The following is a 57,671-nucleotide window of genomic DNA, read 5'->3' as shown; positions in this document are numbered from 1 at the left end:
GTAGACTCCTATTTTCCATGTTCGTTATGTAGAAGCCATCCTTGGGCCCGGGGGTATATGAAAAGCTTTATTTATATGGTCAGGCACGGAGAGTCACCCAAAACGGAAGGGAACGAGAGAACACGCGGGCTGACCGACAAGGGGAGATCAGATTCCCGTAAAGATTGCAATAGGGACTCATGGAGCCGTTATGACCATGATGATGGGGCACTTTGACCGTCAGTACGACTTGGACTTGTATTAAAGACTTCAAAACCCGATATCTAAACAAAATGAACTTGACTATAACACTAGTGTCATACTTTATGATGAGCCTATAGGTTACAAAGAAGGGAGATAGAGCTATGAAAATGAAAATAAGTCAAATAGCTAAACAGACCGGTACTAGTATTCGATCCTTAAGACATTATGAAAAAAAAGGGTTGATAACCGTTTCTCGTCTTGACAATAATTATCGCGAATTTGATGATTCCATCGTCGAAGTTATTCATACAATTCAACTCTATCTTAATTTAGGACTCACAACGGACCAGATAAAAGATATTATGTATTGCAAATATCCCGAAAATCATGAATTCGGCGAAAAAGAAGAGTATTGTGAAGAATTACTGCAGATCTATGAAACAAAACTGGATGAAGTTATTCGACAAAAGAAAGCTTTAGCAGATGCGGAATTGAGTTTGAAAAAGCAAATCAGCTTAATGAAAAACTATCAAGATAAAAGAAATAAGTTTGAGGAGGCTGGGCAATGACGGTTTTAGTAACAGGAGCATCCGGAAATGTGGGTCGCCATATCGTTGAAGAACTTGTACAGGCAGGTCATAATGTGCGTGCGATGACGCGCAACCCGGCAAAAGCAAGTTTTCCAGAAGGGGTTGAGGTCGTATATGGCGACCTTGCTTCTCCAGAGTCTCTTGCGCCCGCGTTGAGAGGCGTTACCAGCATGCACTTGATCACTTTTAACAGTGAAGGTTTCGGCCCGCTGCACACTGGACCCGAAATTGTTGAACTGGCCCAAAAAGCTGGAGTAGAGCGAGTCACGGTATTGTGGAGCGGTGTGAACGGCCCCGTGGAGCAGGCCGTGGAAGCCAGCAGCCTTGAGTGGACCTTTCTCCAGCCGCCACCAGAGTTTATGTCCAATACACTTGTCTGGGCAGAGTCCATTCGCTCGGAAGGCGTTGTAAAGGAGCCATTCGCTGACTCTTTGGATGCTATGATTCACCCGGCCGACATCGGCAGTGTGGCTGCAACTGCGTTGACCAATACCGGTCATGCCGGTAAAATCTATACGTTGACCGGGCCCGAAGTGCTGACGATACCAGAGAAGATTCGCACGATCAGTGCAGCAATCGGGAAGGATATCCGTTTCGTCGAGCTCACCGAAGATCAAGCGCGCGAACGCATGCGGAATAAGGGAGCCCAAGAGGACGTTATTGATTTTGTAATAGGTTGGCATGCCAACCCTCCCAAATCTGCGTATACAGTGGTTCCTACCGTCGAGCAGGTCACTGGCCGCCCAGCACGCACCTTTGCCCAATGGGTGTCTGAACACGTGCAATATTTTAAAAACCCATAAATCGAAGTGTTACAAAGTAGCAACTAAAGATTAAGCTAACGGAGACGAGAGTTGAATGAACACGACGGCAGCCGGCCAGCACGAGGCTGCCTTTTTCTCTATTAATGGGCAGCATAGTTTATGTAGAATGAAAAGAATAGAGAAGGGTTTTCCTAGGGAAACATACCTATTTTTGGTTTAAAAGCATGAAAGCACTCGATTGAACTAAGCATAAGAGTGGAACGGCGCAAAGTAACGTCGAGAATGTTAATCTCGAGCAAGTCTTCTTTGGAAGAACATCGATAAGGTGTACCGCGGTTTGACAATAAATGCCGCATCGGCATACAATCGATACTGTACCGACAGTTGCGACAGCCGGATAGTCGCGGCTTGGCGAAGAAAGGAGGTGTGCCGGATGCAGGAAGTCAATATGAAGCAGTTGAGAAACGATTGCGAGCTATTGTCCATGCTGGACACTTCGCCGACCCCGGTCGGTGCGACGACTTTGGTACTGATACTGGGGGAGCAGTTGGGCATGAGCCAGGCTTCCATCGGCCGCAAGCTGATGGAATTCGATCTTCAGGGCTTTACTCGCTTGCAAGGGCGAAAAGGACGCGTTCTTACGATCGCGGGAAAACGGCATATGGAAGAACTGCAGCGGAAGCTGAGCTTGCGCGATCGAAATATGAATTTTCTGGAGGCGCTGAACTCGAGCGAAGAGAAAAACTTGCTGGACGTTCTCATCTCCAGAAGGGCTTTGGAGCGGGAAAACGCTTATTTGGCTGCGATTCACGCCACTTCCGAAGAGCTCGCATCACTGCATGAGATCATCCACTCGCAGCGAGAATCGCTGGACAACGGAACGATCCCGAATCGGGAAGACGAGAAATTCCATATGACGATCGCACAGATGTCCCGGAATAAAGTGTTGTATCACGCACTGAGGCTCGTCTGGGACGAGGGCATGAACCCGCACGTTACCGGGAAAATCCGTCATTCCTTAGGAAAGAATCTGGTTGTCGAGCATGTCCATATTTACGAATGTATAGCGGCAGGGGATCCGGAGGCGGCCTCGGAGGCTATGTTGCAGCATATCAACGGCATTATTGACGACGTGAAAACGTTTTTTGCCCTCAAAGGCAGCGTTGCGGCTCTCCCGAAGCTACAGTCGGTAGACTAAAATTCCATGGATTCAAGTAAGCCGCCAGATTAAAACCAAGTAATTTGCTTTGAATAGTTGACAATAGAAAGGGACGGCAGTACAATAGGCTACATTAACAACTGCAATTTTAGAGAATTTCGATTATAAATTAATAATCATCGATGATTAATAACGTATTGACCAATTCGATTCATGATGACATTTTACCCGAAGGAGCGATGAAATCGCGATGTCCGAGCAAAGCCGATTGTACCCGAACGGCCACCTGCTGGCTGATCTCGACTGGGTGGAGCGCAACAGGTCCCGTGAGGACGTAGTCCTGCTGGACGCCCGGGGATCAGGATACGAGGAGGGCCACATTTCGGGGGCGCGTCCATTCGATCAGGGACGTCTGAAAGATAGCTCGTCCCGTTCGATCGTCTCGGCCGAAACGTTCCGCGACCTGATGGAAAGCGCGGGCATCGGCGACAATTCGACCGTGCTCGTATATGACGACGGCAAGGGCCCTGCAGCCGCCCGAGTCTTGTATGTAATGGAATATTTCGGGTTCAGGGACAAGGTGAAGCTGCTGAACGGAGGTTACGCAGCCTGGGTCGCAGCCGGAAAGCCGATCGACGCCGTCTCGCCGGAAACGGTTAGAGGACGTCTGACGAACGTTTGCGCACAGGACGGCTTGATCACGACCAAGCGGGACATTCAATCCGGCATACTGGACGGCATCTTGCTTGACGTGCGTTCCGAAGAGGAATACAAAGGGGAGAACAAACGCCACAACCGCCATGGCGGACATATTCGCGGCGCCGTCAACCTCGAGTGGACGGAAGCGCTCGACCGGGATCCAGCAAGCGGAGTGTTTTCCTTCAAGTCGTATCCGGAGCTGCTACGATCGTTTCAGCGGCTGAATGTCGCCGCCGACAAGACGATCGTCCCCTACTGCCAGTTGAATTCGCGCGGCGCGCATACTTATTTTGCCTTGAGATTGCTCGGCTTCCCGGATATCCGGCCTTACGAAGGATCATGGGAAGAGTGGGGAAATGCGGAAGATACGGAGGTCGTCTGATTTCTGAGTGCAAAGCGGCATTTGTATCCCTCCACAGTCCGACCTTGGATATCGGGAGCAAAGCCCAATCCCATAGCATCATTTCAACCGGACAACCGGAGAGAATGTCTTGCATGACAAGACGACTCTTCGGTTGTCTTTTTTCCGTGGGGCAACCTTCGCGGTGCCAGCCGATACGCCATTGCCGGCATAACCGTTCAATCGAGCACGAGGTGGGGAAACATGATGGGTAATTTGCTGGAGGTTGACCGATTGCAAACCGTATTTCATACGGATGAAGGGGAAATCGTCGCCGTCGATGAGGTCAGTTTTCAAATTAAACCCGGCGAAACAATAGGGGTAGTGGGCGAATCCGGCTCGGGGAAAAGCGTTACCTCGCTATCCGTTATCCGCTTGCTGGGTGCGAAAGGCCGTATCGCCAAAGGAGAGATCCGCTTTGACGGAATCGATCTGGCCAAACTTTCGGAAGCGGAGCTGCGCCATATTCGGGGAAGAGAGATTGCAATGGTTTTTCAGGAGCCGATGAGCTCGTTGAATCCCGTCCTTACGATCGGAGATCAGATTGTGGAAGCGATTCGGCGTCATACGTCATTATCCCGCAAGGAAGCGAACAGGCACGCCATCGACATGCTGCGGAAGGTCGGCATTCCCCGCGCCGAAGCGGTGATGAACGTCTATCCCCATACGCTGTCGGGCGGGATGAGACAGCGGGTCATGATCGCCATCGCGCTGTCGTGCACGCCCAGACTGTTGATTGCCGACGAGCCGACAACCGCTTTGGACGTGACGATCCAGGCGCAAATTCTCGAGCTGATGAAGCGGATTCGCGACGACAGCGGTGCGGCGATCATGCTTATTACGCATGACTTGGGGGTGGTAGCGGAGATGGCTGACAAAGTAGTCGTCATGTACGCGGGCCAAATCGTCGAGGAAGCGGATGTGTTCACATTATTTCGCGAACCGCTTCATCCCTATACGCAAGGCTTGCTGCACTCGCTCCCGCGGCTGGAAGAGGACGTAGGCGAGGAGCGGCTCTACGCCATACCCGGAGCGGTACCCTCGCCGGAGCGGATGCCGCAAGGCTGCCGTTTCCATCCCCGTTGCGCGGCGGCTACCGAGCGATGCAGACGGGAGCAACCGCAGCTCGAGCCGATAGGTCCGCATCATCAGGTGAGGTGCTGGGAAGCGTTCGGCAGCAGGCAGAAGCGTAACGAACCCGGTCCGCGGGAGGAGAAGGCATGAGCGAGCAGGCCAATCGCGAGCTTGCAGCGGAACGGCCCCTGCTGCAAATCGAGCATTTGAAGATGCACTACCCGATCAAAGGCGGCATGTTCTCGAGAACCGTCGGCCACGTCAAGGCGGTGGACGATGTCAGTCTGAGCCTGAATGCCGGAGAAACGCTGGGGCTGGTCGGGGAGTCGGGCTGCGGGAAATCGACGTTGGGCCGGTCGATCGTCAGACTGGAAAATCCGCAGGAAGGACGCATTTTGTTCGAGAACACGGACATCTCCCGTTATTCGCAACGTGCCATGAAGCCGGTTCGCAAACGGCTGCAGATCATTTTCCAGGACCCTTATTCCTCGCTGAATCCGCGAAAACGGATCGGAGACATTTTGGCGGAACCCCTAATCGTTCACCGTCTGGTCGAGCGAAGCCGGATCGAGGGAGAAGTGGAACGGCTGCTCGACATGGTGGGACTACCCCGAGCCTATAAAAACCGGTTTCCGCACGAGTTCTCGGGCGGCCAGCGCCAACGCATCGGGATTGCGCGAGCGATCAGCTTCGAGCCGAAGCTGATCGTGTGCGACGAGCCGATATCCGCGCTGGACGTGTCGATTCAGGCTCAGATTCTGAATCTGCTGTCCGATCTGCAGCGGGAGCTGCGGCTCACTTATTTGTTCATCGCTCACGGCATCGGCGCGGTCAAGCATATAAGCTCACGGGTCGCGGTCATGTATCTCGGCAAAATCGTGGAAATTGCAGACAAGCGCGCTTTGTTCCAGAGTCCGAAGCATCCGTACACGCGAATATTGCTCAGCGCTTATCCGCCTCCGGACCCGACCCTTCGATCTGACAAGCGCATCCTGATCCAAGGCGACGTGCCGAGTCCGGCAAACCCGCCGCAGGGCTGCCGGTTTCATACGCGCTGCCCTTTCGCCGAGGAGCGATGCAGACGCGAAGAGCCGCTGTTAACGGGTGGAGCGCATGCGGTCGCCTGCCATTTGCCGCTGAACGGACGGCTCGATGAGGAGGGGTTCCGATAGTTCCCTATATCGCAAGGCGGCTGCTGATCGCGATTCCGGTGCTGTTCGGCATTACGGTGATCGACTTCGCGATTATCAATATGGCGCCCGGCAACCCGGTAGATTTGATGCTGGACCCGAATCTGCCGCAGGAGATGCTGGAGGCGAGGAAAGAGCTGCTCGGATTAAACGATCCGATCTGGCTGCAATACTGGAAGTGGCTGCTGACGCTCATGCAAGGGCATTTGGGCTACTCGTTCAGCTCGTTCGCCCCGGTGACACAACTGATCGCGGAACGTTTATGGCCTACCGTGCTGTTGACGGCCGCTTCCATGGCGCTTGGGCTGGCTATCGCCATTCCCGTCGGCGTAGCCAGCGCCGTAAGGCAAAACAGCAGGTTCGACTATATCGTAACCGGCCTATCCTTCGTCGGCACGTCCATCCCGCAGTTTTTTTTCGGACTGGCTCTCATTTATATATTCGCCGTGCATTTGAGCTGGCTGCCGAGCGGAGGGATGATGACGCTAGGCGGGGACGGAGGCTTTTGGGACCGGATCCGGCACATGATATTGCCCGTGTTCGTACTCGGCGTGCTGATAGCGGGCAAAAAAGTGCGCTACGTGCGAGCCGGTATGCTCGAAGTGCTGAAGCAGGACTACTTGCGTACCGCACATGCCAAAGGGCTGCATCCGTTCGTCGTCGTCAACAAGCATGCGCTGCGCAATACGCTGCTTCCGATTATTACCGTGGTCGGGGCGGAGGTGCCGCAGCTGCTGGGCGGCAGCATTTTGATCGAGCAAGTGTTCCAATGGCCGGGTCTCGGTCAACTGACGATCCAATCGATCCTGTCGCGCGACTATCCGACGCTGATGGGATTGAATCTGGTGGCGGCTCTCTTCGTGCTGCTGGTCAATCTGATTACGGATGTGCTGTACAAGGCGGCCGATCCGCGCATTAATCCGAATGAATAGAGAAGAGGTGGGCTTGTGGCGTCATCCGGATACAAGGGATACGAAATTCGGCATGCGGCAATAACGGACAAGGAACGGGAGGACGCCTCCGATCAAGTCTGGATGCAAATATGGAGACGGTTCGCGCGGCATAAGGCGGCCGTCGCGGGACTGGCGGTTACGGTGCTGCTCCTGGCCGTGGCCGTCTTCGCTCCGGCGCTGGCGCCCAAAAACCCGAATGCGGTCACGTTTTATTTCTCCGCGGCCCCGTCCGCTGAGCATTGGCTGGGCACCGATCAGGTCGGACGCGACGTACTGAGCCGGCTTATATACGCTACTCGTATTTCGCTCATCGTCGGTTTCGCCACGGTCGCCATCTATGTCGCCTTCGGTACGGCGGTCGGGCTCCTGTCGGCCTACTTCGGCGGCTGGGTAGACCAGGCAGTCATGCGAATAACGGATATATTCATGTCCTTTCCGTCGCTGATGGTTATCCTCGTTGTTATGAGCGTACTCGGCGCGAGCACGACGACGATTATCCTGGTGCTTGCCCTATTCTCGTGGCCCGACGTAGCGCGGCTCGTAAGAGGCAGCGTGCTGTCGATCAAGCAGCTCGATTATGTAAAGGCGGGCATTGCGCTCGGACTGAGCACGCCGAGAATTTTATTCCGCCATATATTCCCGAACGCGATCGGACCGATCATCGTCAATGCGACGTTCGGCGTTGCCGCGGCGATCCGCAGCGAGGCGGGGCTCAGCTTTCTCGGCATGGGCGTGCGTCCGCCGACGGCCAGCTGGGGCAATATGCTGTCGGATGCGCAGTCGTTGACTGTGCTGACCAATCAGCCTTGGCTGTGGATTCCGGCGGGAACGATGATTTTGATTACCGTTCTGGCCATCAATTTTGTCGGAGACGGCTTGCGCGACGCGCTTGACGCCCGGCAGTAACGACCATACATCGGGGGGAGAGCACTTTGGGAAACAGTCGTCAAATGAAGCTGGGTGCGCGTTTTTTCGGCATCGGCAAAAGCAGCCGAACGGCATGGAGGCATCCGCTGGTCGATCTCGGCGCCAATGTGAGCCTGGATCATCATGTGCAGCAGGCGCAAATCGCGGAGGCGGGCAAGTTCGATTTCATTTTTATGGCCGATAGCCCCTATATTGACGGGAGCTCGACGCCCAGCGTTTTGAACCGGCTCGAGCCGCTCACGATCCTGTCGGCGGTCGCGGCGGTTACGAGGAAGATCGGTCTGGTCGGCACCGTCACCACCTCGTTCAGCGAGCCTTACACGGTAGCCAGGCAGTTCGCCTCGCTCGACCATATTAGCGGCGGACGGGCAGGCTGGAACGTGGTTACTACCGGACTGGAGGGGGCGGCGAGAAACTACGGCAGAACCGAGCATTTGCCGCACGACGTCCGCTACCGGCTGGCCGAGGAACATTTGCAGGTCGTGCGCGGGCTATGGGATTCCTGGGAAGACGACGCCTTCGTCGGCGACAAAGCGACGGGACGGTTTTACGATCCGGCCAAGCTGCATGAGTTGAACCACAAGGGCGAATTTTTTGCCGTGCAAGGTCCGCTAAATATTGCCCGCTCCCGTCAAGGGCAGCCGGTCATCTTCCAGGCGGGAGGCTCGGAGTCCGGGCGCAACTTGGCTGCGAGAAGCGCAAGCGCGATCTATACGACTCCGGAGACGCTCGAGGAAGCGCAGGATTTCTACAAAGACATGAAGCGGCGGGTGGCTGACAGCGGACGATCGCCGGACGACTTGCTCATTTTCCCGGGGATTAGCCAAATAGCCGGTCATACGGAAGAGGAGGCCCGGCGCAAATACCGGGAGGTTGCGGGGGACATTGCGATCGAAGAGGCGCTGCTCCAGATTCAGCACAAATTTCCTTCCGTCCGCTTTGCCGATTACCCGTTGGACGAGCCGTTTCCCGATATCGGCGACGATGGGAGCAACGGCTACCGCAGCCTGACGGACCGCATCAAGCGGGTGGCGAAGCGGGAAAGTCTCACGCTCCGCGAAACGGCGCTGCGCTTCGGTACGCCGGACGATACGTTCGTCGGTTCGGCGATCCAAGTGGCGGACACGATGCAGGAATGGTTCGAGCAAGGGGCCGCGGACGGCTTCCTCGTCGGTTCCGCGCATCCGGACGGACTCGCTTATTTCGTCGAGCGGGTCATTCCGATTTTGCGGCAGCGGAATTTGTTCCGCAGCGAATACGAGCATGATACGCTAAGGGGCAATCTCGGTCTCGCTTTCCCGGAGAATCGGTACAGCAAGGCGCGAGTCGGACGGTAGCCGAGTCGATTTCCCTCCATGGGATGTCAGGACGTTCGAATAACATACGCAAACGGAGGATTTAACGAACATGAAGCATTCATACCGATTAATCACGATAGGCGCGTTGATTGCGCTGTTGTTCATGCTGGCCGCCTGCACTTCCGCCAAGCCGGCGGCAAACCCCGATTCGTCCGCCGGCGATCCCGCTCCGGGACAGAAGGCGTCGTCTTCCTCGTCAGGACAGAAGGAAAAAGTGATTTATCTTGGTGCCGTCAATCCTGCGACCACAGTCGGGCAAATCAAAAATCCCGATGCCGATATTTCTATTCTGCCTTTTAACGATACGTTGCTCGATGTGAACGACAAATTTGAATTTTTGCCCAAGCTGGCCAATTCGATCGAGACGAAGGACAACCAGACTTACGTCATCAAGCTGAATCCCGCCGCCAAATGGAACGACGGCCAGCCCTTTACGACAGCGGACATCGAATTCACGTTGAATACGGCTCTTCATCCGCTCGTGGACACCCATTTCAATTTCAACTTTATTCAAGGGCTGAATACGGCGGGCAAGTTGGATGAAGACGTTGCTTCGATTAGCGGACTGAACGTGATTGATGCCCAGACGATCGAGATTAAGACGAAAACGCCGATTGCTCCGACCTTGTTCAAGGAGACGTTCGCGACCAAAGCTTATTTCATTCCGAAGCATATTCTAAAGGACGTACCGAAGGATCAGATCAATACGCATCCTTACTTCCAGAATCCGCAGGTGACGATCGGTCCGTTCAAATTTTCCAAATTCGTAAAAGGCTCTTACATCGAGGCGGTCAGAAACGAAAATTACTACCTGGGCAAGCCGAAGGTCGATAAAATCATCATCAAGCAGCTTCCTGCGGAAAACTTGATCGCCCAGCTGCAAACCGGCGAAATCCATATGAACCTCGTAAAAGGCGGCATAATCCCGATTACCGATTTCGAAAAGGTCAAAAGCTTGACGAACATTGCTCTGACCTCTTCGGAGCCGACCGAGCCGGCCGAGTTGTATTTCAACACGAAGCGGTTTGCCGAACCGAAAGTGCGTCAGGCGTTCGCTCACGCGCTGAACCGCAAATTGATCGTCGACCAGCTGTTCAAAGGTCATGCGGACTTGCTCGACGGTCCGGTCCCGATCGGCCATCCGAACTACAATTCGAGCATCAAGCCTTACGGTTACGATCCCGAAAAGGCCAAGCAGCTGCTCAAGGAAGCAAACTGGGACTTCAAGCAACCGATCCGCTTCCTAATCCCGGTCGGCAACAAGAACCGGGAGCAGGCGGGCGAGATATTGGCGCAAAACTTGACTGAAATCGGTCTGAACGTTCAGGTGGAGAAATACGATCTGCCTTCGCTCGTTCTGAAGGTGCGCAAATTCGATTACGACTTGGCGATCTTCAACCGGGGGTTCCGCATCGATCCGAGCGCTTACTTCAGCCTGTACAAGAGCGACGACTCGGGGAATTGGCTGCAATTCAAAAATGCCCGGGCCGACGAGTTGATCGATCGCGGGCAAATCGAGCTTGACCCGGCCAAGCGCAAAGAAATATACGATCAGCTCCAGGTCGTTCTCCACGACGAGTTGCCCTCGCTCAGCATTTATTCGGAGAAAAGGCTGTTGGCGGTCTCGAAGAACGTTCTGCTCGGTAAGCCGCTGCGCCTCGGGATGTGGTATAACGTGCACGAGTGGGATTTGAAATAATGAGCTTCTATTATAGAAGAAGGGAAGATATCCAATGAGTACTGACAAGCCCGGCATTACACCGCAAAGAAGGGAACGCGCCTTTCGGGAAGCCGTGTCGTATCGGCAATTTGTAGAGAGCGCCCAAGTGAATGCAGATCGATTGAACGCGAATTACGAGGCGTATCGGTTGACCGGGGAGGAGCAAGCATCGCTTGCGGAAATCCCCGAACCTATCGACGTGCTCGTGCTGGCTCATGATTGGTGCGGGGATGTCGTGGCCAATTTGCCGTTGTTTGCCCGCATCGAGCAGGAGACAGGCAAGCTGAAGCTCCGTATACTCCCGCGCGATCCCGACAATCGGGACATTGCCGAGAGCTATGCGCCCGCCGACGGCCGCAGCCGTATCCCGACGTATATCTTTTTCGACCAGGCGGGCCGAGAGCTGGGAGTGTTCATCGAGCGTCCCGATTCGATTACGGAGCTGAATAACATATGGGGCGAGCAGTTCTGGGACGAACATCCCGAATGGGACGGACGGGGAAGAGCGCCGTCGGAGCTGGAAGAGACCGTTCGTAAAGCGTATTTCGCATTTCTTATGAAGGAGAAGCGGCCGACCGTACGTGATCGGGAGAAGCAGGCGATAATTGAGAAGATAAAGTCTATCGCCGCAGCGGGCGCATGAGTTTGCTGTACGGAAGGTAGGTTTATGGCTAAATAAACCAACAGGCTGCCGGCGATGGGCAGCCTGTTGGTTGCATTTACGGACTGTCGCGCTTCTATGAACGAGCCGATCGCGATCACGCTCACAACCGTTTCCGAAACGCTGTTGCGGAGACCCCGGTGTGCTTGCGAAATAAGCGGGAAAAGTAAGCGGGGTCGTCAAAGCCGAGTCTGGAACCGATTTCATTCACCGGTATATCCGTGCCCCGGAGCAGCCGCTTGGCCTCCGTTATTTTCACTAGGTTTACATACTCCCCCAACGAAAAGCCCGTCTGCTGCTTCACCAGCGCTCGCAGTGTGGAAACGGCCATATGATGACTGAGGGCGAGGGCGTTTGCGTCGAAACGATGGAACACCCGACTGGAAATATCGTCCAATATGGTGGCTGTCCGCTCGTTCAACTGTCCTGGCTTCGGACTCTGGCCGTCGAGCGCCTCGGTTATCTCGTACAGGAGAGACTCCAGCAGCAGTGCGGCGCGATCCGCCTTATTCGGCAATCCGCTGGCCAAACACTCCGCTATCGCCTCAAACTTGAATTTCCACCCATGTTGAATCCCCACTCTGGCAACGGTACCGGCCTCGAAGTACCCCGAGCTCATCCATTCGCTCACGCGCGGACCATCGAAGCGCACATAGTATTCGTCCCAGTATTGCCCCGCATCGGGACCGTAGTCGTATATTTGGCCGGGAGGAATCAGGATCAGGCTTCCGGCCGGCACCTTCTGCGCAGAAAATCCGCGCAATTGGTAGAAGCCGCGTCCGCCGACGATGTAGGCAAGCGCCCACGTTTGACAAACATGATCGCGCCTTCTTCCCGTTCTTCCCGGCAAGTACCCTACGCGAAATACGCGCAGGCCGCTTAATCTCAATAAGGACGGAGAAACCAGCAGGCTGTTGATGCGAAATGGCAAAGGTCCAATCGAATAGTCTAAGTATGTTCTCATCCTGTACATTCCCCCTTGTCGCAGCCCTTGTTATGATGAGGCCAGAACAGCCTGGGACAAGACGAGGCCTGTTCGCTATCAGTATACCATCTCGGAGAAAGGCGGGGGAACATGGGAATTTGCGAGAAGAACAAGGTGATCGGAACATGAGGAGAGGGTGGAAGACAGGTCTGGCCGGGGCGGTTTTGCTGCCTGCGATCGGCATGCTGGCGGTATCGTGCGGCAAAAGCGCAACCGATGCGCAACTAAACGGCGATACACCGGAGGCAGGCAAATCATCGGCCGTCGCGGTGACGAAGGAACCGGTGGAGCTCACTTATTTGATCAGTCCGGGCGGGCTGAACCAAGCGGACTTCGAACAGAACATCAACCAGCAAGTCCGCAAAAAATACCCGAATTTTACGATAAAACCTTTGGAAATGTGGCCGCAGGACGCACTCGCGACCCATACGAGCTTCGATATCATCGGCGGTTCGTTCACGACGATCGGGACTTTGGTCGATCTCGGCATTACGACGGATATAACGGATGCGGCCCAAAAATACGGCGTCGATCTGGAGCGGTTCGAACCGAATCTGCTGAAGTCGATCCGCGAGGCGGACGGGGGCAAGCTGTTCGGCCTGCCGTATTACGCCAATCATCAGGTGATGTTCTACAACAAGGACTTGTTTGACAAATTTGGCGCAGCGTACCCGAAGGACAATATGACCTACGAGGAGACGCTGGAAATTGCCCGTAAAATGACCCGAACGGAAGGAGGGGTTACGTACAGAGGGTTCGCGGGAGACTTGAACTCCATTCTCGGGCAGAACCGCTATGCGGCAAGCGTGGTCGATCCCGCAACCCATAAAGCATCTTTCGCCGGTGACGACCGTTGGCGCCGCCTATTCGACTCGCTCATTCCGTTATTCCAAGTGCCGGGCTATAACGCTTCGGAAAAATTGCTGGACCGCAATGCGCAAAGGGATCTGTTCCGCAAGGAAAAGAGCGCGGCGATGTGGGTGTCGGGGGCATCCGAGTACCCGAGGCCGGAAGATCGCGTTAATTGGGATATGGTATCGGAACCGGTATTTTCCGACTACCGGGAAGGCGGACCGGTAGCGATATTCGGCCTCTATCTCGTGTCTTCCACGAGCAAGCACAAGGAAGAGGCGGTTCTTGCGGTCGAGCAGCTCACTTCCGACGAGGTACAGGTGTGGCGGGCCGAGCAGATGACGCTTATGCCCGTGCTGCGGGACCCGCAGATCAAGGCCGCGATCGGCCGCGCCGCCGCTTTTCAGGGCAAAAATCTGAAGGCGCTTACGCCGGCAAGCTATTCGGAGCCCGTCCATTTCGGACCGTATTATGCCGATGCGCGCAAGCCGCTTTACCAAAACCTGCTCCAGGCCATAACCGGGGCGATGGACGTCAACACTGCCTTGCGTGACGCGACGGAGGCGGCTAACAAGGCGATTGAGGCGAAGCTTTCGGCAAGCAAATGACCGAGGGCCGATAACGAAGGAGGGCGATGAAGATGGCTCGCACCCTGAGATTGCATAGAATCGGTATGACTCTGCTCGCGACGATGCTGCTATCCGGCGGCGGATATGTCAATGCGCAATTACAAGCAAGGGAGGACGATCGGTTGACGGCTGCAACCAACGAAGATACCGGCTGGATTCGTCACGATTCGGTCAAATGGAACGTAATCCCCGAGTGGACGGCGGCTCCGGAGATAGACGGCGTGCTGGATGAGTCCGTCTGGCAAAACGCCGCATGGTTTGACGGCTTTACTACTGCTTATTACCGCATACCGGAGCCTTCGGCGGCCTACATGACGGGGTATGACGGCCAGTATTTGTATGTCGGGGGAAGCTGGCCCGTCGAGGAGGCGGACAAGCTGGCGGGGCTGGAAATCGTATTGCGCGCTCCGGGGGGAGGGGATGCCCATTACGCGGCGCATATTCCGATTCGTCCGGTCCCGTCGTCCGGTTGGGAGACGTACTGGAATCCGCCGCGGAACGTATCGGGTACGGACTTGTTCACCAATACGGGCCGAATCGATATCGGGCAGATCGACTTCAGCCTGACGGAAACGGCCGGCATGACGGTGATGGAAGCGGCGATTCCGCTCGGTGCGTTCGCTCCCGAGGGGATAACGCCCGGGGACGAATGGCGGATGAATATGATTCAGGTGCCGAATCTATATGCCCATCCGCTGTCCTCCTGGTTGCCGATCCGCAATTCCGAGCATTGGCACGGGCAAGATTCGCTCGCCTCGGTCAGGCTGTATGCGTCGGTGATCGACCAGGACCGGCTGGGGAGCGTATTTTTCGGTCCTATTCCCGCTGCGGCCGGCCCCGCTTCGCCAACTGTTCCCGTTCCATGGGATAAATGGCGATTGGCGGATACGAGGCTTCAGTATATCGGGTTTACGGAGAAGCGTCTGCTTCTGGAGCAGGAGGAGGGGGAGCCGGCCGTTTCGGATATTATCGCGGAGTGGAAAGCTCCGAACGGCGGCTGGCAGCCCGTCGCCGATAGCGCGATTGACGCATTGGGAAATGGCGCCTGGGAAGTCCGATTCAGCCATCCGGAGCCGCTGGAAGACGGGCTGTATCAGCTGCGGCTGTACGCGGTTCCGGGAAGCGGAGCGAATCCGAGGCTCGCGCTGCTGACCTTCGACCGGGAGGATCTGATCGCCGGCGGGCTGGAACGGATCGACTCGACTGCCGGCAGCACGGAGCGGCTTCCTGTCGCATGGGCCGAGCCGTCCGGGCAGGTGAATCGGATTATGGAGCTCATTCCGGAACAGCCGGGCTTCCGGTTCACCGGCTTGCCCGAAATGCCGGAGCTGCGGCCGGACGGGCTGTACCAATTGTCGGCGGACGGGAAAAGTCTGATCGCGAAGCAAACGGGCACCGTGTACCCGAACGAGCAATTCAAGGAAGACAAGGAATGGATCGTGACGAACAAACGGGGCGAGACCGTCTCGATTCCGTATTACGAGGATGTCTCCGGAAAACGTTATTTTATTACGGCTCACCTGTGGTATTTGCAAAAACAGCGGGCGCTCCAAGAGACGGCGGCCCTTGCCGCCACCGATCCGCTAGGGGCGGCGAGGCTCGTGTACGAATTCAGTCGGGTATACGAAGGATACAACCCGACCGTCGATTATCCGTTCGTCAACCGGTCCGTCGATCCGGTGACAGGACCGCCCTACGCATACTGGGGTGGAGTGTGGGAGCGCGGCTGGTACAACGATCTTGTCAATCTCCGCTATTTGCTTGACGCCTATGCCGGGATCAAGCGCACGAACGCCCTCGAGCTGCTCAGCGCCGAGGTGCAGGAGGATGTGGAGAAGAAATTTGTGGACGAGGTGGCCAAGCCGTCCGCGGACTATATATTTTCTTACGTGCACCGGGATTCGAATTTGAATGCGCAGACATGGCAGGGACTGGTCGCACTGGGCAAAGCGCTCGGGGAACCGGATTACATTCACCGCGTCGTCGAACAAATGAATCGGTTCATGGCCAGAGCGTTTCTGGGAGACGGCTTCTGGAATGAGGTGACGCTCAGCTATCACGCCCAAATTATGAACGGGCTGGTTGCGGTTATCGACCAATTGAGCGGATGGAGCGATCCGGAAGGGTACGTTTCTCCGCGCACAGGGACGCGTCTCGACGAGGTGGACGGTCGCGAGCAGTTTCCGGCCATCGATAAAGCATTGGATTGGTTGAACCGGCTCGTTTATCCCGACGGCAAATATGTTCCGATTATGGATACGTGGGCCAACGGCAGATCCGTTTCTCCCGACAGTGACGCCGGACCGCTGCTGCTGCCGGACGCCCGTATCGGACGGTTGACGGGTGGGGCGGGCAGCGATCAGACGCAGCTGTATTTGTACTTCCAACCGAAGTTCGGGCACGAGCATCTTGACGCTCTGCATCTCGGCTTATACGCGAACAGGCAGGAGCTGCTGCCGGACATCGGCTACACGAACAGCAAATACAGAACGTTCAGCCGATCGACGCTGGCCCACAATACGGTCGTCGTCGACAGCGAATCGATGCATAACGGCGAGACGGCAAGACGGGGCGGCAACATTGAAGCGTTCATTCCCGATGGCGGGATGTTCCAGGCTATGCGCGCCGAATACGGTTCGGCCTATGACCAGGTGGAGGAATACAGTCGGGAGCCGTGGTTCGTTCCGTTTGCGGACGGGGACGGCGAACAGGGCTACGTGCTTGATCTATTCCGGGTATCCGGAGGCAGCCGGCACGAATACACGCTGCAGGGAGACGCGAACCGCGACGCCTTTTTCCGCACGGATATGACGCTGGACGAATACGGGCCGGCTCTTGCGTCCGACGGCTTGTACAGCAATATCCGCGATGTGAGCCAAGCCGTGCTGTCGGGCGACCGTTATGAAGTGACGCTGGTTACGACAGCCGGCGGGCAGGAGCAGGCAAAATTGCGGCTGACCGGGCTGCTGGAAGCTGGCGCAAGTGAGCTGTATCTGGGCCGGGCACCCTCGCTTCGCGCGACAAGGCTGCAAGGATCATCGGCGGACAACAACATCGAAGCGGACAAGTATACGATGCCGAAGCTGCTGTTGCGGCGGGACGGGACGAATTTGCAAAGCGCGTTCGTGACGATGATGGAGACGTACGGAGCTGGCGCTTCCCCCCGCATAGAGGCGATCGAGCGGCTGGAGCCGCAGCAAGCGCCCGAAGGCGCTATTGCCGTACAGGTCATATACGGCGATACGACGGATATTTTGCTGAGCAACCCGCGACATGAGGAGCAGCCGCTTATCGTGGGAGACGTTACGCTGCGCGGACAATTGGGTATGATCCGGCTGATCGACGGGGAAGTGCGGGATATGACCCTTGTCGGCGGGACGCTGCTTCGGAAAGGGCAGCGGGAAGTAACCGGCGAAGGGCCTGCGCATGGCACGATTACGGCAACGAAGAGCCGGTTGAAGGGAGACGAGTACGACGCCCTCGTGACTGGCGCAGCCGTGCCGGAGGCTGCCGCCGGCCGGTATGTGGTCGTAACGCATCCCGACGGGAGCGCGAACGGATACGAAATCGGCGAAGTACGACGGAATCAGGGGGAAACGACGCTCCTTCTGGCGGAGCACGATCCGGGCTTCGAGCTGTTCGGCGACGGTTCTTCGGCGCAGAGCGCTTTCCCGGGCACGCGGTGGACCGGCGAGCATACGTTCTCGATCGTCAACCTGGAGCGGGCAAGCTGGACGGGCGCGTCAACCGCCATGCTTCAGAACGTCTCTCTGCAAGCCGGGCAAAGGCATCTGTTGCAGGGGGAGAGCGTGCAAATGGCCGTATACGGCTTGCGCACGGACGGAAGCGTGTTGGACCCGGCCTCCGTCACTCCGCAGTTCACGAGCAGCGCACCGGCTGTATTGAACGTCGATGAGAACGGGATTGTGACGGCACTGTCCGAAGGCGCGGCTGTCATTGAGGTTCGCCTGAAGCTGGGCGAAACGGTGAAAACGGCAGAGCTGACCCTATCCGCTCAAGTTCCTGCGGACGGTTCATTGAAAGAGCCGCCGCAGCTGCAGGTCGCCTCCGATCCCGTTTATCCGGGGCAGACGGTCTCGCTGGCATTTACGAATACGGAGAACTGGGAGCATGAAATTGCCGGGATTACGGTAAACGGCTCCTCCGTTTCCGAGCAGGTTTATACGGTAACGAACGGCAAACTGGTTTTAAGTCCGGATGCCTTTGCGGGCGAAGGGGATTATTGGGTTGTCGTCGCCGCTCCCGGCTACAGGCATGCGACGGTAGAGCAGCGTGTGACTTCCGCGGCGGCTTTGCGGGATATAACGGTCGAAGGCGGGGGGCTGGTGCCGGAATTTGTCCCCGGAACGGACGATTATGCAGTGAATGTCGGAGAGGCGACCGATTCGATTCGCGTCACGGTCGATACGTATAAGGCCGATGCGTATGTGACGGTGGCGGGTGCAGTATATGCCAGCGGGACGCCGATCCCGATCGCGCTCCCCGCCGAAGAAGGAGCATCGCTTGTATGGACCGGTCACGCCCCCGACGGCTCGTCGAAAGCTTACACGCTATCGATTCATCGAGCGCCCCCCGCCGTTCCGGTCGGAACGGTCACGGGAACGGTATACGGTCCGAACGGCAGTCCGTTTGCCGGGGCGATCGTTAATCCGGCCGGGTATCCGGCGATCCGAGCTTATACGGACAGCGCCGGGAACTTCACATTGACGCGGGTGCCGTCCGGCAAACGCTGGATCAAGGCGGTCAAACCGGGCTACGAGTTTGCCGTTTCCGATGCGGTGTATGTGCCCGCAGGGCAAGCGGCGACAGCGGCGATCACCCTGATGCATCGCTCTCCGCTCGTGCTGACCGAGGCGACGCGTATTGGCGTGAGGGCAGGCGTTGCGGTCGGCGCGACGAGCTCGGCCGATGGGACGCTCTACTTGGTTCCGAGCGGAACGGTCGCGACTCGGGAAGCGATCGAGACCGCCGGAGCCGCGGCGAACGGCAGGAATACGCCGGTCCTGGGTGGTACTCCGGCAACGCTCGATACGGCGGGATTGCCCGATGGCCTATATACGTTGTATGCGATCGATTTCGAGGGCGTCGTTTCGGACGGCTCCGAGCCGCTTGCGGTGATCGATCCGCCGGCACCGCCGGCCATCATCGACAACGGCAGTCCGCTGGTACGGTATTCAGGCAGCTGGATGAACTACGTGAACGCGCAAAATTACGGCGGCAGCTCGATGCAGGCGCGGGACAAAGAGGCTTATGTCGATATCGCTTTTTACGGAAGCCGGGCGACGGTCCACAGCCTCGTAGGCTCGGCTCGCGGCATCGCGGACGTATACGTGGACGGTCAGGCGGCCGGTGAGCTGGATACGTATTATCCGAGCGTTCGGTACCAGCATCCGATCTACGATACCGGTCCCTTGACGGAGGGGGTTCATCAGATCCGCTTCGTCGTAACCGGCCGGAAAAGCCAAAGCTCGACAAATTATTTTGTAAACTTTGACGTTCTGCGAGTGACGGGGGAATAGATCCAGCAGAGTGTGGTGCGAAATGCGATTAATGGTTCCGCATTCTGTTAGCATTGGGGAGTGGGCTTACAAGGCCGCTCCTCTTTTTTCGGAATCTACGACTCCTCATGTGGAACGGTCGTTACTTACCAAAAATTTAACAATGAAGAGGCTGTTTTCGTCCGTGAGCGGTCAGAGTAGCTTACTTATTGTTCAAAAAAGTGCCAGCAGAGCTTTGTTTTTCTAAATCAAGTTTCTCTTCCGCTAACAAAATACTCTTATTATAGCCTTTAACGGTTAGGCTAGTGACCTCTTTTTTAATCGGATAAATATACCATAATCTTTTGGTATTAGTGGTAGGAACGATTTCAGCTGTGTATTGATTCCTCTCATCTTGCGCAAGCACTTCCGTTATATTCTCGTCCTTGATTTCGCCGTAAACCAAAGAGATTTCTTTTAGAAAGTTGCTGTATAGCTTCTGTGGGATATCATTGATGTACCCCCCGGAGTAGGTATACTTTAATCCGCCAAGTCCCTTCTTTAAATGCGCAGCTCCAACACTGGATTCGGCATCTTTTACCAATTCATAGAAGATGATTTTGCCGTCAGGGACCTCGAGAACATGCAATAATCTGGAGTACTTAACTGAAGCTTTGGTCAATATTTGTTCGAAGTTTTGGCCTGTACCGGATTGATTGGAACAACCGACGATGAGTAAGAGTAGCAGGATAAGAAGGCTTTTTATACCAATATTCAATGTTGCCCCTCCTTTATTGGCAGTAAGATATTCCGAAGCCCGATCTCAAGAAGGGCTCGCAGCTCCGGTAACGAGTGGGCGGTATCTTGTACTTTACGGGTACCTCCGGCAAAACTGACATAGCTTCCATTCGGATACTTATAAATAACTTTGGTAACTTCTTTTTTGTCCTTATTAGCTTTTTCATACTCCTCTTACAATATTTTTGTTCCTTCGGTAATAAGGCGCGTAGTTATAACAAAGCCGGTTAACAATGCTTGCTTATCTCCATTTAATAGTTTTTGTCGATATTCCCATTTGTTATTTTTCACGTAATCATCGCTTAATGGCATAATATCGCTAAAATCCCATCCATGGCCGTTTTCCTTATGAATCTCCTTTTCATTGTTATGTATTGAAAGCCGGCCAGCTATTCAAACGATTCCATCCTCTAGATTAGATAACGAGTAGATTAAATATAGATTATTTTCCATGTCCTGTAAAACACGATAATGGAAATTTTGTAATTAATTAGTCTTGTAAAGACCATTTTGAATTGCAATATCCTCAGCACAATTCCCCAAAATCCCCTCCCAAAGAAGGAATCGACTGGAAAACGTCGAATCAAGTGGTAATACGTCGAAAGTCCTGATTTCTGATTCCAACTACCTAGGTGATCCTCATGACGCTGCCTGCACCTTTCACGAATGTATTCGCCCATAAACAAAGATCATACAAGATGGTCCTCATCCTGGCGGTACTCGAGATGATGGAGGAGCTGAAGAAGCAGGAGGTGCCCGTAACGCTGGTGCGGGCACGTTTCTTGCAGCAGCTGCAAGCCCGTGAGAAGCAAGGGCTGCCGGTCGATGCGCCTCCGGAAAGCGTGGGGCGGCATTGGGGCCAAGTGCAGGGCTTTCAGATCAACGGCCTGATCCAGACTCCGATAAAAGCTCTAAAGGACGTCCTGCTCCTCGATTCCAGTAAGCAAACGCTGCGCTTTACCGACGAGCTACGCGCCGAATGGTCGGAGGCGATAGCACTGGAGTTGCAGGAACACGCCATGCATGAGCTGGACGCCTATTACAACAACCAACAGCCAGTCAGCACCGTGTCGCTGAGGGAGCATTTGCTGCAAGTGATGTCCCAGTATGTGGACGCGAAGCGGCATCCTTTTACCGGACATGCGCTTGGCACACTGGTGCGCAATACGATTCCGCAGGAGCTGCATCGACTGCCATTCATCGATCGGCAGATGCGTATACAAGGCTCTGTGGGACAGGGGAACTGGGCGACCATACCATGGATTGCTATCATGGACCGGCGCATTACCGAGACGACCCAGCAAGGGGAGTATATCGTCTATTTGTTCGCGCATGACATGAGCGCCGTCTACCTAACTTTAGCCCAAGGCGTCACGGTCCCGCTCAAAGAAAAAGGAAAAGTCGAAGCGTACAAGTACCTTCGCCATAAAGCCGACCACATCCATTCGCTAGTGCCGCTCACCGGCATGCGCAAGGACCAGGACATTAAGCTGACCGCTTCCGGTCTAGGCCAGGACTACCAAGCTTCAACCGTGGCCTACTACCGCTATGATCGCGACAGCCTGCCGAGTGACGAACAACTGCTCACCGATCTCCGCAATGTGGTCGACAACTACAAGCAATATGTAGAGCTGTCTACCAGCGCGCCGAATACCGAACCGGAGCCGGACCCGAACCTGATTCCCGTCGAGGAGCAACCCGAAGTGGACCCAATATCCATACCCGAGCAAATCCAAGCGATCCAAGCCTATATTCGGCATAAAGGCTTTCATTATCCCGACCACCTGATCGAGAACTTCTATCTATGCTTGAAAACAAAGCCGTTCGTCATCCTCGCCGGCGTATCGGGTACCGGGAAAACGAAGCTGATCAAGCTGTTCGCCGAAGCGCTCGGCGCTACGAGCCGTAATCGTCAATTTACATTAATTCCGGTCCGCCCGGATTGGAGCGATCCGTCCGATCTGCTTGGCTACAAGGACTTGTCCGGTACGTTCCGGCCGGGGAAGCTGACCGAGGTGCTCGTAGAGGCCGCCGATCCGACGAATCGGAACAAGCCGTACTTCATCTGCCTGGACGAAATGAACCTTGCCCGCGTCGAGCATTATTTCAGCGATCTGCTCAGTGTGCTGGAGTCGCAGGAATGGCAGGACGGATACATCGTTACCGCGCCGCTCATCCATCGCGAATCATTGGCAAGCGAGTCGGACCGGGACGCGTACGGAGATTTGCAGCTTCCGGACAATGTGTACCTGATCGGTACGGTCAATATGGACGAGACGACCCATCCTTTCAGCAAAAAGGTGCTGGATCGTGCGAACACGATCGAATTTAACTACATTAACTTAGCCCAATTCCCGGAAGCTCCGGAGGCAGGCGGCGAACCGACCGCCGTACAAGCTAGCAACCTTTTCATGCGCTCGGACTACTTACAGCTCGCCGATATTTTCCCGGATAACCGGCAACTGGTCGAGGAGACGACCGGCAAGCTGGTCCAGATCAATGGTATTTTAGAGGATATTCACTCTCATGTCGGCTTTCGGATTCGCGATGCGGTCTGCTTCTATATGCTCTACAATGAACGGTTCCAATTGCTTGACCCGGATGCGGCTTTCGATCTCCAGCTCCTGCAGAAGCTATTGCCCCGAGTCCAAGGAAGCAGCTCTTCCGTCAAAAAAGCGCTGCTCAAGCTGATGGAAGTAGCGCTCGGACGCAGGCTAGCCATCCAAGAGCTAATGGAGGACGCCTCCGACCTATACGGAGACAGCTCGCTCCGAGCGGACGCGAAATACCCGCAAAGCGCAACCAAAATCGCCTTCATGCTGCGGAGGTTGGAAGAAGATGGCTTCACCTCATACTGGCTTTCCTAATACGCAGACCGAGCTGCTCCGGATCGAGACGAATTGGTTTAACTTGTATATCCAGGGCAAGCCGTTCCACCCGACCGTGGAGACGTTGCAGCTGCACCGGGAGCGGGACGAGGAGTGGGTGGAGGCGCACGTTCAGGTTTCCGCACTTGCGGCGTCGCTTACGGTCGAGTCGATCGCGATGTTCTGCTCGGAGCGGAGGGAGCTGGTGCCTTGGGTCGCGGGGGACCGGACGTATCCGATCTTTTACGAGACGCAGTCGTATGAGGTCGTGATCGAGAAGAAGCAGCAGGAGCTTGCGCTCGGCTTCCACCACGACAATGCGTACATTCGCCAAGCGATCAAGCCGTTAGGCAGTATGATCCTATCCGGCATCGTCAACTTCCAGAACGAAGTCGGGTTTACCGAGCTGGAGCTTCGCTGCAATGGGGAAGCCGCCTTTCGGCTGCAGCTGGAAATTTTCCCGTCGAAGATGGACTACAAGCGCGACTACCAGATGATCCTTAACGACGTCAACGAGCAGATCTACAACCTGTCCTTCGATTTCCTGCGCAAAACGTACCAGCTGACCGGGCTCCGGGACACCCGGCACCAAAGCTTGACCGAGTTCTTCACCATCCTCCAGCACGTATTCAGCCGGCTCGTCCAAGCGGTCGAGCGCATCCGGCAAGCGCCCCACTCCAAGCTCCAGGTGGAGAATCGGCCCGTAGAAGCGGCACGGGTACGCAAGGCGGGAAAGGAGAACGTCCCGTTTTTGGCTAAACGGCCGCACCTGCTCGTCGAGGATGCGAAGCAGGGTCTGATCCCGGTAGGAGCGCAGCGGTATACTCCAAGCCACGTGCTGGAGACCAAGCGTCATGTCGATTACGACACCGCCGAGAACCGGTTCGTGCGCTGGGTACTGCTTCGCATTCAGCAGAAGCTGAAGGATTTGAAGATCCGGTTAGCCCAGAAGGGCCGAGCGGAAGACCCTCAGCTGACGCGCAAAATGAACTTGATGCAGACCCAACTCCAACGCCTGCTGAAGCACGATTTTCTAAACGTAGGCGACATGCGCCATATGTCCATCACGCTCGTCCTGCAAATGGCAGTCGGCTACCGCGAAGTGTACCGGTACTACTTGATGCTCATGAAGGGTCTCTCGATCCAGAGCGACCTGTTCCGCCTGTCGATGAAAGACTTGGCCCTATTATATGAGTACTGGTGTTTCCTCAAGATTCACCATCTGCTCAGCCAGAACTACGAGCTGCTGAAGCAAGACATCATCCGCGTCAATCGCAACGGCCTGTTCGTCACTTTGGACCGAACACAGAGAGCAAAGATGGTATACCGGAACCCGCGCAACGGGGAAATCTTCACCCTGTACTACAACGCTTTGCCGAAGGGCGACCAGACGCCCACGCTGCCGCAACGGCCGGACAACATTTTAACCTTGAAGAAAAACAATGCCACGGTCGAGTACAAATACATCTTCGATGCCAAATACCGGCTAAACCCCGCCTACGAAGGCACACCGTACCGTCGCGATTACAAGCAGCCGGGGCCGGAGGAAGACGACATCAACACCATGCACCGTTACCGCGACGCGATCGTCTACAGGGACGAGAAGGAGAAAGAATTCGAGCGCAGCATGTTTGGTGCATATGTCCTTTTCCCGTACCACGATGAGGAGGAGTTCCAGCACCATCCATTCTACCGGAGCATCGAGAAGATCAATATCGGGGCATTCCCGTTCTTGCCTAACTCGACTAGCCTCATGGAGAAATTTCTGGACGAAATCATCCTCGACAGCCCGGAGAAAGCATACGAGCGCTCGACCAGGCCTCGGGGGACGAAGGAATATTATAAGAACAAGCTGTCCGGCAAAAATGTACTGATCGGGGCACTCAGCCAGAAGGAGCAGTTGGACGTTACGCTGGAGCACCGCTTTTACCATACACCGCTGAACAATATTTCAGATCATAAAATATTAACGCAGATTGAGTATGTGGCGCTCTACCAGTCGATTCAAATGTTTGGGCGGGAGGAAGCAGGGATTCGCTTCTTCGGAAAAGTCGCGGAGTGGAGGGTTGTGCAGCGGAAGGAGATCACGCAGATTCCGTCCGGGCGCGGGGCTTCTGACGAGCTGTATGTGGTGTTTTCGGTGGAAGCTTGGGAAATGCGGAAGAAGCCGATTTTGCCGGGTGGGAATGGCGTGCAGCGGGTGATGTATACGAGTAAGTATTTGTTTGATCGGGTTGGGGAGGTTGGGGAGTTGCGGTTGGTTAAAGACCAGCCAGAAAAATAGTAGTAATCTTGACTACGATTTTATGAGATCTTAATAATAAATCGTATTTATGTAAGTTAAAATAGTGCAATAAAAAAAGATTCAAAGGAAAAGTACAATAGGCTAGTTAAATTATGAATTTATGGATATTAGATGAAAATTAGAATTTACTGTCATGGTATAATAAGGTGAAAATACGGAAGATTAATTTTGAAATTTTAGTTGAATTGAGCAAAGATGGTTCTGAACTAATATTATTATTTTAGGTCTGTACTTCAGAACTATACTTAAATCCAAATGTAATTTTTGGAGGTTAACTATGGAATCCCCAAATGATTATGAAAAAGAGAATGTATTTCAAAAGGAGTTATATGTAAAATTTGCGCAACATGAACAACTTCCTATTAATGCTATGGCTAGAGTAGTTATTCAGTTAGGAGAGCAATTAATAGAAAATGAGATTGTAGCATTATTAGAGATTGTAAAAAACAGTTATGATGCGGATGCTAAAAATATTTTCATAGAAATTGATACACTAACTCGAACTAATCTCGGACAAGGATTTATTCGAATTCGTGATAATGGAAATGGTATGAATAGAGAACAAATTCAAAATGGATTTCTTGTGATTTCAACTTTAAGTAAAACTAAAAAAGAATTAAGTCCGAGGTATAATCGTATTCCCCTTGGAGAAAAGGGTGTAGGTAGACTATCTACTCAGCGATTAGCCCATTTTTTAAATGTGAAAACAAAATCGTGGAAAGAAGAAAGAGAATATCTACTTTCAATTGACTGGAGAAAATTTAATGACGAAGTTTTAATTGGTAAAGTAGAGGCGAATTTAGATAATAATGTATACTCAGAAGCAGCTGTCGATGAGATTCATGATGGCAAGTATTTACCTAAACATATAACAGATGGTTTATTTGGATTTTCAAATTTGTCGATGTACGGACTATTAAATCTTGACTATTGGAACCAAGAAGGGATAGAAAAAATACTTGCAAAAGAAGTAATAAAGTTAATATCGCCATTTAAAAAAAATAATAATGTCAGTATTACTATTAATTTAACTAACAGTAAACTAACTAATGAAGTGATAAGTACCAACAATATCGATGAAGATTTCTTAGAAAAAGCTTCATTATACAAAGTCATATTTCATTTTAAATATCCTGTTCTACAAATAGCACCTATATTTAAACCAATATTTTATAAAAGCCTTGAAGGTAAAGAGTCACGCACGAATCTGCCTGATAAGTACATTGAAAACCATATTCCTGTTGATGAAAAAATACAAAATATTGACCTAACTCAAGAAAATGATAAGTTAAAGTATAATCTTAGAAAAACAGCTCACAAGGGCAAGTTAATTAATGCAAATCCTGGTGAATTCAGTGGCGTGTTTTATGTATATAACTACGGAAATGATCCATCAGTAAAAGAACTATATAGCTCTGTATTGTCCCAGTATTCAAAATTATTTGAGGATTCCAAGGATATAAAGGATTTCTTGAAAGAAAATGTAGGAGTGAAGATTTTTAGAGATTTGTTTAGAGTTTTGCCGTATGGTAATGAAGATAACGATTGGCTTGGCTTCACAAAATTATCTCAATCTATTGGTTCTTACTTTGGCCCGAAGGTTCATAACACAATAGGATATATTGAGATCACTTCAGATAATAATAGTAACCTAAAAGAAATGACTAATCGGCAAGGATTTATATTAGATCCATATGGTGAGAATTTTATTTCTATTTGCAAAGAAGTAGCTACAATAATTTCTAGGGAATCATATCGTCAATCCACTCAGTTTAATAAGTTACATCCTAAAATCGTCGATGAAACTGCGCATGAAACTTTACAGAATACAATAAATCAGACATCAAGTGAATTTAAAGAAATTCTTGTTCAAACTCAAAAGATAGCTAGTGATCTGCGATCAAATACCGATCCTAATCAGCAAAGCTTGTTTGAGGACCCAATGAAAAATGCATTAATTGAAAAGGCAGAGACTTCAATTAGTAACTTAATTGAAAAAGCATATAAAGTATCATCTAATCTTGATAAAGCAACTAATGAAATACAAGTTGCAAAAAAAATATTTGACTTTACAAAGGAAGAAGTAGAACCATTATTTGAACTTTCCAGTCTTGGAATTATTGCCGAAGCGTTAACTCATGAGTTAAATAAAGCTAACATTAATACGAGATTTAGAGCACAAGAAATTCAAAGTATGCTTCTTGTTTGCCTAAGGAAAATAGAAGCTAAAGAAGACGTGAATGCATTAATAAAAAAAGCATACGGTGAAATAAGACTTATTGAAGCTGAAACCAATTCTATCGAAAGACAAATAAGACACTTGGCACCAGGTTTTAGACAAAGAAAAAGAAGCAAACAATTGATAAATTTAAATGATGAATTAAAAATGATGTACATTGATGGGATTATGTCACAACGAGCAGCAAAAGCTGGAATTAAAATGAAACTCATAGAAAATGGGGATATATACATAGAATGTAATCAAGGTCTAATAATGCAGATTTTTGATAATTTATATTTGAATTCTGAGCATTGGCTTCATCTTTTTTATTCAAACAATGAAATAGAAGTAAAAGAATTTATTATGAGATTAAATAGTGATTATACGGTTGAAGTGTGGGACTCAGGAAAAGGAATCGATCCTACGATTGAAAATGTGGTTTTTTTTCCTTTTCAAACACTAAAAAAAGATGGTAGAGGACTAGGGTTATATATTGTAAATAATCTGCTAGAAAATCAAGGCGGGAATATTAGATTAGCAATGGAAAGAAATGATTTTAAGAGAAGATTTAAGTTTGTGATAGATTTCTCAGGGATGAAAAAGGAGCCGAAATAACTCATGAGTCAAGAGATATCGCCGGTTAATATTTTACATTCATTGTTAAATCAATGGAATGTTAAGAACATAATAAGTCTAGATGATGATTGGAAGCCAACCAATAAAACGCTTGAGACTATTTTTTCGGAGAAAGGTGAGGATGATGTTAGACTAATATTTGATTTAATCCAGTCAAATAAAATTGATATAGATAATGAATATTTAAGAGAAAAAGAAAAGTTTGAACAAATTGAGATTATTGAAGATTTGCTAAATTGTCTTGAATTAGATCAATATAATCAAAAACTTTTTGAATTATCGTCAAATGATTCTTCATTGCTTATTAATATTTTAAATAACTTCTATAGTAACAAATCGGATTTTCAAAGTGATGATTTGAGTTTGAAAAATTTGGCTGTTATTTTAATGGAGCTTCAGAAGAAGGGGATTAATGTAACTGCTGTAAATACATATAGTAGAAAAATATTTGATTCTTCTGATGGTGCTTCGTTGTGGCTTTTAGATAGAGACTTAAAAGGGAACAATCAACAAATTTTTTATATTTTAAATGAGATTATCAGGAAGAATGATGTGGCATTAATAATTACTAATGATGATAGTGGAATTTCAAATAGATCTCAAATAGCCGACTTTGTGACTAATCGTAATGACGATAATATTGCGACAAATCACTTGTGGGTTCTAAAAAAAGGGAGCATAGAATCTGGTAATTATCTCGAACTGATGGTGGCTATTAAAAATGTATTACAAGGTTTTTCCATACAAAATATTACGGGGATTTATAAATCAATCTATACGAAAGCTATAGATCTAGCTGATAGAAAATTGAGACTGATAGATCCAGAAGACTATGATGATTATTTCAATATCTCATTTTTAGAAGGCTCACATGTTAATGATGTTGTATTTCGTATTAGAGAATCTCTTGTAAATCAGTATATGAATGAAATATTAGTCAAAAACGATAGTAACATTGTAGATAATTTGCTTAGCAGTAGAAGACTATTAGAAGGATTAAAAAATAAAGAGTTAGAAAACGCCATGCAATCAGGAGATGTTGAAGCAGCGCCATCAAAAGAAAATAAATTTTTGAATTTAAAAAAAGACGATAAGGTAGTATCTATTCATTCCTATGAACAATGGGATTATAATATTAACCTACTCTCCTATCCTATTTACACTGGAGATTTATTTGTTAGAACAGTCTATACCAGCAAACCTAAGTGGTCAACTACAAATGACATTTATTTGTTGATTACTCAGCCGTGTGATTCAATAATTAGGAAAAATAACCATAATGTTTCTCGTGGAGTTAGTTATGCTACCCTAATTAAAGGAACACTTTTCCAGTATGATACTCAGAGTTACAAGAAGGAAGTGAATTCATATCCACCTAACAAGCTTAAAGTGCATTTCCTTAAAGTTGGGGAAAAAGTTGGAATGGTCTCATTCGATATCAAGAATATGGTTCAAATTGATTTTAGAATATTAGACTTATGTTCTCTCGATAAGGAAGGAATTTCATTAATTTCAAAAACTAACGTTTCAAGAGCAAAAAATATGCCATCAATCTCATGGGACTATTACAATAAAACAATATATGATTTTATCGAAGAAAATAGTAAGCCTACTAAATTTGAGGAAACTATCGGAAGCATATTATCAATCCTACAGAAGTCAAAAGTTGATCAAGAAAGTTCACTAAGTATATTGGAAGTAGAATTGAATCAGTCCAAAGATGATATCATTAGAGATCTCAACGCGTCACAAGAATATAATAATATTCTCCTTCCCCCAGGAATAAAGAGATTTGGAGACGAAGGATTTAATATTCGAAGGGTGGCGCGTCTTAATGAAATATATGCATTGGATATAATTAAAAAAAGCACTGATTACATATCAAGGCAAGCGTTGCCTACACATATGTTCTAGAGATAGCGATATTGATTGATTCAGCGTTCCAAAAAGTTGTATAATATGTATAGAGCCGCGCACTTTGTGCGCGGTTCTATTATTAACTCAATTCTTTAGGTAGGTGAAGTAAGATGAACCTGATAACAAAGCTTGAAGTAGATGGTTCAAAATGGGAAGATATTGAACTGAACTATACTGGAGAAAATAATTTTGCTTCTTTTTTCTCATCAGAAGGAAACATTCACTCTTATCCAGCTAAAGCTGTGCCCAATATGGTCAACTCTTTATTGGAGAAAATAAAAGATTTGTACGGAACTAAGAAGGTATTAGATCCCTTTGTTGGGAGTGGTACTATAGCTTTAGAAGCCAAATACTTAGGGCTAGATTTTTACGGTTCTGATTTAAATCCGTTGTCAATATTGTTATCAAAAACTAAGTCCTTAACTATTCATAATGCTAATTATGTTATAAAGCAATTAAACTTATTTATGAATAATATATCAGAGGAAACACAACCCATAGTAAATATAGTCTACTTTGATAAAATAGATTTCTGGTTTAAAGAAGAGAATAAAATACAATTATCTGTTATTAAATATAAGATCAATAAATTTCTGCAAGAACGAAAACTAAACCAACTAGAAACATATGCTACCATCTTACTAACTGCCTTCAGCTCAACTATTAGATCAAGCTCTCTAACTAGGAATGGAGAGTTTAAATTGTATAGACTATCACCAGCAGATATAAAAAAGTTTAATGTTAATTCTTATGAAGTCTTTAAAGATAAATTGCGCAACCTTCTTGAGATGCTTCAAATCGCTAACAAGGCCTACAAAAAGGAAACTATTTCAAAAATATATTTAAGTAATGCGAAAGACCTATCCTATATGGGTAATCAGAAAGTTGATTTAATTTTAACGTCTCCACCTTATGGAGATTCAAGCAGTACTGTTGCATATGGGCAGTTTTCAAAACTTTCTCTTCAATGGATGTCAGACTTATTAAAAAGATATCTTGGCATCAGTGTTTTAGAAGATAATTGTGACGAATTGCTACTTGGAGGTAGAAGATCGTACTCCTCAGTTTCCCCTGATATTATAGAAAAATCACATACACTAAAAGCACTGTTATCAAATATTGACTCTGTAATTGAAAATGATAATGATGTACTTATTAAACTGAAGAACGATTTGACTAGTATTATGAATCTGTCAGAGAATGACACCCAATACCTGCAATTTATAAAGGACTCAAATGAAGTTTTATACAAACTAATAAAAGAAAGAGTCAGACTTGATGAATATAGAAAAATAAATAATAAAGGTGAGCTCACTAGAGATGAGGTCAAAGATTTAGCTATAAAACAATCAGATAGATACTTTGATGAACTATTGCTGGGTAATGACGAAGTAAGGAGATTACGATTCAAAGAACTTAAAGAGAAATTACCGTATGTGAAACAAACGATTAATCGAAAGATATTGTCTCTTCCAAGGCGAAGAAGTGCGATTTTGCATTTTTTTTATGATCTATATGAAGTAGTAGAACAAACAGACAATGTTATCAATAAACATGGAATTCAGGCTTGGATAGTAGGACATAGGACTGTGCTTGGTAAAGTCACGATTGACTTGGAAGGTATACTTTGGGAATGGTTTGAATCTTTGAATTACACAAAAGTTAGAAGTATGCAGAGGCAATATTCCTTTAAAAGAATGCCACACCATATTAATTCTACAGTAACACGAAATGAAGAGATTAAAACTATGATGCAAGAACATATTCTCGTCGTTCAAAAAAAATAAAGCTTTAGTTAATAGCTATTTTGGGAAAATTCCTATAACTAAGATTTTGCGGTTTATGCCCAGTTTGAACACCTCTCCTTAACTTTAACCAATTTCAGAATCACAAAGAATCGCTGATAATTCAAGCTTTCAGCGATTCACGCTTGAAACAACAAATTAAGTGTTAGGGGCTATAGAGGGGCGAGAAGCCCTTCTTTTGCTTTAGCGAAGCGGATAGCGTGACAAATAAAATTCACAGTATTACCCAAATATAATAGAAGATTCGTCAATTTCATGCTGTAAAAATGGGCTACTCAGAATTGTTTATCTTCTCAAGTTCAGCTTCAAATATTTTCAAAAGTTCAGATGGTCTTATATTCAGAGCATCAGATACAGCAACCAGTGAACCCAAGGTAGGTTGATGAATCCCTCTTTCAAGCATTGAAATATAAGTTCTATCTAAATTTGCCCGGTACGCTAATTCTTCTTGACTCACCCCGTGTTCTGCCCGGAGCGATTTTAGGACCTTTCCAAATACGATCTCGATTTTCAAGAGTATACCTCTTTTTAGACCATTATCCCGTTCGAAAAACGATGCATTCAACGGAGTATACTCTACAAAAATATTTCTATTTGTTGGGACTTGTGTTAAAATGACCATATAGATAATGGACTCAATGAATTATGAGGCTATCTATCAAGCAGATTCCCTCACGGCATCTTTGTATGTGAGTATATCACTTAGTCCATCAATAAATTCCTTTTGGTCGAAAGGCGGCTTGCAGCTTGCAGCACTAACTAAAAGGAGTTGTGCACGAACGATATAACCTACTTATCCCGAACCTTCCGATAAACACCCAGACTCTCCCTGAGATACTCAGCCTCGTTATCGCTTAATTTTTCAATCGACTCGCCCAGGTAGGCTACATTTTTAGGTTTTACGACTTCTACAGCCTCTATTCTTCTGACAGTACTTCGACCAAGCAGATAATCCGTACTAACCTCGAAAATATCTGCAAGCTTGACTAGCGTTGTCAGATCAGGCTCATTAATATTGTTTTCGTACTGAGATACGGTAGACTTTGCCATATTCAAGATAGCCGCGAGCTGTTCTTGAATCATTTTGCGTTCTTTTCGTAGCTGGCGCAATTGTTTTCCGATCAATAGAAATCCGTCCTTTAATAGAAGGTTGGCGGTTTAACGTTCTTCATAAATAAAATTGTACACGGAAAATGAACTTTGTTAAATTATCCTTATCAAATATTCATTAATCGTGAATTTATTTGTTGAATTTTGGTTATTTTGGGCTTATAATGAATTTAATATTCATGTTTCGTGAATTTTGATGAAAGGGGAATGTGCATGAACGATCGCCTTCGCAAAGCCCGACGAGCCAAAGGATTGACGCAGGATGAAATGGCGAAATTGTTAGGGTATCAGTCGAAAAGCGGGTATTCGATGATCGAGACGGGGAGGAACCGACCGCCTTTGCCGGTTGCTTTGCATATTGCCAAGATTGTCGGGCAGGAGGTCGAGCAGCTGTTTCCTGCGAGTGATGTTCATACTTCCTGAAGTTGCTCGCATTAACATATGGCGGATGGAGTAGTTCCCTATGAAGTGGATATGACGGTGGAGAACGGTATACATTCCCGTCTCCATATCGGGTGGGTTTATTCTAGCTTTCGTCAATCCGTCAGGTAGGATCGGAATGTCCGGTTCCTTTGAAAGATCTATCCTCACTTCTCCCAAGCAAATAGTCCGTACTCACCTGAAAGAAGTCTGCAATTTTAATTAACGTGGCAAAATCGGGCTCTCTTGTCCCTTGCTCGTAATTGCCTATTTGTCCGCGAGAGAAGTCGAGCTTTTCGGCCAGATCGTATTGGCTCAAACCTTTTTCGTTTCTTAGAGCCGCTAATCTTTCTCCAAACAAGAGATCACCCCCTGTTTGTTATTATAGGAAACAATTAGTTTCCAGACTACCTTGGACACAATAAGTTTCCATTTTGGTTGACGGACACAGTTTGTTTCGGTAAAATATGGGTAAATAGACACAAAACGTTTCCTTAGAAGGTGAGAATATGGAGCGAACGAAACTCATTTTACTTCGAAGGGATAAGACGCAAGCGGAGGTTGCTGCAGAGCTGGGTACGACGAGACAAATGCTGGGGGCTATCGAGAGGGGAGCGAGGAACCCGTCCTTGGCTTTGGCGAAACGTATAGCCGATTACTATGGAATGACGATAGACGAAGTGTTTTTTCAAGAATAACAAGAGCATCGAGGGGGCTGCTATGAACATAACCTGGATCCTCCCGGACCACACGATCCGGGAAACGAGCGTACAGCATATCAACAAGCTGCTGTTTGCTCTGGAAGTCGTCGATTCGGTATCGCTGGAAGGGGCGTCCTACCGAGTAGGGGCGAAGGAATTGACAGTGGAAGAGGAACGCTGCTTTGTTACGATCTCCTTAGCGTATCTAACCCCAGAATCAGATACGGCGGGCTTACGATCGTCTCCGTCTCATCCTCCAACTGTTACTCAATAAATATTTCACTCCATTAAGCTTCGAGAGTTTAACTATTTTTTCATAAGAGAGGGGCCGCTTGGATGCTAATCCCCACAGATGTGCCGCTGGCTGTGGTGGTTGTGTTGGTGGCCGTCAATTTCACGCTGTGCACGATTCTGGAAATACGGTTCCGCCGCAAGATCCGGCTGGGGCTTATCGAAGAGCACCGTTATACCCCTCGTCAGCTCGAAGAATTTCGACGCATACGGGACAAGATGGAGGCGAAGGGCGGAAGAGGATAGAAGAATCTGAACAACTCAAAGCGGGACGAGAGTAAGACCGTAGCGTCCGAAAATATATTAGCGGGTATCCTCTGTCACCCTTTCGTATTTGATTTCATCTTTAGGCAGATCTACGTTTGAATATGGTGAGAATATGAACGCAGTATCTTCCAGAGCCAGAGGGGAGTTTTACACCGGTCTTTAATAGAAGGCGTAACAAAACCGAGTAAGCCGGGTATAATCCAGCTCATTCGGTTTTTACGTAATTATTGAAATGCGACGAAAACCAAAATTAGAAGAGCGATTCCAAGAAGAGCCGCACTTAATTTTTTTGGCAGCTTTCTGTGGCCTCGTAGTGCTTTCCATCCTTTAAACTGAAATACGTTTCTGTAGAGGATAAAGAGTATCAAGAAATTTGCGATAGCGAGGACCCCTACAAATTGTTGGGCTTTATCCACTCCTAGTGAATACTCTTCAATTTTCCAAAATAAGTACATCCCGATAATCAAGATCAATAGCGCTCTAGCGAAACCAAGCATTAAGTGACTCGTTTGTTTCATGGTTGCATCGATCTCCTTCGGGATAAGGAAATGACAGGTCGAATATTTTGGTGACGGTAGGCTCGTTACGGGCAAAGTCAATCATGGTTATGAGGAGCTATCCACACAAGCTATGCACGGTTATGGAAATACGGTTACGCCGCAAGATCCTTTCAAACCCGACTACTACTCAATCCAATTGAGAAACACTTCCAATCATGCTCGTTTTGGGGCTCATGAGTAAGTGCTATAGTCCAGGACAACGATTCATTAAACAAATAAACATCTTCCGGGATATTTTTTTGTTTGTAATGATACATAACTTCTTTGAAAAGCAGTTTAAATATATGCTCTCTTCCTAAACTATAAAGTAGACCTAAACTAGAGTGAGCATCCCAAAAAAAACATACGTCTTCATCCTCACGGACATATTGATAAATTGCCTCAAACTTCATGGGATTATATTGAATGAGTCGCTCCCAAAGATAGGGAGTCTCGTTGCTGTTATAGCCAGTTGTAAATTTCTCCACGTATCCCGCCTTAAGTTGTGTAGCTTGTTCGGCCGGCAGCCGTGTTAGCTTCGTCAAATCCACTCCATCGGTTCTTAAAGGGTAGTACACCCAAATAAGACGGTTCACAAAATCATACTCTTCGATAACAAAAAGGTTATGGTGATCTTCTCTATAGGTAGTTTGAATCAGAAAATCAGCAGATAATGCCACAGAGTTGGAATCCAGTTTAAGATATACCCCATCGGGAAAAACTGCGCTCACAACTGAATGTCCGGAAAGCCGAGTCTGTTTGCCGTCAAATGAACCTGCAAAAAAAACGGAGTCCGAATAATTATAGATGGCCAGAAGATTACCGGACGGCGGGGAATCGTTGCTCTCTTCGGACAGTCCCATACAGAACTCTTTTAGAGTATTATGGCTTGTAAAGTTGGCTCCGAGCAATACTTTTTCATGTTCAATAGTTACGATGTTCAATCTGATCAGCATCCTATTCCGCTATTGCCTCGATTGATCATTTCCATTCAGAGGTTTCACAGTCTTCCAGAAAATGCCGAAACGATATAGGAGCAAGACGATAGAAAAGTAGCATCTATCTTCTCGCCCCTATTCATCTTCTTCGCTATTCTGTAGAAGCTTCTGATACTCCGCTTCCACTACCTTAAAAAAATCGGAAGGCTTGATCTTCAGTCCCTTGCACAGGTCGAATATCTTCGTGACGGAAGGCTCGTTTCGGCCCACTTCAATCATGGATATGTATGAGCGATCCACACCGCATTCATGCGCCAGATCTTCTTGACTCAAGCCCTGCTTCAAACGTAGGGCTTTCAAGGTTTTTCCTATCGTTCGTTTGATGATAATGGATTGTTCGTTCAAAGAGCAATTACTCCTTTTAAAACCATTATCATTCTGTTATACTTTCCAATAACAGATAAAGTATTCAACAAAAAGTAAATATATTACATTAAATGAAGCGAGATTTGTTCGTCATTTTCCGGCTTAGATTGCTTATCTTCATAAAACATCCCCTAATATTCCGCAAAGGAGCATCCCCATGAACATAACCTGGATCCTCCCGGACCAGACGATCCGGGAAACGAGCTACAGCATATCAACAAGCTGCTGTTCGCTCTGGAAGTCGTCGATTCGGTGTCGCTGGAAGGGGCGTCCTACCGAGTAGGGGCGAAGGAATTGACAGTGGAAGGGGAACGCTGTTGTGTCACGATCTCCTTAGCGCATTTAACTCTAGAATCGGATACGGCAGGCTTACGACCGTCTCCGTCTTGTCCTCCAACTGTTACTCCATAGATCTTTCACTCCATTAACCTTCGTGATTTTAACTATTCTTTCTACTGAAAGGGGCCGCTTGAATGCTAATTCCCACAGATGTGCCGCTGGCTGTGGTGGTTGTGTTGGCGGCTGTCAATTTCACGCTATGCACGGTTCTGGAAGTACGGTTCCGCCGCAAGATCCGGCTGGGGCTTATTAAGGAACACCGATATTCGCCTCGTCAGCTTGAAGAATTTCGACGCATACGGGACAAGATGGGGGCGAAAAGTGGACGAGAGTAGAAGGACGAGAGTAAGACCATAGCGTCAGAAAATATATGAGCGGGTAGTGAAGAGATATCCTCTGTCACTTTCCACAAATTCCTATAGAAGAAAATGGACCTTGCTACCTATATACATCAGATTTATGCAGGTGTAATTTTAAGAAAATATAACTGTTTAACTAACATAATTGGAAAAATGTTAATAATAATACATGATTATCAAAAAAACATCTTTTACTTTTGTTGTTTGCAGTTACTTTGTTATTAACCGTAAACGGCTGCTCATCTGGCAAAAGTAACGTTATAGACGAATTTAAAGCAGATGCTGGTCAGTATAGTCTGGTCGTTTTTGCAAATGGAAATGTTGACAATGTTGTCAAGGATGTAAACACGCAGATTATTGCAAAGTATCCGAATGTTTTTCAGCCTAAGGGTGTTTTTGATACGAACAAAAAAGAGAATAAGCAGAAAGCGGAAGCTCTGGGCATAAGTGAATATCCAGCTTATGTTGTAATTGATACTGAAAAAGTCGCAATGCAAACAACGGAGATTGATGAAGTTTTGGAAATGGCAAAGAAGATCTTTAACAAGAGGGTTAAATAATACGTTAGAAATGATGGCCAGCTTTTAATACATCTAATGTCACATTAAGCTACCACCGTCAGCTCGGAAGGTCACGAAGGGAAAGAGCATCTTTCCAAGCGACGAGGCGCTGCTGAAGATGCTCTATCTGGTGACGATGGACGTCACGTGCAAATGGATCGGTTGCGTCCCGAATTGGGGACAAATGCTGCTGCAGCTATCCGTTTTCTTCTCGGATCAGGCAGCCCTTGCCTAGACACTTGGAATCAATAATTGAGCTTAAGTGAGGCCAAATAGCCGGTACTTTGTGTTCGCGTGTGTATGTTATAATAGCACTGACGTGTGCATTCACCTATATAAAGGCAAATCAAGTCAGGAGCGTGACGAGATGAGCGTATCCAAAGAAACGATCTATAGATTAATCGCCGATATTCCTCAGCAGGAGTTGGAAGAAGTGGCGGACTTTATAGGGTATTTAAAAATGAAGCGTGAAAACAACATGGCTAAGGAGCTTAGCCAAGCTTCGGAAAGCAGTTTGGACTTCTGGAATAACGATATTGACGATGAGGTATGGAATGATGCTTAGTCCGGGTGATATTATTCTTATTCCGATTCCCTTTAGTGACCTTACTGCTCAAAAGAGAAGACCTGTTTTGGTTTTATCAAATGAGGACTACAATCGGCGGTATCAAGATATTATTGTGGCGGCGATTACTTCCAATGTTGCGGAACGCGAGTATGAGGTGATCATTACAAATGACGAGATGGCTGAAGGTGAACTGAAAGTGGTATCGGCTGTTCGCGCCGACAAAATATATACGTTATCTCAGTCGATTGTAGTAAAAAAATTCGGGAAAGTTCACGGATCTATCTTGACCAAAGTTAAGGCCCAACTGGATAGCTGTCTTACAGAACAAACACAACTCCTCTAGCGTGAGGTCTTGTGGTTTGTTTGACGTTCATGCTTCTAGGACCCGCGCTTCTCGCTTACTCAAGTTCCCGTGTTTACAAACCAAACGAAAGAATCAGCAGGCTGCTGGAATTGGCGGTCTGTTTGTTTTTAATCGGAAGATTGGCACTTCTCCTGTTGACATACCCTATGGGGGTATTGTATATTGAAGTCGTGAGGTGATAAGAAATGACGACCCAGGACAACTTGCTGCAGCATGAAACCGAGGCCTGCTGTGCCGCGAATAGCGAAAGGAAAAGCCATCATTCGGACAAAACGAAGAACAACCTTGTATCTCGTCTAAACCGTATCGAAGGCCAGATTCGCGGCGTCAAAGGCATGATCGAGAAGGATACTTATTGTGATGATGTATTGAACCAGATCGCGGCGATTCAATCCGCCTTGAACAGCGTGGGCAAGCTCCTGCTCGAAGGCCATATGAAGAGCTGTGTGGTGGAACGAATCCAAGCCGGGGAAAGCGAAGTTATCGACGAATTGTTGATAACCGTCCATAAATTAATGAAATAACGGCTTACGACGTGGCCCAGCCAGAAGGAAGCTTCAGGCGGCCATTCATTTTTCAACATTTTATACCCCCGTAGGGTATTTAAGAAGAGGTGGCAAATATGCAAAAGGGCATGACGCACGCACAACAAATACAAGACAGCGGAAACGATAAGGTGAAAGAAGCGGTGGATTTTGATATCGGCGGGATGACTTGCGCGGCCTGTGCGAACCGGATTGAGAAGGGATTAAATAAAATGCCCGGCGTATCGAAAGCCTCCGTCAATCTTGCGCTGGAGACGGCTCATGTGGAGTATGCGCCTGCCGAAGTGTCCGCTTCGGATATGGTGAAGAAAGTGGAGCAGATCGGCTACAAGGCAGCGGTCAAAGAGGATCGACAAGAGGCGGCAGACCACAGGAAGAAAGAAATTAAAGCGCAGCAACAGAAGCTGCTGCTCTCCGCGATCTTGTCTCTGCCGCTATTGTGGGCGATGGTAGGTCACTTTTCGTTCACGTCCTGGATCTGGGTGCCGGATCTCTTCATGAATCCGTGGTTCCAATTGATTCTGGCTACGCCCGTTCAGTTTCTCGTCGGCCGGCAATTTTATACCGGCGCGTACAAAGCGCTTCGGAATGGCAGCGCCAATATGGATGTTTTGGTAGCGCTGGGTACATCGGCAGCCTACTTCTACAGCTTGTATGTAACGATACAGTGGGCGGGCGACGCTCATGCTCACGATGCACCGGCTCTGTACTACGAAACAAGCGCAGTCTTGATTACGCTTATCATTCTCGGAAAGCTGTTCGAAGCGTTAGCGAAGGGCCGTTCGTCAGAAGCGATTAAAACGTTGATGGGCTTGCAGGCCAAGACGGCGCTCGTCGTTCGGGACGGTCAGGAAATCGCGATACCGATAGAGGATGTTGCCGCAGGCGACGTTGTGATCGTGAAGCCCGGCGAGAAAGTGCCGGTAGACGGGATGGTGCTCGAAGGTTCGTCTTCCGTGGACGAATCGATGTTGACCGGCGAAAGCATTCCGGTCAGCAAGCGGCAAGGGGACCCTGTAATCGGCGCGACCCTCAATAAAAACGGGATGCTCCGCATTCAGGCTACCAAGGTAGGCAAAGAAACCGCGCTTGCGCAAATTATTAAAGTCGTGGAAGAAGCACAAGGCTCGAAAGCGCCGATTCAACGGATAGCCGACGTGATCTCCGGTATCTTCGTTCCCATTGTCGTCGGTATTGCAGTGGTCACCTTCCTCGTATGGTATTTTGGTGTCGCCCAGGGCGATTTTGCTGGCGCTCTGGAGAAGGCGATTGCCGTGCTTGTTATTGCCTGCCCATGCGCACTGGGTCTCGCCACCCCGACATCGATTATGGCGGGATCGGGCCGCGCGGCAGAGATCGGCATCTTGTTCAAAGGCGGAGAGCATCTGGAGTCGACGCATAAAATTACGACGGTTGTATTGGATAAAACCGGTACGGTGACGAAAGGCAAGCCCGAGTTGACGGATGTCCTTGTCACGGCACCGATCGAGGAGAGCCGGTTCCTTGCTATTGTGGCGGCAGCCGAGAAAAACTCGGAGCATCCGCTGGCGGAAGCGATTGTCGCGGGCGTTCGGGAGAGAGGCATTATTTTTCCGGATGCCGAGGCGTTCGAAGCCGTTCCGGGATTTGGCCTTCGCTCGGTTGTGGAAGGACAAGAAGTGCTGATCGGAACGCGAAAATGGATGGCCCGCAATCGGATCGGGGCGGAATCGGCTTACGAACGGATGAATGAGCTTGAAGAATCGGGTAAAACGGCAATGCTCGTTGCTATCGACGGGCGGTACGCCGGTATCGTAGCGGTGGCGGATACGATCAAGGACAGCTCCAAGCGGGCGGTTGCCCGGCTCAAAGAGCTCGGTCTGGACGTCGTCATGATTACCGGCGACAACGAACGCACCGCCCAAGCGATTGCCCGCCAAGTCGGGATCGAACGGGTGCTCGCCGAAGTATTGCCTGAAGGCAAAGCGGATGAAGTGAAGAAATTGCAGCAAGCGGGCAAGCAAGTGGCGATGGTCGGCGACGGTATTAATGATGCTCCGGCTCTTGCCACGGCCGATATCGGAATGGCCATCGGCACGGGGACCGATGTCGCGATGGAAGCGGCCGATGTGACCTTGATGCGCGGCGATCTGAACAGCATTCCGGACGCGGTCTATTTGAGCCGCAAAACGATGGTCAATATTAAGCAAAACCTGTTTTGGGCGCTTGCCTACAATGTCGTCGGCATCCCGATCGCCGCGGCGGGATTTTTGGCTCCTTGGCTGGCGGGAGCGGCCATGGCGTTCAGCTCGGTTTCGGTCGTACTCAACGCACTTCGGCTGCAGCGAACGAAAGTGTAATAAGGAGCGTGAGGAAAGTTGGGCAATAAGAAATTTGCCGTGTCGCCGGGATTTCAGAAAGGCGGTTATCTATTTAAGCCGGAGCAGTTGGCCGTGCTGGGCTCGATTGTAGGGGCGGACGCGAAGATCGAACTAACCACATTCAACCAGCTGTATGTCGAGATGCAGGAAGAGCGGATGGACGAGGTGCAAGTACGATTAAGAGAAGTCGGATTGGACATTCAACCAGCGGGATTTTACACCAAAAATTTGATTGCGTGCAATTTCTGCAGGGGAGCCGAGGAGGCCGGTCTGCATGTGGCGACCTTGCTCGATCGGGCGGTTGCCGGCCAAGAAGTCCCAAGCCCGCTGAAGATCGGGTATGCGGGATGCGCGTTGGGCACCAGCGAGCCTTTGCTCAAAGACATTGCGGTTGTCAAAATGAACGAGGTGTACGATATTTACGTCGGCGGCGATGCCAAGGGCATTAAAGCCCGTCTCGGGCAGCTGTACGCTTGGGGTGTTCCGGAGGAGCGGCTTGTTCCTATCGTCACGGGGTTAATCGCGATTTTTCAAGAGCTGGGGAAGAAGAAAGAAAGGTTTTGGAAGTTCGTCGAACGCATAACGATAGAGGAGCTTCGGAAAAAAACGGCAAATCCTCATGTCCGGGGGTCGTGATGAAGACGATTCTGGTGGTAGATGACGAAGAGAAGATTCGCGATGTCGTAACCTCGTATTTGCGGAAGGAAGGCTTTCAGGCGGTAGAGGCGGCTACGGCGAGTCAGGCTCTGCAAACGCTGCAAAACCGATCCATCGATCTCGTCATTCTGGATCTCATGCTGCCGGATATGGAGGGGGAGCTGGTATGCCAAACGATTCGTACCCTCAATTCGGTTCCGATTCTGATGCTTACCGCGAAGGCTTCGGAACAGAATCGAATCAAAGGCTTGTCCATTGGCGCGGACGATTATTTGACGAAGCCCTTCGATCCGCGCGAGGTTGTCGCCCGGGTCAGGGCGATCCTGCGCCGAACGGATGACGGGTTTTTGCTTGCCGACCGTTTGTCGTTCAACCATGGACATCTGGAAATCGATTCTCTCCGGCATAGCGTTACCTGTCATGGAGAACCCGTCAGTTTAACGCCGAATGAGTACAAGCTCCTCCTGGCATTGGCGAAATACCCGCAGCGGCATTTTACGCGTGAGGAACTGGTGGAGAAGGTGCTGGGCTACGAGTTTGAGGGCGATATCCGGACCATCGACCAGCATGTGAAAAACATACGTCATAAAATCGAAGCCGACCCCAAAAGCCCCCGGTACATCGTGACCGTTTACGGTTCAGGCTATCGGTTCGCCGGCGGTGTCGCGAAATGAACAAGCGATTGCACGCCCGCCTTGCTTTCATCCTCATAGGGACCGCGACGTGTATTTTATTCATTTCGACTGCAAGCGTTATTTTAGCGACGCATTACCATATTTCCATGTTCTATGACCAAGCCGCAGGTGCGAACCGGGATAGCTCCCAGTTGGATTTCCATTTGGAGCAGGCGCTCGTTCAATCGATTATTTGGACCTTCGTCGGCTCGATCCTTCTTGCGGTCCTGATCGGGTTCTATATTGCCAGACGTATTTCGAAGCCTCTTGTGGATATGAAGCGGGTCGCGGAACGGATGTCGGATGGCCAATTGGACGCCAGGGTCGCCATCGGAGGAAACGACGAGCTGGCGGAGTTGGGAAACTCGTTGAACGCGCTGGCCGAGCAGCTGCATACGCAGGAGCAGCTTCGGATCACGATGACCGAAGACATCGCCCATGAACTTCGAACGCCGCTCGCCACGTTGAAGAGCCATATGCGGGCTTTTGAAGACGGCGTTTGGGAGCCGACCCCGCAGCGCATCCATTCCTGTTACGAGGAAATTGAGCGGCTCGCGAAAATGGTAGTCGAGCTGGAAGACTTGACCCATATGGAATCACCGGCTTTTCAATTGAAGCGGGCGGACATCTCCTTGGATGCGATTATCCGGCAAGGGGTTGACCTCGTATCGGCAGCCTATCTGGAGAAAAAAGTGGAGCTTGCGTTCGACTGCAGCTCGACGATCCGGGTTTTTGCGGACCGTAATCGTATGATTCAGATTTTGGTCAACCTGCTTAGCAACGCCCTCAAGTTCACTCCGGAAGACGGAAAGGTGCGAATTGAAGCATTGGAGGAACGGCAAAGCGTACGGATTGCCATTCGGGACTCCGGCAGCGGCATTGCGCGAGAGGATTTGCCGTACATCTTTGAGCGATTTTACCGGGGGGACAAGTCGCGCAACCGGAGGACAGGGGGCAGCGGCTTGGGCTTAACCATCGTAAAGAAGCTGGTCATCGCTCATGGAGGACACGTCTGGGCGGAAAGCGGCCAAGGGACCGCGATTTATATCCGGCTGCCTAAAACAAACTCCTTTATATAAGCTGGACTGATGCCAGCTACATAGGATCTTCACAAGTGGCGGTTATGCTTATACTAACCATCACTAGGAGGTTCCGATATGACAAAGACGATGACCCAGACTATGAAGGTCGGGATTATATCCGTCGCGGCGGCGTTGGCCTTGACGGGATGTTTCAACAAAACCGAATCTTCTTCGCAGCACGAGGGGCACAGCATGGGCGGTGCGGGGCAAGGGCAGCAGTCTGGTGCCGGATCCGGCAATCAGCCGGCGACGGCGGCTGCAAGCGCATGGGTAGGATCGAAAAATACGACGCGCATCAACACGAGTGATCCGACAGAAGCAGCCGCTCTCATTTCGCAAACGCTATGGATGGCCACAAATGACGAGAACCGGCCGGGCGGTGTAGTCCTAGCAAATGCGCAGGATTGGCAAACGACGCTGGCCAGCGCCGATTTGATTCACCATCCGAATAACGGTCCTGTGTTATTCGTGAACAAGGACGGGATTCCGGACGTCACCTTAAACGAGCTCAAGCGATTGAAGCCGAAGGGTGTGGACGGGAACAATGGGGTACAGGTCGTTCTGGTCGGCGATCTCGATCCAAAAGTAGAAGAGCAAGTCATGGCGCTTGGTCTGAAAACGGACAAGATCGCAGGAGCGAACCCCGCGGCTATAGCCAAAGCGATCGATGCTTATTATACGAAAACGGCGGGCGAGAATCCGCCTTCGGTCATTGTCGGTTCGATGGATAGCCAGGCCTATACGATTCCTGCGGTGAACTGGATCGCTCATATGCCGGAGCCTTTGCTTTACGTCAAAAAGGATGAAATTCCCGCGGAAACCGTAGATGCCTTAAAGACGCGGGGAGGAAAAGCCAATATCTACATTCTGGGCCCAGAATCCATAATATCCGCGAACGTGCAAAACCGATTGGGCGAATACGGGAAGGTCGTTCGGATTGCCGGAAACGATCCGTACGAAAACGCGGTTGCTTTTGCGAGCTATAAAGATCCGGCGACCGGCTTTGGATGGGGCATTACGACACCGGGACATAATTTCTCTTTGGTAAGCAAGGATTCGCCAATCCTGGTCCTTGCCGCCGCGCCGTTCTCTCATTTGGGCAAGCATGCTCCGTTGCTCTGGACGGATAAAGAGAAGATGCCGGAAAGCGTTCATAGGTATGTGATGTCCCTGCAACCCAAGTATAAGCTGTCCCCCACGGAAGGGCCCTACAATCACGCTTGGTTAACGGGCGGAGAAGATGCTCTCAGCGTCTCGGCACAAGGTGAGATCGACACGATGCTGGAAATCGTGTCCGAATCCGGAGAAGGCCATGGCGGACATGGCGGGGGTAGCGCGAGCTCGGGGACACAGCCCGACGACGGTGGATCGGCAGGACATAATAGGTCCGACATGCCGGGAATGAAGCATTAAACTGTTGATTTTACTCCGGAATGGGTAAAAGATAGAAGAACCTATTAAGGAGGCTATTGCCTATGTCGCACGAGCAAATTCAATCTTGCATTGAAGAATGTCTCCGCTGTGTGCAAGCGTGCAATCACTGTTTCGACGCTTGTCTTCAAGAAGAGCATGTCGCGATGATGAGAGAATGCATTCGTTTGGACCGGGAATGCGCCGACCTATGTGCATTCGCAGCGCAAGCGATGTCCTTGAACAGCTCGTATGCCAAAGAACTGTGCCGCCTCTGTGCGGACGTTTGCGAAGCTTGCGGAAATGAGTGCAAAAAGCATGAACACGATCACTGCCAGCGCTGTGCCGAAGCGTGCTTCATTTGTGCAATGGCTTGCAGGGCTGTGGCTGCTTGACAGTTTGTTTTTTTTGGAAACCAAGCTGGATATCCAAAAACGTAATAAGAGCGAGACGATAGAAAGGGAACATCTATCGTCTCGCTCTTATTATTAACTCGAACTAACGGTATATCATCTGGTTGTTGAAAAAGTCAAAAAGAGAGGTTTGTCATACAAAGAGAGGTGGGGGAAAGGTGCGGAAAGCGAAGCGGTTGACTTTAAAATCGTGTTGGAACCGCTAAAATCTTAAAAACAACACGATGTTAACGGATGTGGAGCGCATTCCCGCACCTCTTATCTCCGGCGCTTCCTCTCTTTGCAGACTTCTTCAACAGCCTCATAACATGTAGTTATTTTTGGTGAAGGCTATCCTGCTGCCGTTGTGAGCTGGAAAATGTACAGCTATTCTCGCTCGTTCTTGCCCATTTTGCGGTATAGCCTCGATTTAACTGCACGTTTTCCATCTATCTCGGTAAAATCCGCTTCTTTGCTGAATTTATCTGTATGTTTTACAGTAATTTTGCTGAGACCTCATTTTTGTTGCCTGACTAGGCTCCAATTCTTGGTACACAAACAATTTTACACCGTCTTTTGCTCCATGAATGACAGTGACCTACAGTTCGGAATACAGACTCACATCCCCCCAAGAAACCAATACTTCCCCCAGTAAAGTCCCATAGACAAGAAATCCCGGTCGTCGGAGTATATTCAAGCAGCTATCGGGAAACGAGGATAGGGTTATGTTATAATCGATACAGTGATTATTGGCTCGGGAAGATGGAAATATTTGTTTGTGAGGGGGAGATAGGATGCCGAAAGCAAAAGGGGATGAAGGCGATAACAGATTGATCTCTATTCCTGAATCTGAACGCAGAGTCATGATGGAGACAAGGCAGCTTCCGCTGTTTGAATTGTATCGCTACCAAGATTGGGATCGTTTGTTTCTGAACCCCGCCTTCAGTCTTTCGCGCAGATGGAGCTTGACCAAGAAATCGAGGGTTATCGAATCGACATTGGTCAGCATCCCGCTTCCCCCCGTGTATGTGGCCGAGATGCGGTCGGGTCCCCTGGTCGTTGTGGATGGACATCATCGGTTGCGCAGCCTCTTTGACTTCCTCGCCGGACGTTACCGGCTAACGGGCTTGACGCTCATGAGTCATCTCAACGGCAGTACGTTCGATACATTGGAAGCTTCGATCCGGAGAAAGATTGAGGATTACTATATTACAGTCCATACGATAACGCAAGAAACGCATCCGCACATCCTCTACGAGCTTGTTCGACGCATTCATGAGGGCTCCGAGAAGCTAAAGCCCGGACAATTCCGGGTACTTCTGTTGGAAGAGCGCGTACAACGTCTTCTTCTGGATTACTCCAAGGATGGGCATTTTAGCGAAGCGATTCGCGGGAAAATCCCCGGAACGTATGCGATGGATACGATTCTGCGTTTTTTCGCGTTTGCCGAGATGGGATTTTATCATTACGCGGGGGATTTGAATCGATATGTGGAGGAGTACATAGAGCGCTATTCGCATCTTCTGGCTTCCGACGGGACATGGGAAATGTTTCGAGATTCGATGGAGTTGATGGCCCGGTTGTATGGAGAGACTCGGGTGTATCATCCCAAGCTCCAGGGAAATGTTCAAGCGAATCGAGCGTTTTTCGAGCTGCTGGCCGTCGGCTTTACCCGATATTTGGAACAAATTCCATCCCGATGGCATCAAGTGCAGCTTTGTGTAGAGCAACTGATGAATGACGAACGGTTTGTACAGTCTCTGCTGAAGCAGCCATTATCCGAGGAAAATGTGCTGTACCGCTACAATACATGGTTTACCTTATTGCATAATTGCGTTGGAGGGGAGAGGGATACCTAATGCTGCATCTCTTTGATGTCAAAGATTTTAAAGGACACGCCGGCAATAACCGATTCGAGCTGCCGGGATTGACGATTGTGTCCGGTACCAATAATTCGGGCAAGTCCTCGCTCCTGCAAGGGACTTATCTCTTGACGCAGAACAAAACCAATGGAAAATTTACGACGCTGGAATTGAATGAGAGGCTTCGATTAGGCAGCTTCTCCGATGTGCTGAATAAAGAAACAGATCGTACGGATACCATTGAATTCGTGGCTTTCTTCGATCGCGATTTTCTTATGAAGGACTCTTTTGAAACTTTGCGGGTTCAACTGGTCTATCAGTCTCAAAGTCTGTTTGCTCCATCCGGCTTCATGGAAGAAGATGAGGCGCTTCTGACCGGAATGACGCTATATTATAGAAAAGAAAATGAAGAGCCTAGAAATGTTGAGTTTCAGCTGCTTGAAAACGAGAACAACAATGCGTTATTTAAAATTACCGGTGACACGGAAGAGGGGTACTCCAAAATAACCGGGATTGTGCCAGAACCGATTTTCTATAAAGATACGGACATGACGGAACGGTTTATTTGCTCGAAGGAGCTGGAAATCGTACGGAATTATTTAGCCCGATTAAACACGGACAATATTCGCTATTTAAGCACTCACCGGTCACCGGATGCTCAGAAGCCAAGCGGAGAGGGCAGACGCCACGGGGTTGGAGTATCTGGCGAGTATACGGCGGAAATGATTAAAAATCGACTCCATGACCTTATCGATTTTAAAGATCCGGACCATAAACCGTATGCATTCTCTAAATTGTTCGACATGTGGGTCAGCGAATTATTGGGACCGGAATACCGCATTCGGTCCGAAGTTCAAGATGGCGCAAGCAAAATATACGTTCATGAGCCGCATAGAAATATGAAGTTTTCCTTGCAGCAAGTCGGATCGGGCATTTCGCAGCTGCTGCCCATGCTTGTGATGATTTTAACGAGCAAGCACGGCGACATCCTATTAATTGAAAATCCTGAATTGGATTTACATCCCAAGCTGCAAGCCCAGTTCGTCGATTTATGCATCTTTGCATTGGAGCATGGCCGGAAGTTTATTTTGGAGACCCATAGCGAGCATATCGTAAATCGGGCACGCCTACGGATTAAGAATCGCAATGAGCTGCTGGAGAAAATCCGCATTTACTTTTTCAGAAAAATAGACGGGGACATCCGCTGCACGCCGATCGCTGTAACGGCCGAAGGGAAAATCGAGGAGTGGCCGGAACACTTCTTTGACCAGACCTATCAGGATTTGATGGGACTTATCGAATGACGGACCTCTATTTCAATCATTCTTTCTTGATCGGATCGGATGCTGCCGATATTCAGAGCGGGTTAAAAGAAATCGCCGCATTGACCGATTGCGTTCGCAAGGAAGGCGCAAGCCTCAGGTTCTATGAAATGCTCTGGCAAACGCAGCTTGTGGATGGGCAAAGTCTTCTTCAATATTTGTATAGGCTGCCGAAATCGGAGGACCTGAAGCTCGTTATGGGGTATGTGGACCAAGGTCCTCATTTCAAGGATCGACCGATCGCGGCAAACCTGACGATTGTTCCGGATGTTCCTGCGGACACATATGCCAACAAGCTGCTGCATATTTGCTTTGCGGATAAATGCGAGGGAGTTGTTTCTCCGGCGTCAGAGCGAGTGCTTTCCAATCGGGTCTATTCTCTCTCCACAAGCGTCGATACAATGGATGTTTGGAATATGATCGGAGTAGAGGCTGTCCGTGCCATACTGCGACGCCTCAACCGCTTCACCAAAATTGAGGAAGTCCTCAGCGATATTGAAGGTCGCGACTCGGGACAGCTGAACATTTTGGACTCCGCGAAGAAGAGCGCCAAGAGACATGATTTTCTAGGGCGGTTTCGTCAAGTGCATGAGGCTTTGCTTGCATTGGAAAGGATAGAACTGCAAAATGTACTCGCTGGTATGGAAGAAGTCGAGCGTATCCGGATATTCCGGCAAGCCACCGGTCTAGAAATATCCAAAGAGAGTCCCGAAACGTTGAAGGACAGCTATTATCGAAAGCAGAGACAATTTATGATTCCTGGCGGCACAGAAAAAGAGCTGTTTGAGTGGCATGTGAAAATCGGCAATCATATTCGGATTCATTATTTTGTGGACAAGCAGCACAGGACCATCTATGTCGGGCATTGCGGCAAGCATCTCGACGTTGCCAGTTACCGTTCGTGACGCCTAATCCAACACATACGGAGAGCCATTTGGCTCTTTTTTTGTTAAAAGCTTTTACGGTTATTTTTTTACTGTGTCGCTTTGCCCGCAAACAGGGATGGATATATTTTCCTATAGAAAGAAGCCGGCATCGAATTATGGAGGGATTTAGAGCAATTTGTCGAATATGGATACATAAGTCTTCCTTACTAGCGAATACGAGGAGCGAATAAGTTGCTCAAAAGAACGTTAATCATTTGCCTTGTCGGATTGCTTGCAATTTCGTTGATTCCGCTATCCATTCTCATAGAGAACGATAAACAAGCGGATGATTTGCGGGTTCGGAATGGAGTAATGGATCTTTCGGCGTGGAACTATGATCAGAGCAAGCGAATCAAGCTGGACGGCGAATGGGAATTTTATTGGAACCGATTGTTGGTCCCGGACGATTTCAAGCGAGCAGGAACGGACATGCCTTCCCGCTCCGCTTTGATAAAGGTGCCCTCTGTATGGAACGGTAAAGCAGTAGACGGTGAACGCTTGCCCGCTCACGGTTTTGCCACTTACCGGATGGTGCTGAGGAATGTGCCGTTCGATGGGGTGTTCGCTTTGAAAAAGACGAATATCCGGTTTTCGAGCGTTGTGTACGCCAATGGACATAAGCTGTTCGAGGATGGAAGGCCTTCCGATATTGCCGAGGATTATGAAGCGGGCAATGTTCCTCAGATCGGTTTTTTCTCGGCCGATAAGGGAGACGTCGAGATCATCGTTCACGTTGCCAATTTCGATTATGCCAATGCGGGCATTCCGGCATCCCTCTACTTCGGCGAGCAGACGGCGATGCTTGCGATCCAGCAGAAGAGCAAGGCGCACGAGCTGGGCATCTTTGCGATTCTCGCCACGCTTGCGCTTATTTACCTGATCAGCTTTGTGACGTCGGTCTTGTATCGCAAAAAGGACTACTCCTTGCTGCTGTTCGCTGTGCTGTGCTCGTTCTATGCCCTGTATAACGGCTTGGTCGGAGAACGGGTTCTCCTGATGTATGTACCGGAAATTTCATTCGAGCTGCTGTTTAAAGTGAAGGACTTTTGCTCGCTGGCTTGCTTTATCGGATTGGCCGTCTTGTTCTATCGATTGAAGCAAAACGTGATTTCCTTGGCTTTTACCCGGTTGTTCATCATCGTGCTGGGCAGCTATATGGCGATGGTCGTTTTCCTTCCCATTCCCGTTTACGGGACGGTCGAGCCGTTTATGATCTTAGTATACGAGTCGATGACGCTCTGGCTCGTTTTGAGAACGGCGGTGCTTTACGTCAAGAGTGCCGAAAACGGCCGTTTAAAGTCTTTTCTGCTATTCGTGGCGATTTTCTGCATGTTGTTGTACTCGGTCGATCTGATTCTGTTTTCTTTTTCCTTGAAAGAGCATGTTTGGCTGGGCCAATTTTATATCCTCGTATTTAACGCGATCATGATCTTTCTCGTTGTGCTCCGTTTTTTCGAAGCGTATCACACGATAGACGAGATGAAAAACCGGCTTCTCCAGCTGGACAAAATCAAGGACGACTTCCTGTCCAATACTTCCCACGAGCTGAAAACGCCTTTAAGCGCTATCGTGAGCATTACCGATACTCTTCTCAGAGGGGTAGAAGGACCGGTAAGCGACAAGCAGGCGCACAATCTGGCCATTGTACTGGGGAGCGGGAGAAGATTGACCCATCTGGTCAACGAATTGCTCGATTATTCGAAAATGAAGCATGGAGATATTGCTTTGCTCAGAAGCGGCATAGATCTGAAAGCGGTCGTCGATTCGGTCATCCAGATTCATTCGTTTCTGCTGGGAGGCAAACAAATTGCGATTGTCAACGATGTTCCCGGGGATATTCCGGCAGTATACGCCGACAGCAATCGTCTGATCCAAATTTTGCATAATCTGATCGGCAATGCGATCAAATTCACCGACAGGGGCATGGTGCGGATAAGCGCCAAGGCAATCGGCGACAAGGTTGAGGTTCGCGTAGAGGATACCGGCATCGGGATAGCGGCGCCTATGCAGGAGCGTATTTTTCAGGCGTTCGAACAGGCGGATAGCTCCGATACCAAGTCTTATGGGGGAACGGGTCTCGGACTGAGCATAACGAAAAAGCTGGTGGAGCTGCACGGCGGAGTCATTCATGTCGATTCCAGCCCGGGACAAGGCTCGGCGTTTACGTTCACGATTCCGTTATCGTCGGGTCCGGCTTCGGGAGGCATCGAGGAACGGGAAGAGGGTCGGCCGTACGAGAGTGCGCCTCTCTCCTTTTCGGAGTATCCGGTATATGTCAAAGGGAAAAGAGAGGAACGTATTCTCGTAGTGGACGACGATCCCGCCAATCTCCAGGCGATGATCAATCTGCTCAGGCTGGATGGCTACTCTATCGTAGTTGTCAATCGCGGGCAATTGGCGCTGGATGAACTATCTCAATCTCCGGACGTATTTCTCGTCGTATTGGATATGATGATGCCCGACATGTCCGGTTACGAAGTGCTGAACAAAATTAGAGAAAGGTTCTCCCCCTTTGAATTGCCCGTGCTGATGCTGACGGCCAAAAATAGGGCTGCCGAGACGAAGCTGTCGATAGATAACGGGGCAAACGATTTTGTCGGGAAACCGTATGAGGCGGAGGAGCTAATGGCCCGCGTCAGAAGCCTGACCCGGTTGAAAGCTTCCGTGCAAACCGCCAAGGACGCGGAGATTGCCTTCTTGCGTTCCCAGATCAAGCCCCACTTCTTGTACAACGCTTTGAATGCCATTGCCTCGCTGTGCCTGTACGAGCCTCGGAAGGCGGAGGAATTGACGCTGCAGCTATCGCAGTATTTGAGGAACAGCTTCGATTTCAAGCAGTTGGAGTCGTTAACGACCTTGGACAAAGAAATGGAGCTGGTGAAGGCGTACGTCCATATCGAGCAGGCGCGTTTTGGCGCGAGATTGCAAGTGGAATACGAGGTGGGCGACTATCCGGATATGCGGATTCCGCCTCTGATCCTGCAGCCGCTGGTGGAGAATGCGATAAGACATGGCGTCATGTCCAGATCGTCGGGAGGAATCGTGAAAATAACCGTAAAGCAGGAAGGGAAGGCTTCGGTACGCTTTGCCGTAGAGGACAACGGACGCGGGATGAGCGAACAAACCCGGGAAGCCTTGCTGAACATGGACGCGGACAAGAAGGGCGTAGGGCTGTGGAACATAAACCGGCGTCTCAAGCTTCTATATGGAGAGTGCATTCGTCTCGAAAGCGCGGAAGGAATCGGCACGAAGGTTTCCTTCGACATTCCCGTACGGTCGATCAAGCGAATGGAGGGTTGAAGCATGCTGCGAGCCATTATCGTGGATGACGAGGAATTATCGGTGAAACGGTTGAAGAGTCTGCTGTCCGAGAGCGGAGAGATCGGAGCATGCCCCGCCTTTCTGGACCCGTGGGAAGCATACGAATTCGTAAAGGCGAATCCGATAGACGTGGCGTTTCTGGATATTTCCATGCCGGAAATTAACGGTATGGAGCTTTCCGGGCTGCTGCAAGCCCTTGACGACTCCATCCATATCGTGTTTGTAACCGGTCATGACGAGTATGCGGTTCAAGCCTTCGACAAGAGTGCGCTGGATTACCTTCTGAAGCCTGTCACCGCCGAGCGGCTGTCCAACACGTTGGGCAGGATCGGCAAAAAACGTCGGAACGCGGTCGTCGAGCCTTCCCTCACGGTTCTCTTGTTTAACGGCCTGAAGATATACGGACAAGAGCGGGATAACAAGCCGTTGAAGCTGAGAAGCCCCAAAACCGAAGAGCTGTTCGCCTTTCTTGTATGCAAAGGGGCCGTCAGCCGGGAAGAAATCATCGATACATTGTGGAGCGGACTGGAAACGGACAAAGCGCTGAAGAACTTGAACTCGACCTTGTACTATATACGCAAAGCGCTCAGTACGAGCAAGATCGACAACTGCATACTGGCAGGCCGACATGAAATCGCCATTGATGAAAGCGGCGTTTGGTGCGATCTGTACGAGTTTGAGCGATTGCTGAAGCAAGTCAGACTGGCCCCGGAGCACAACGCCGAACTGTTCAAGCAAGCGGAAGTGCTGTATACGGGGGAATTATTGAAAGGTAAGGCCTATGAATGGGCTAGCGAGAAGACGCGCCAGCTCGAGCGGCATTATATCGAGCTGCTGGAAGCGGCCGCGAGATTCCACATCGAGATGAACGAGCCCCAGCAATCGCTGTATTACTTTTGCGAAATATTGAAGCTGGATGCCATTAGAGAGGACATTCATCACGAGGCGATCCGTCTCTATGCGGAGCTGGGAAGAAAGAACGAGGCGTTCCGGCAATACCGGATGCTGGAGGATGTGCTGGAGAAGGAGCTTGGGACGAAGCCCGATTCGCGCATTACACGATTCATAACGAAAATGGGCGAATAAGCAAGGACTGTCGAGAGTCGTTGGAATCATCCGGATTCCAGCGGCTCTTTGTTGTTTATTTTCCGTTTATCGCGGGCTTGTATAATAGGCCTGATTGCCGTCGAATGAGTTCGATATTCGGCGAATGCCGTCGGGAGGCTACTATTCATGTGGGAGGAGGCCAACTATGATGTCAAGAAAGGCAAGACAGGTGATGGGGAAGGCGTGCGCGGCTAGTCTGGCCCTGTTTATTGCATGCACAATCGCGTTCGGAATTCCGGCGCATGCGGCGGAGACGTGGAGCCAATATGCCCGGATCGGGCCGACGCCAAGCTCCGATTTGGGATCGTTCAATTCCCCGATAGGAATGGCGACGGACAGCCTCGGGAATGTATATGTGGCCGATTCCGCCAATCAGCGCGTTCAAAAGCTGAATAAGGCGACCAACAGTTGGCAAACGATCAGCAGCAATCTAGGCTTTAATGGACCTGTCGGGGTGGCGGTGGACGGCGCAGGGAACATTTATGTTTCGGAATTTTACAGCAATCGCGTTCAGAAGCTGGACGCCTCGACGAATACATGGAGTTCGTGGACAGGGTTCAATAAACCGTACGGGATAGCGGTCGATAGCGGCGGTAATGTATATGTGGCCGACAGCGGCAACAACCGTATCCAAAAGCTGGCGGCAGGGGGCGGCGGATGGAGCGAGTTGGCGGGATCGGGGAGCACCTCGGGCAAAGTTAAGGGTCCGTACGGAGTGGCGGTAGACGGCAGCGGCAATCTGTATGTGGCCGATACCGGCAACAATCGGATTCAGAAGCTGACCGGGGGTACGTGGAGCCAGTGGGGGAACGGCACCACGTCAGGGACCGTTGCGGGCCAGTTCAGCAGTCCGTACGGGGTGACGGTGGATAGCGCCGGGAACGTCTACGTAGCCGACACCGGCAACCAGCGCGTCCAGAAACTGACGGCAGGAGACACCGCATGGAGCGAGTGGAAGAAGAGCGGCGGCGGAAATGGAAGCGGCTTGGGCGAGTTTAACTCTCCGATGGGCGTTACGGTGGGCCAAGACGGAACCATGTATGTCGCCGATACGAGCAACCATCGCGTGCAGAAGCTGACGGGCGGTACGTGGAGCGAATGGGGAGCAATAGGCACGGCCTCGGGCAACGGGACGGGGGAATTCAATAAACCGTACAGCTTAGCGGTAAACGGCGGCGGAGATCTATACGTGGCCGATCTGCTGAACAAACGCATCCAGAAGCTGACGGTCGCTTCCGGCACATGGAGCAGCTATGGAACAACCGGCCAGTTTACTAACCCGGCCGGAGTGGCTATAGACAAGAACGGGAATATTTATGTGGCCGATATGGGCAACAATTACGGCGGTCATAAAGTGCACAAGCTGTCGGCAACGGGAACCTCGCTGACTTCGTGGGGAAAAAGCGATTCCCAATCCGGTACCGCTTTGGGCCAGTTTAACGGTGCGGAAGGCGTGGCGGTCGACAAGAACGGGAATGTGTATGTGGCCGATACGGGCAACAATCGGATCCAAAAGTTGACGGTGTCCAATAACACATGGAGCGCCTGGGGAAAGAGCGGCAATGCATCGGGTACCGGCCTTGGCGAGTTTAATAAGCCGAGCGACGTAGCGGTAGACGGCGACGGGAACGTTTATGTCGGCGATACGAACAATAACCGGGTTCAGAAGCTGACGGTCTCTACGGGGCAATGGAGCGAGTGGAAAAATAGCGGCAGCGCTCCGGGAAGCTTTAACTCTCCGCGCGGAGTGGCGGTAGACGGAAGCGGAAACGTGTATGTGGCCGATGTCGGCAGAAGTCGCATTCAGAAGCTGACGGTCGCCACGAATACATGGAGCGCGTGGGGCAAGAGCGGCGGCGTGCAGGGAACCGGCTTGGGCGAGTTTTTTAATCCGTATGGAGTGGCGATAGACGCGAACGGCGTTCTATACGTGGCCGATATGAACAACCACCGCGTGCAGAAGCTGGTAATAACGGTCACCGCGCCGAACGAGCCGACGGGAGCGACGGCAAAGGCCGGAAACGGCCAGGCGACGGTAAGCTTTACGCCGCCGGCGGACAACGGAGGCAGCCCGATTACGGGCTACACGGTAACGTCGAATCCGGGCGGAAAGACGGCGAGCGGGACGGCGAGCCCGATCACGGTCTCGGGGTTAACGAATTTAACGGCGTATACGTTCACGGTTGTGGCGACGAATGCGAAGGGCGACTCGGTGCCTTCCGCGCCAACCGGGAGCGTGACCCCGGCCGCCGAGCCGGATGCTCCGACCGGGGCAACGGCCACGGCCGGGAAAGGCCAGGCGACGGTAAGCTTTACGCCGCCGGTTGACAACGGAGGCAGCGCGATCACGGGTTACACGGTCACGTCCAGTCCGGGAGGACTGACGGGAACCGGGAGCGCCAGCCCGATCACGGTATCCGGGTTGACGAACGGCACGGCGTACACGTTCACGGTTGTCGCGACGAACGGGATAGGCAACTCCGCGGCATCCGGGCCGTCGGCGAGCGTGACGCCGGTTGCCGAGCCGAGCGCGCCGACCGGACTGTCGGTCGTTGCCCTGAGCGGCACCGCTCTCGTCAGCTTTACGCCGCCGTCGGACAATGGAGGGAGTCCTGTCACGGGCTACACGGTAACGTCGAATCCGGGCGGACTGACGGCGAGCGGGACGACGAGCCCGATCGCGGTGACGGGCCTGACGAACGGCACGGCGTATACGTTCACAGTCGTGGCGACGAACGCGGTGGGTGACTCGGTGCCTTCGGCGCCGTCGGCGAGCGCGACGCCCGCCTCCATGCCGGGGGCGCCGACCGAAGTGACGGCTGTAGCGACAGGAAGCGGCCAGGCGACGATCAGCTTCACACCGCCGGGAAGCAACGGAGGAAGCGCGATCACGGGTTATACGGTCACGTCCAGTCCGGGAGGACTGACGGGAACCGGGAG

At 50.2% G+C, this 57,671-nt stretch carries 45 protein-coding genes and 3 pseudogenes; 40 read left to right on the top strand and 8 right to left on the bottom strand.

Annotation, left to right across the window (positions count from 1 at the left end; translation table 11 throughout):
- Nucleotides 1-57: 57 nt before the first annotated feature.
- From FE784_RS42915 to FE784_RS22305, 12 genes and pseudogenes are all read left to right on the top strand, one after another.
- A pseudogene (locus tag FE784_RS42915) lies at nucleotides 58-159 on the top strand (histidine phosphatase family protein); the annotation flags it as partial.
- 185 nt (nucleotides 160-344) lie between these two features.
- The gene (locus FE784_RS22355) at nucleotides 345-752 is read left to right on the top strand and encodes a MerR family transcriptional regulator (RefSeq protein WP_246132126.1); all 408 of its coding nucleotides are present in this window, start codon (nucleotides 345-347) and stop codon (nucleotides 750-752) included.
- Nucleotides 749-1,576: an NmrA family NAD(P)-binding protein gene (locus FE784_RS22350; RefSeq protein WP_139604452.1), complete on the top strand. Its 828-nt coding sequence runs from the start codon at nucleotides 749-751 to the stop codon at nucleotides 1,574-1,576. Before FE784_RS22355 ends, FE784_RS22350 begins: the two co-directional genes overlap by 4 nt.
- A gap of 394 nt (nucleotides 1,577-1,970) precedes the next feature.
- Nucleotides 1,971-2,735: an FCD domain-containing protein gene (locus tag FE784_RS22345; protein WP_139604451.1), complete on the top strand. Its 765-nt coding sequence runs from the start codon at nucleotides 1,971-1,973 to the stop codon at nucleotides 2,733-2,735.
- Nucleotides 2,736-2,946: 211 nt separating this feature from the next.
- Nucleotides 2,947-3,777 carry a sulfurtransferase gene (locus FE784_RS22340; protein WP_139604450.1) on the top strand — a complete coding sequence of 277 codons (831 nt, stop codon included), beginning with the start codon at nucleotides 2,947-2,949 and terminating at the stop codon, nucleotides 3,775-3,777.
- Between the two features lie 225 nt (nucleotides 3,778-4,002).
- Entirely contained in the window at nucleotides 4,003-5,019 is a 1,017-nt protein-coding gene (locus tag FE784_RS22335) for an ABC transporter ATP-binding protein (protein WP_139604490.1), read from the top strand.
- Complete coding sequence (locus FE784_RS22330; protein ID WP_139604449.1) at nucleotides 5,016-6,041, top strand: ABC transporter ATP-binding protein; 1,026 nt, start codon at nucleotides 5,016-5,018, stop codon at nucleotides 6,039-6,041. The genes FE784_RS22335 and FE784_RS22330 overlap by 4 nt, the downstream gene beginning before the upstream one ends.
- Nucleotides 6,038-6,991 (top strand): ABC transporter permease, encoded by a 954-nt coding sequence (locus FE784_RS22325; RefSeq protein ID WP_176706435.1) that lies wholly within the window; start codon nucleotides 6,038-6,040, stop codon nucleotides 6,989-6,991. The genes FE784_RS22330 and FE784_RS22325 overlap by 4 nt, the downstream gene beginning before the upstream one ends.
- A gap of 60 nt (nucleotides 6,992-7,051) precedes the next feature.
- Nucleotides 7,052-7,918 carry an oligopeptide ABC transporter permease gene (gene opp4C, locus FE784_RS22320; RefSeq protein ID WP_246132128.1) on the top strand — a complete coding sequence of 289 codons (867 nt, stop codon included), beginning with the start codon at nucleotides 7,052-7,054 and terminating at the stop codon, nucleotides 7,916-7,918.
- A gap of 26 nt (nucleotides 7,919-7,944) precedes the next feature.
- Entirely contained in the window at nucleotides 7,945-9,276 is a 1,332-nt protein-coding gene (locus FE784_RS22315) for an LLM class flavin-dependent oxidoreductase (protein ID WP_176706426.1), read from the top strand.
- 70 nt (nucleotides 9,277-9,346) lie between these two features.
- Nucleotides 9,347-10,996: an ABC transporter substrate-binding protein gene (locus FE784_RS22310; protein ID WP_139604448.1), complete on the top strand. Its 1,650-nt coding sequence runs from the start codon at nucleotides 9,347-9,349 to the stop codon at nucleotides 10,994-10,996.
- A 34-nt stretch (nucleotides 10,997-11,030) separates the two neighbouring features.
- Nucleotides 11,031-11,660, top strand: a complete 630-nt coding sequence (locus FE784_RS22305) for a thioredoxin family protein (protein ID WP_139604447.1) — start codon at nucleotides 11,031-11,033, stop codon at nucleotides 11,658-11,660.
- A 121-nt stretch (nucleotides 11,661-11,781) separates the two neighbouring features.
- Here the strand turns inward: FE784_RS22305 and FE784_RS22300 are convergent, their stop codons facing one another.
- A complete protein-coding gene (locus tag FE784_RS22300) occupies nucleotides 11,782-12,642 on the bottom strand; it encodes a helix-turn-helix domain-containing protein (protein WP_176706425.1) in 861 nt (286 codons plus the stop codon).
- A 146-nt stretch (nucleotides 12,643-12,788) separates the two neighbouring features.
- On the opposite strand from FE784_RS22300, the gene FE784_RS22295 reads away from it, so the two are divergent.
- Together FE784_RS22295 and FE784_RS22290 are read left to right on the top strand one after the other, a co-directional pair.
- Nucleotides 12,789-14,123, top strand: coding sequence for an ABC transporter substrate-binding protein (locus FE784_RS22295; protein ID WP_176706424.1), 1,335 nt, complete (start codon nucleotides 12,789-12,791; stop codon nucleotides 14,121-14,123).
- Nucleotides 14,124-14,155: 32 nt separating this feature from the next.
- Nucleotides 14,156-19,684 carry a hemoblobin-interacting domain-containing protein gene (locus FE784_RS22290; protein WP_176706423.1) on the top strand — a complete coding sequence of 1,843 codons (5,529 nt, stop codon included), beginning with the start codon at nucleotides 14,156-14,158 and terminating at the stop codon, nucleotides 19,682-19,684.
- Between the two features lie 181 nt (nucleotides 19,685-19,865).
- Here FE784_RS22290 and FE784_RS22285 read toward each other — a convergent pair whose 3' ends face one another.
- Nucleotides 19,866-20,420 carry a hypothetical protein gene (locus tag FE784_RS22285; protein WP_139604443.1) on the bottom strand — a complete coding sequence of 185 codons (555 nt, stop codon included), beginning with the start codon at nucleotides 20,418-20,420 and terminating at the stop codon, nucleotides 19,866-19,868.
- A 661-nt stretch (nucleotides 20,421-21,081) separates the two neighbouring features.
- Between FE784_RS22285 and FE784_RS22280 the strand changes: the two genes are divergently transcribed.
- The 5 genes from FE784_RS22280 (at nucleotide 21,082) to FE784_RS22260 (ending at nucleotide 32,173) form a co-directional block, all read left to right on the top strand.
- On the top strand, nucleotides 21,082-23,307 hold the full coding sequence (locus tag FE784_RS22280; RefSeq protein ID WP_139604442.1) for an MrcB family domain-containing protein: 2,226 nt from the start codon (nucleotides 21,082-21,084) through the stop codon (nucleotides 23,305-23,307).
- On the top strand, nucleotides 23,279-25,591 hold the full coding sequence (locus FE784_RS22275; protein ID WP_139604441.1) for a restriction endonuclease-like protein: 2,313 nt from the start codon (nucleotides 23,279-23,281) through the stop codon (nucleotides 25,589-25,591). Before FE784_RS22280 ends, FE784_RS22275 begins: the two co-directional genes overlap by 29 nt.
- A gap of 298 nt (nucleotides 25,592-25,889) precedes the next feature.
- The gene (locus FE784_RS22270; protein WP_139604440.1) at nucleotides 25,890-28,448 is read left to right on the top strand and encodes an ATP-binding protein; all 2,559 of its coding nucleotides are present in this window, start codon (nucleotides 25,890-25,892) and stop codon (nucleotides 28,446-28,448) included.
- Nucleotides 28,449-28,451: 3 nt separating this feature from the next.
- On the top strand, nucleotides 28,452-30,383 hold the full coding sequence (locus tag FE784_RS22265; protein WP_139604439.1) for a hypothetical protein: 1,932 nt from the start codon (nucleotides 28,452-28,454) through the stop codon (nucleotides 30,381-30,383).
- 113 nt (nucleotides 30,384-30,496) lie between these two features.
- Entirely contained in the window at nucleotides 30,497-32,173 is a 1,677-nt protein-coding gene (locus FE784_RS22260) for a DNA adenine methylase (protein ID WP_139604438.1), read from the top strand.
- A 289-nt stretch (nucleotides 32,174-32,462) separates the two neighbouring features.
- Here FE784_RS22260 and FE784_RS22255 read toward each other — a convergent pair whose 3' ends face one another.
- Both FE784_RS22255 and FE784_RS22250 read right to left on the bottom strand, forming a co-directional pair.
- Nucleotides 32,463-32,705: a helix-turn-helix domain-containing protein gene (locus FE784_RS22255; RefSeq protein WP_139604437.1), complete on the bottom strand. Its 243-nt coding sequence runs from the start codon at nucleotides 32,703-32,705 to the stop codon at nucleotides 32,463-32,465.
- A 275-nt stretch (nucleotides 32,706-32,980) separates the two neighbouring features.
- Complete coding sequence (locus FE784_RS22250; RefSeq protein WP_139604436.1) at nucleotides 32,981-33,316, bottom strand: helix-turn-helix domain-containing protein; 336 nt, start codon at nucleotides 33,314-33,316, stop codon at nucleotides 32,981-32,983.
- A 198-nt stretch (nucleotides 33,317-33,514) separates the two neighbouring features.
- Here FE784_RS22250 and FE784_RS22245 point away from each other — a divergent pair, with 198 nt between their 5' ends.
- Nucleotides 33,515-33,724: a helix-turn-helix transcriptional regulator gene (locus FE784_RS22245; protein WP_139604435.1), complete on the top strand. Its 210-nt coding sequence runs from the start codon at nucleotides 33,515-33,517 to the stop codon at nucleotides 33,722-33,724.
- A 160-nt stretch (nucleotides 33,725-33,884) separates the two neighbouring features.
- On the opposite strand, the pseudogene FE784_RS22240 reads toward FE784_RS22245, so the two are convergent.
- A pseudogene (locus FE784_RS22240) lies at nucleotides 33,885-34,082 on the bottom strand (helix-turn-helix domain-containing protein); the annotation flags it as partial.
- Nucleotides 34,083-34,230: 148 nt separating this feature from the next.
- On the opposite strand from FE784_RS22240, the gene FE784_RS22235 reads away from it, so the two are divergent.
- From FE784_RS22235 to FE784_RS22230, 3 genes are all read left to right on the top strand, one after another.
- Entirely contained in the window at nucleotides 34,231-34,419 is a 189-nt protein-coding gene (locus FE784_RS22235) for a helix-turn-helix transcriptional regulator (protein ID WP_139604433.1), read from the top strand.
- 22 nt (nucleotides 34,420-34,441) lie between these two features.
- A complete protein-coding gene (locus tag FE784_RS41600; protein ID WP_218103796.1) occupies nucleotides 34,442-34,696 on the top strand; it encodes a hypothetical protein in 255 nt (84 codons plus the stop codon).
- A 62-nt stretch (nucleotides 34,697-34,758) separates the two neighbouring features.
- Nucleotides 34,759-34,959 carry a hypothetical protein gene (locus FE784_RS22230; protein ID WP_139604432.1) on the top strand — a complete coding sequence of 67 codons (201 nt, stop codon included), beginning with the start codon at nucleotides 34,759-34,761 and terminating at the stop codon, nucleotides 34,957-34,959.
- Between the two features lie 245 nt (nucleotides 34,960-35,204).
- Here the strand turns inward: FE784_RS22230 and FE784_RS22225 are convergent, their stop codons facing one another.
- The 3 genes from FE784_RS22225 to FE784_RS22215 form a co-directional block, all read right to left on the bottom strand.
- Nucleotides 35,205-35,498 (bottom strand): hypothetical protein, encoded by a 294-nt coding sequence (locus FE784_RS22225; protein WP_139604431.1) that lies wholly within the window; start codon nucleotides 35,496-35,498, stop codon nucleotides 35,205-35,207.
- 152 nt (nucleotides 35,499-35,650) lie between these two features.
- Nucleotides 35,651-36,463, bottom strand: coding sequence for a hypothetical protein (locus tag FE784_RS22220; protein WP_139604430.1), 813 nt, complete (start codon nucleotides 36,461-36,463; stop codon nucleotides 35,651-35,653).
- Nucleotides 36,464-36,592: 129 nt separating this feature from the next.
- Nucleotides 36,593-36,862 (bottom strand): helix-turn-helix domain-containing protein, encoded by a 270-nt coding sequence (locus tag FE784_RS22215; RefSeq protein ID WP_246132125.1) that lies wholly within the window; start codon nucleotides 36,860-36,862, stop codon nucleotides 36,593-36,595.
- 916 nt (nucleotides 36,863-37,778) lie between these two features.
- Here FE784_RS22215 and FE784_RS22210 point away from each other — a divergent pair.
- The 17 genes and pseudogenes from FE784_RS22210 to FE784_RS22130 form a co-directional block, all read left to right on the top strand.
- Nucleotides 37,779-38,141, top strand: coding sequence for a hypothetical protein (locus FE784_RS22210; protein ID WP_139604429.1), 363 nt, complete (start codon nucleotides 37,779-37,781; stop codon nucleotides 38,139-38,141).
- Nucleotides 38,142-38,170: 29 nt separating this feature from the next.
- Nucleotides 38,171-38,376, top strand: a pseudogene (locus tag FE784_RS22205) (IS256 family transposase); the annotation flags it as partial.
- Between the two features lie 132 nt (nucleotides 38,377-38,508).
- On the top strand, nucleotides 38,509-38,706 hold the full coding sequence (locus FE784_RS22200; protein ID WP_139604428.1) for a DUF2281 domain-containing protein: 198 nt from the start codon (nucleotides 38,509-38,511) through the stop codon (nucleotides 38,704-38,706).
- Nucleotides 38,696-39,052: a type II toxin-antitoxin system PemK/MazF family toxin gene (locus FE784_RS22195; protein ID WP_246132124.1), complete on the top strand. Its 357-nt coding sequence runs from the start codon at nucleotides 38,696-38,698 to the stop codon at nucleotides 39,050-39,052. Before FE784_RS22200 ends, FE784_RS22195 begins: the two co-directional genes overlap by 11 nt.
- Before the next feature lie 206 nt (nucleotides 39,053-39,258).
- Nucleotides 39,259-39,597 (top strand): metal-sensitive transcriptional regulator, encoded by a 339-nt coding sequence (locus FE784_RS22190; protein ID WP_139604427.1) that lies wholly within the window; start codon nucleotides 39,259-39,261, stop codon nucleotides 39,595-39,597.
- Between the two features lie 98 nt (nucleotides 39,598-39,695).
- The gene (locus FE784_RS22185; protein WP_281287141.1) at nucleotides 39,696-41,957 is read left to right on the top strand and encodes a heavy metal translocating P-type ATPase; all 2,262 of its coding nucleotides are present in this window, start codon (nucleotides 39,696-39,698) and stop codon (nucleotides 41,955-41,957) included.
- A gap of 18 nt (nucleotides 41,958-41,975) precedes the next feature.
- The gene (locus FE784_RS22180; protein ID WP_139604426.1) at nucleotides 41,976-42,614 is read left to right on the top strand and encodes an NAD(P)/FAD-dependent oxidoreductase; all 639 of its coding nucleotides are present in this window, start codon (nucleotides 41,976-41,978) and stop codon (nucleotides 42,612-42,614) included.
- Nucleotides 42,614-43,309 carry a response regulator transcription factor gene (locus tag FE784_RS22175; RefSeq protein WP_139604425.1) on the top strand — a complete coding sequence of 232 codons (696 nt, stop codon included), beginning with the start codon at nucleotides 42,614-42,616 and terminating at the stop codon, nucleotides 43,307-43,309. Before FE784_RS22180 ends, FE784_RS22175 begins: the two co-directional genes overlap by 1 nt.
- Nucleotides 43,306-44,388: a sensor histidine kinase gene (locus tag FE784_RS22170; RefSeq protein WP_139604424.1), complete on the top strand. Its 1,083-nt coding sequence runs from the start codon at nucleotides 43,306-43,308 to the stop codon at nucleotides 44,386-44,388. The genes FE784_RS22175 and FE784_RS22170 overlap by 4 nt, the downstream gene beginning before the upstream one ends.
- A 78-nt stretch (nucleotides 44,389-44,466) precedes the next feature.
- Entirely contained in the window at nucleotides 44,467-45,804 is a 1,338-nt protein-coding gene (locus FE784_RS22165) for a cell wall-binding repeat-containing protein (protein WP_246132123.1), read from the top strand.
- A gap of 62 nt (nucleotides 45,805-45,866) precedes the next feature.
- Nucleotides 45,867-46,196 carry a four-helix bundle copper-binding protein gene (locus FE784_RS22160; protein WP_139604423.1) on the top strand — a complete coding sequence of 110 codons (330 nt, stop codon included), beginning with the start codon at nucleotides 45,867-45,869 and terminating at the stop codon, nucleotides 46,194-46,196.
- A 791-nt stretch (nucleotides 46,197-46,987) separates the two neighbouring features.
- The gene (locus FE784_RS22155; protein WP_139604422.1) at nucleotides 46,988-48,052 is read left to right on the top strand and encodes a DUF262 domain-containing protein; all 1,065 of its coding nucleotides are present in this window, start codon (nucleotides 46,988-46,990) and stop codon (nucleotides 48,050-48,052) included.
- Nucleotides 48,052-49,359, top strand: coding sequence for an AAA family ATPase (locus FE784_RS22150; protein ID WP_139604421.1), 1,308 nt, complete (start codon nucleotides 48,052-48,054; stop codon nucleotides 49,357-49,359). The genes FE784_RS22155 and FE784_RS22150 overlap by 1 nt, the downstream gene beginning before the upstream one ends.
- On the top strand, nucleotides 49,356-50,282 hold the full coding sequence (locus FE784_RS22145) for a hypothetical protein (protein ID WP_139604420.1): 927 nt from the start codon (nucleotides 49,356-49,358) through the stop codon (nucleotides 50,280-50,282). The genes FE784_RS22150 and FE784_RS22145 overlap by 4 nt, the downstream gene beginning before the upstream one ends.
- A 213-nt stretch (nucleotides 50,283-50,495) precedes the next feature.
- Entirely contained in the window at nucleotides 50,496-53,603 is a 3,108-nt protein-coding gene (locus tag FE784_RS22140; RefSeq protein WP_139604419.1) for an ATP-binding protein, read from the top strand.
- Nucleotides 53,604-53,606: 3 nt separating this feature from the next.
- Nucleotides 53,607-54,710: a response regulator gene (locus tag FE784_RS22135; RefSeq protein ID WP_139604418.1), complete on the top strand. Its 1,104-nt coding sequence runs from the start codon at nucleotides 53,607-53,609 to the stop codon at nucleotides 54,708-54,710.
- Nucleotides 54,711-54,876: 166 nt separating this feature from the next.
- Nucleotides 54,877-57,671, top strand: a 2,795-nt coding sequence (locus FE784_RS22130) for a fibronectin type III domain-containing protein (protein WP_176706421.1), incomplete at its 3' end; no start/stop codon positions are given.

The sequence above is a fragment of the Paenibacillus hemerocallicola genome (assembly GCF_006265175.1).
Classification (GTDB): Bacteria; Bacillota; Bacilli; order Paenibacillales; family NBRC-103111; genus Paenibacillus_AB; species Paenibacillus_AB hemerocallicola.
The sequence above is the reverse complement of the archived record's forward strand: the minus strand, read 5'-3'. Positions and strand labels throughout refer to the sequence as shown.

Bases quoted from the DNA above. Each gene is read 5' to 3' on its own strand.
- FE784_RS22280 (WP_139604442.1), top strand. From the start codon at position 21,082: ATGACGCTGCCTGCACCTTTCACGAATGTATTCGCCCATAAACAAAGA.
- FE784_RS22335 (WP_139604490.1), top strand. From the start codon at position 4,003: ATGGGTAATTTGCTGGAGGTTGACCGATTGCAAACCGTATTTCATACG.
- FE784_RS22305 (WP_139604447.1), top strand. From the start codon at position 11,031: ATGAGTACTGACAAGCCCGGCATTACACCGCAAAGAAGGGAACGCGCC.
- FE784_RS22155 (WP_139604422.1), top strand. From the start codon at position 46,988: ATGCCGAAAGCAAAAGGGGATGAAGGCGATAACAGATTGATCTCTATT.
- FE784_RS22160 (WP_139604423.1), top strand. From the start codon at position 45,867: ATGTCGCACGAGCAAATTCAATCTTGCATTGAAGAATGTCTCCGCTGT.
- FE784_RS22175 (WP_139604425.1), top strand. From the start codon at position 42,614: ATGAAGACGATTCTGGTGGTAGATGACGAAGAGAAGATTCGCGATGTC.
- FE784_RS22185 (WP_281287141.1), top strand. From the start codon at position 39,696: ATGCAAAAGGGCATGACGCACGCACAACAAATACAAGACAGCGGAAAC.
- FE784_RS22245 (WP_139604435.1), top strand. From the start codon at position 33,515: ATGAACGATCGCCTTCGCAAAGCCCGACGAGCCAAAGGATTGACGCAG.
- FE784_RS22190 (WP_139604427.1), top strand. From the start codon at position 39,259: ATGACGACCCAGGACAACTTGCTGCAGCATGAAACCGAGGCCTGCTGT.
- FE784_RS22350 (WP_139604452.1), top strand. From the start codon at position 749: ATGACGGTTTTAGTAACAGGAGCATCCGGAAATGTGGGTCGCCATATC.
- FE784_RS22270 (WP_139604440.1), top strand. From the start codon at position 25,890: ATGGAATCCCCAAATGATTATGAAAAAGAGAATGTATTTCAAAAGGAG.
- FE784_RS22165 (WP_246132123.1), top strand. From the start codon at position 44,467: ATGACAAAGACGATGACCCAGACTATGAAGGTCGGGATTATATCCGTC.
- FE784_RS22310 (WP_139604448.1), top strand. From the start codon at position 9,347: ATGAAGCATTCATACCGATTAATCACGATAGGCGCGTTGATTGCGCTG.
- FE784_RS22300 (WP_176706425.1), bottom strand. From the start codon at position 12,642: ATGAGAACATACTTAGACTATTCGATTGGACCTTTGCCATTTCGCATC.
- FE784_RS22170 (WP_139604424.1), top strand. From the start codon at position 43,306: ATGAACAAGCGATTGCACGCCCGCCTTGCTTTCATCCTCATAGGGACC.
- FE784_RS22225 (WP_139604431.1), bottom strand. From the start codon at position 35,498: ATGAAACAAACGAGTCACTTAATGCTTGGTTTCGCTAGAGCGCTATTG.
- FE784_RS22275 (WP_139604441.1), top strand. From the start codon at position 23,279: ATGGCTTCACCTCATACTGGCTTTCCTAATACGCAGACCGAGCTGCTC.
- FE784_RS22230 (WP_139604432.1), top strand. From the start codon at position 34,759: ATGCTAATCCCCACAGATGTGCCGCTGGCTGTGGTGGTTGTGTTGGTG.
- FE784_RS22195 (WP_246132124.1), top strand. From the start codon at position 38,696: ATGATGCTTAGTCCGGGTGATATTATTCTTATTCCGATTCCCTTTAGT.
- FE784_RS22135 (WP_139604418.1), top strand. From the start codon at position 53,607: ATGCTGCGAGCCATTATCGTGGATGACGAGGAATTATCGGTGAAACGG.
- FE784_RS41600 (WP_218103796.1), top strand. From the start codon at position 34,442: ATGAACATAACCTGGATCCTCCCGGACCACACGATCCGGGAAACGAGC.
- FE784_RS22345 (WP_139604451.1), top strand. From the start codon at position 1,971: ATGCAGGAAGTCAATATGAAGCAGTTGAGAAACGATTGCGAGCTATTG.
- FE784_RS22260 (WP_139604438.1), top strand. From the start codon at position 30,497: ATGAACCTGATAACAAAGCTTGAAGTAGATGGTTCAAAATGGGAAGAT.
- FE784_RS22330 (WP_139604449.1), top strand. From the start codon at position 5,016: ATGAGCGAGCAGGCCAATCGCGAGCTTGCAGCGGAACGGCCCCTGCTG.
- FE784_RS22290 (WP_176706423.1), top strand. From the start codon at position 14,156: ATGGCTCGCACCCTGAGATTGCATAGAATCGGTATGACTCTGCTCGCG.
- FE784_RS22200 (WP_139604428.1), top strand. From the start codon at position 38,509: ATGAGCGTATCCAAAGAAACGATCTATAGATTAATCGCCGATATTCCT.
- FE784_RS22265 (WP_139604439.1), top strand. From the start codon at position 28,452: ATGAGTCAAGAGATATCGCCGGTTAATATTTTACATTCATTGTTAAAT.
- FE784_RS22340 (WP_139604450.1), top strand. From the start codon at position 2,947: ATGTCCGAGCAAAGCCGATTGTACCCGAACGGCCACCTGCTGGCTGAT.
- FE784_RS22145 (WP_139604420.1), top strand. From the start codon at position 49,356: ATGACGGACCTCTATTTCAATCATTCTTTCTTGATCGGATCGGATGCT.
- FE784_RS22355 (WP_246132126.1), top strand. From the start codon at position 345: ATGAAAATGAAAATAAGTCAAATAGCTAAACAGACCGGTACTAGTATT.
- FE784_RS22295 (WP_176706424.1), top strand. From the start codon at position 12,789: ATGAGGAGAGGGTGGAAGACAGGTCTGGCCGGGGCGGTTTTGCTGCCT.
- FE784_RS22235 (WP_139604433.1), top strand. From the start codon at position 34,231: ATGGAGCGAACGAAACTCATTTTACTTCGAAGGGATAAGACGCAAGCG.
- FE784_RS22150 (WP_139604421.1), top strand. From the start codon at position 48,052: ATGCTGCATCTCTTTGATGTCAAAGATTTTAAAGGACACGCCGGCAAT.